Raw genomic sequence first — 57671 nt, 5'->3', positions numbered from 1 at the left:
GTGGAAGTGAAGGAAGACGCCCTGAGCAAATACAACGCCTCCATCCACGCCAAGCTTGGTGACTCCGTCTGGCAGACTGGCTGTAAGAGCTGGTACGTGAATGAAAACGGCAAGAACACCACACTGTGGCCGGGCTTCACCTGGCAGTTCCGCCAGCAGACAAAGCGATTTGATGCGGCGCAGTATGTGTGTGAGCCAGAGGCTGTAGAAGTGGGCGAGGCCGCTCCAGCGTTGTAAGTGCCCTGGCCGGCATGCTACCCAATATGGGCATTTATTCGCCCATATTGGGTATCACGTAAAGGCACCTAAACCTTCGTTCGTCCTCACCGGGCCCTTCCAGACACAACTTCCGGCCGTTATCGGACCAGTTGACCCCGTTACCGGTGCGTGACAGCGGATTCTTTAACCGCTGTAGATCGCCGGGAACGCCTCCCAGGGCAATGATCTGATTCAACAGACTGAGCTTACCGTGGATGTTGAAGGCTTCCGCCACGTAGCGCTCGTATCGCGGGCCTCCCGTCCTGGCGAGGATGCTTCCTGCCGGATTACGCAGCCAGGAAGCTTTGACCTCGTTTTCAGCAATGTCCGTAATCTTTTCCAGATAGTCTTCAGGGGGGAGTCGTGATAGCTCAATCGCCTGCAGATAGACGGGTAGCACGGAATTGATGGTCATGTTGGGTTTGAAAACCATGCGAACCCACCAACCCGGTGTCCAGGTATTCTCGCTTAAGGTATCAAAGAACTGAGGGTGCCGGTCCATGGACTGGAACAGGTAATACACCATGGCAAACTCTCGTGCCATGGCAAGACCGAAATCCCGTTCGGACATGGTCATGGGGGGCAGAGTGGGCGCCAGTTCATAGCCATGTCGCGCAAGTATGGCTGAGAGTACATCCAGGTTCTCTGACATCAGAGCCAGGTAAGCCATTTTGCCAACGATTGTATCCGCCCGGGCTAACTGGGCGCGTACCCTGGCAAGTGTGCTTGTCAGAAGCTGCACAGCCTTGGCGGGGTCGTCCAGCGCAGCATCCCGGATGACTTGCAGCATCATAAGCCGGTGACCGCTGAGCAGGTAGTGGAATCTGGGCATAGGTTCGTGGGCCGATGGTTTGGTCAGCGACTGGAAACCATCCATGGCCATGAAGGTGCGATAGCGGTCGAGTAATGTTCTATCGACCTGGGAAAGCGGCGGGGTCTCATTCCAGGACGATAGCACCCGCACTCCACAACGCGCATCGGACCAGCGGCAGAAAAGGGCGCCTTCGGGCCTGGGCAGGGCCTCATAGTCTGGCCAGGGGGCCTGCTCCGTGGTGAACGGGTCGTCTGCTTCGAGTTGATCCTGTTCCCGGGAATAGGCCAGGATACTCTTGCCCAGATCGATCGGAGCCTGCTCAGGTGGAGCATCAATACCCAGCAGGTAGGGGTGGGCCCGGTTGGTCTGTTGTGCGGTGGTCTGCTCAACCAGCGGATGGGCTTTCGAAGATAGCGGGTCATCGAGCTGGAGCAGCATCACAGCGATGGCCAGCGACTGAATGAAAAGCATGGTTTTCCCTGTTCCCTGGAAATTCTCTCCCCTATTCGCGACTCCTTGGGCATGCGCCCCGAAGTCGCTATTGTCCGGTTAGTTTACCAAAGGCTTGATAGAAAGCATTGCCTGCATCATGGTTTGTAAAAAGGGAGCAAAGGAGAGCACGCCATGAACAGTCCAACTCTTCCAGGCCAATCCCAGATTCTGGAGGCGGAACAGCGCATTCGGCCACACCTGGGCGAAACGCCACTGCTGAATATTCCTGATCTGGATGCCGCCATGGGCCAGTCGCTCGGGCTGAAGTGCGAAAGCCTTCAGCGCACCGGCAGCTTCAAGGTTCGTGGTGCGTTGAACTGGCTGCTGACCGCCAGCGAAGACGAACTCAAGGCTGGCCTGGTGACAGTCTCTGCGGGCAACCACGCTGTTGGCCTCGCCTGGGCGGCCGCCATGCAGGACGTACCGCTCACGGTGGTGATGCCCGAGGGTTCCAGCCCGTTGAAGATTCGTCGTACCCGGGCGCTGGGTGCCGAGGTCATTGTTCAAGGCAGTATTCAGCAGGCCGTGGCCTTGTGCCACGAATTGCGGGACGAAAAAGGGCTGACTCTGGTTCACCCCTATAATGATGTCCGCATCATGGCCGGGCAGGGCACCGTTGGCCTGGAATTGCTGCGCCAGCTACCGGATGTGGATCGGGTGCTGTGTCCCATTGGCGGGGGTGGGCTGATTTCCGGACTGGGGCTAGCCATCAAGGCGCAGCGGCCGGAGGTGGAACTGATCGGTGTGGAGCCGGAAGGCGCGGCCACGATGTTTAACGCCTGGCAAAAGCAGGATGCCAGTGCCAGCCTCGACTCGGTGAATACCTGGGCCGCCAGCCTGGCGCCAGCGGTGGTGGGAGATTGCACCTACGCGGCTTCCCGCCAGGTGGTGGACCGGATTGTCACGGTTACCGAAGCGGGTATCCGGGAGGCCACGCGGCGGCTACTGACTGAGGCCAGGCTCTATGTAGAGCCCGGCGCCAGCGTTGGCCTGGCGGCGTTACTGGAAAACCAGGTTGCGCCTGAACCAGAGAAGACCACGGTTCTGATCATTACCGGCGGCAATCTGGACCTGGAACAGGTCAGTCAGTGCCTTTAACAGGCTAAACGAGCACGCTTAACTGACCAGCGTGCCGCCATCCACCGCCAGGCATTGCCCGGTAATGTGCCGCCCGGCCTCGGAGGCCAGCAGTACGGCGGCGCCCTTGAGATCTTCCTCGCCACCAAAGCGATTCAGCGGAATGCGCTCCAGCATTTTGTCACCCTGGGCATCCAGCAACCCCTGGGACATCTTCGACGGGAAGAAGCCCGGGCAGAGGGCGTTCACGTTGATGTTGTGATGGCCCCATTCGGACGCCAGCGCGCGGGTGAAGTTCACCATGGCGCCCTTGCTGGTGTTGTAGGCGATGGTTTTCATGTCTTCGGGGTTGCCGGACAGGCCCGCGATGGAGGCGATGTTGATCACCTTGCCGGTGTTGCGGGGAATCATGCAACGCTTGCCCACGGTCTGGGTCAGGAAGAACGCAGCGTTCACGTTCAGGTTCATCACCTTCATCCAGCCTTCCGCCGGGTAGTCTTCTGCTGGTGCGCCCCAGGTGGCGCCGGCGTTGTTGACCAGGATATCGATATCGCCAAGCTGACTGACTACCTGATCCACCACGGCGGGAATGCCTTCAAGATCGGACAGGTCCGCTGCGATAGTCACCACCTCAACCCCCTGGTTTTCCAGGTGTGCCTTGGCGTCATCCAGCTCGTGCTGCTTGCGGGCACTGATGGCGATTTTTGCGCCCAGTTCCCCCAGGGCTTCGGCCATTTGCAGGCCCAGACCGCGGGAGCCGCCGGTGATAAAGGCGACCTTGCCGGTCAGATCCAGTAGTTGTTTTACACTCATGGTTGTCTCCTTGATGGTTCAGGCGGTTTTGGCCAGCAGGCCGTCGCTGACTTGCGCCAGATGGTGATCGGCATCGCCGAACAGCAGGTTGATCAGGGTCAGGCGTTTGAACAGGTGGGCGGCGACCATCTCGTCGGTCACGCCCATACCGCCATGCAGCTGCACCCCCTGCTGGCCCACATAACGCGCGGCCTGGCCGACCAGGGTCTTGGCCATGGAGATGGCTTCCCGGCGGCTGGCGCGGTCATCGGAGTCCGCTTCGCTGGCGGCCAGAATCGCCATGGTTTTTGCCTGCTCGGTCTGGATGAACATGTCCGCCATACGGTGCTGCAACACCTGGAACTTGCCGATGGGTGTGCCGAACTGTTTGCGGGTCTTGATGTATTCCAGCGTGGCGCTGTTCATCGCTTCCATGGCACCAACGGCTTCCGCACACAGCGCCGCAATCCCCAGGTCCACGGCCTTTTCAATAGCGGAGAAGGCCTCATCAAGGGTGCCAATCAGGTTGTCGGCGCTGACCGTGACGTTGCTGAAGCTGATATCGGCCGTGCGGTGGCCATCATGGGTGGCAAAGTCGTCCACTTCGACGCCTTTCGCTCCGCGATCCACCAGAAACAGGGACAAACCGGATTCATCGTTCACGCCACCACTGGTGCGTGCGGAGACAATCAACTGGTTCGCCTGGCCACCGTGCAGCACGGCGGTTTTCTGCCCGCTGATCAGGAACTGGTCGCCGTCCATACGGGCGGTGGTCTGCACATGGCTGAGGTTGTAGCGTGCACCCGGCTCGCTGTGGGCCAGGGCCAGTAGCCGCTCACCGCTGGCAATGCCCGGCAGGATGTCCGCTTTCTGGACGTCGTTACCGGCATCCCGGATCAGTCCACCGGCCAATACGACGGTCGCCAGATAGGGCTCCACTACCAGTCCGCGGCCAACATTTTCCATCACCACCATGGTGTCGATGGCATTGCCGCCTAGCCCGTCATAGTCTTCCGGGAAGGTGAAACCGAGCAGTCCCATCTCCGCCAGGGCTGACCAGGTGGCGGGATCGGTGCCTTGTCCGGATTTGATGATGTCCCCTCGTTTTTCGAAACCGTATTCGTTGGTCACGAAGCGGCGCAGGGAATCGTTCAGCATTTGCTGTTCTTCGGTCAGTTCAAAATTCATAACGCCTCCTTACAGACCAAGCACGAGTTGGGCGATGATGTTGCGCTGGATCTCGTTGGATCCGCCAAAGATCGACAGTTTGCGCATGTTGAAGTAATCGCCCGCAGAGGGCGTGGCATCTATTGAGCCTGTACGTGGTCCGTTGTAGTCCAGTTCCAGCGCTTCCGGAATATGGGCAATGGCGTCCTGGCCGCCCGCTTCCATCAACATTTCGAACAGCTGCTGGCCGATTTCGGTGCCACGGATTTTCAGGATCGACGCCTGGGGGCCGGGGCCACGCTTGTCGGTGAGCACCCGCAAAACTGTCAGCTCAAGAGCACGCAGCTCGGCGTCCAGCTGCGCCAGCCGGTCGCGGAAACGGGTGTTCTCAATCAATGGCCGTTGACCGTCCTGCTCCTGCCGTGCCACTTCCTTGAGCCGCTTCATCAACGCTTTCCACTGCCCCACATTGGCCAGGCCAGTACGCTCATGGCCCAGCAGGAACTTGGCGTAGGTCCAGCCTTTGTTTTCCTCGCCGACGAGGTTCTCGACCGGCACCTTCACGTTGTCGAAGTAGACCTCGTTAATCTCATGCTCACCGTCCAGCATGATGATGGGCCGCACCTCAATGCCCGGGGTGTTCATATCAATAAGCAGGAACGAAATACCTTGCTGCGGCTTGCCCTCGTTACTGGTCCGCACCAGACAGAAAATCCAGTCCGCATGCTGACCCAGGGTGGTCCAGGTTTTCTGACCGTTGACGATGTAATGGTCGCCTTCGCGTTTGGCGGAAGTACGTAGCGACGCCAGGTCGGAACCGGCACCGGGCTCGGAATAGCCCTGGCACCACCAGTCCTCGCCACTGAGAATGCCCGGCAGGAAGCGTTGTTTCTGTTCATCGCTACCAAACGTCATGATTACGGGCGCAACCATCCGCAGCCCGAAATCCAGTTGGCGGGGCGCACCGGCAAGGGCACATTCTTCCTCAAAGATAATCTGCTGAATCGGATCCCATCCGGTCCCGCCAAATTCCTTTGGCCAGGTGGAGGCACCCCAGCCCTTATCAAACAGAATTTTCTGCCAGCGCTCGGTCATCGCTTTGTCCGGGCGCAGCCGTTTCTGCACCCGTTCGCGGATGTCGTCCGGCAGGCTGTCTTCAAGAAACTGGCGAACTTCAGCGCGGAACGCCTCTTGTTCCGGGGTGTAATTCAGGTCCATGTTGCACCTCTTGTCTGGTGGCTCAGGTAAATGGTTTTTGGCTTTTGGAGTTGCCTGTTGGTTCTTAATGCCGCGCCTTCGGAATTGGGTGTTTGCACCGGACGGGTATCCCCTTTCAAAACACGCTCCTTCGGCCCATCCATGGGGCGCTTGGGCTCCGCCATCCCTGGCTCCGCACAGTTTTGAAAGGGGATACCCGTCCGGCGCTTCGAGCCTGTGCGTGCCTGCTCTAATAAATTGACTTCTTCGGGCCCAGCCCAGCGTTCTAACACTGCACCTGTTGGCCATTGCACAAGGCTCGGGGCGCCTGTCAGGTATAGGTGTCCAAAACCGTGCGGAGCCATGGATGGCGGAGCCCGAGCGTCACAGGGATGTGCCGTAAGGAGCGTGTTTTGGACACCTATACCTGACAGGTGCCCTCCACCCAGGTTTCAGGCAATCACAGCTTTAGGCAACTTCGAACAATCCCGCAGCACCCATACCCGTACCAACGCACATGGTAACGACGACGTATTTCACGCCACGTCGCTTGCCTTCGATGAGGGCGTGGCCGACCAGGCGGGAGCCGGTGGTGCCGTAGGGGTGGCCGACAGCGATGGCGCCGCCGTTGACGTTCAGGCGGTCCATCGGGATGCCCAGTTTGCGCTGGCAGTAGAGCACCTGAACGGCGAAGGCTTCGTTGAGTTCCCACAGGCCGATGTCGTCGACGGTCAGGCCGGCGCGCTTGAGCAGCTTGGGTACGGCGAAGACCGGGCCGATGCCCATTTCGTCAGGCTCACAACCGGCAACCGCGAAACCACGGAAGATACCCAGCGGGGTAGCGCCGCGCTGTTCGGCCACCTTGCTGTCCATCAGCACACAGGCCGAAGCACCGTCGGAGAACTGACTGGCGTTGCCGGCGGTGACTACGCCGCCTTCCATTGCCGAGCGGATCTTGCTGACGCCTTCCAGGTTGGTGCCCGGGCGGATGCCTTCGTCCTGGCTGACAGTCACTTCCTGGCTACTGAGCTGGCCGGTGGCCTTGTCCGCCACACCCATGGTGGTGGTGATGGGCACGATTTCGTCGTCGAACTTGCCGTCTTCGCGGGCCTGAGCGGCCAGGGTCTGGCTGCGTACGCCGTATTCGTCCATGTCTTCTTTCTTGATGCCGTAACGCTTGGCGACCGTCTCAGCGGTGTCCAGCATCGACCAGTAGAGCTCCGGCTTGTTCTTGGCCAGCCAGGGTTCCATGAAGTAGTTCTGGTTGACGTTGGCCTGCACGGTGGAGATGGATTCAACACCACCGGCGACCATCACCGGCACCCGGTCCACGGCAATGTGGTGGGCCGCCATGGCGATGGCCTGCAGGCCGGACGAGCAGAAACGGTTGATGGTGGCGCCGGCCACGGATACCGGCAGGCCGGCACGGATGGCGCCCATGCGGGCGACGTCGTTACCGGTGGAGCCTTCGGGCAGGGCGCAGCCCATCAGTACGTCTTCGATCTCGTTGGGGTCGACTTTCGAGCGCTCGACCGCGTGCTGGATGGCGTGGCCCGCCAGTGTGGCGCCGTGGGTCATGTTCAGGCCGCCGCGCCAGGATTTGGCCAGGGGCGTGCGGGCAGTGGATACGATGACAACATCATTGGACATAACAATTCTCCTCAGGTCGGAGCTGCGGTTTGTAGGCAGCCCCGTATCAATTCGTGGACCGGTTATTTAGCGTCGAAACCCTTGCCTTCTTCAGCGCGCTTGGCCAGCAGCGCCGCCGGCTTCCAGAAGCCTGGCTGGGTGTGGCGGTCTTCGGTGAAAGCCTGCATGGCGCGCACCACGTTGGGCAGCCCGACTTCTTCGGCGTAGTGCATGGGGCCACCACGGAACACCGGGAAGCCGTAACCGGTCAGGTACACCATGTCGATGTCGGAGGCGCGCTGGGCGATGCCTTCGTCCAGAATCTGGGCGCCTTCGTTCACCAGCGCATACACGCAACGCTCGACGATTTCCTGGTTGCTGATCTTGCGCGGGGTGATGCCCAGCTCGGCGCGGACTTCGTCCACTACCTTGTCCACTTCCGGATCGTGCAGGGCGTTGCGGTTGCCCGGCTCGTAGCGGTAGAAACCGGCGCCGGTCTTCTGGCCGTAACGGCCCATTTCGCACAGGCGGTCGGCGACGACCATCTTCACCATGTCCGGGTTTTCTTCGTACTGGCGCTTGCGGATGGCCCAGCCGATGTCGCCGCCGGCCAGGTCGGCCATGCGCAGCGGGCCCATGGCAAAGCCGAACTTCTCGATGGCCTTGTCGATCTGCTGAACGCTGGCGCCTTCTTCCAGCATCAGCAGAGCTTCGCGCTGGTACTGGTTGATCATGCGGTTGCCAATAAAGCCGTCACACACGCCGGAGACCACGGCGGTCTTCTTGATCGCCTTGGCCAGCTTCATGGCGGTGGCCAGTACGTCCTTGGCGGTTTTCTCGCCGCGAACCACTTCCAGCAGTTTCATGATGTTGGCGGGGCTGAAGAAGTGCAGGCCGATCACGTCTTCCGGGCGCTTGGTGAAGCTGGCGATCTTGTTCAGATCGAGGGTGGAGGTGTTGGAGGCCAGAATGGCGCCTTGCTTGCACACTTCGTCCAGTTTCTCGAACACGGACTGCTTCACCCCCATTTCTTCAAAGACGGCTTCAATGACCAGGTCGACGTCGCTCAGGTCGTCATAGGTGAGGGACGGGGTGAGCAGTGCCATCTTGGCCTTGGCGTCGTCCTCGCTCATGCGGCCTTTCTTGACCCGGCCTTCGTAGACTTTCTGGATGGCGGCCACGCCGCGGTCCAGGCCTTCCTGTTTCATCTCAACGAGCGTCACCGGAATACCGGCATTGAGGAAGTTGATGCTGATACCGGTACCCATGGTGCCACCGCCGATCACGCCCACGGATTGGATGTCACGCACCGGAGTATCGGAGGGCACATCGGCAATCTTGCTGGTCAGGCGCTCGGAGAAAAACGCGTGGCGCAGGGCGCGGGATTCCGGGGTCTGCATCAGGTTCACAAAGGCTTCGCGTTCGACCTCCATACCCTTGTCAAAAGGCATGGTCACAGCGGCCTTTACCGCGTCCACGCACTTCAGCGGCGCCGGATAATTCTTCGCCATGGCACCCACGGTGTTACGGGTGAACATGAAGAAGCCTTCCGGATTGGGGTGCTTCGCCTTCAGGTCGCGCACTTTCTTCAGTGGCAGGTTCTCGTTGGCGACCTTGGTGGCGTAGGCAATGGCGGCGTCCAGCAGTTCGCCATCAACGATCTCATCAAACAGGGCGCTACCCTTGAACTGCTTCGCAGGCACCACGCTGCCGGACACAATCATGTTCAGGGCATGTTCCGCGCCGATCACCCGGGGCAGACGCTGGGTGCCGCCGGCGCCGGGCAGCAGGCCCAGTTTCACTTCCGGCAGGGCAATCTGGGCATCGGGTTTGGCGATGCGGTAGTGGCAACCCAGGGCCAGTTCCAGACCACCGCCCATGCAGGCACCGCTGATGGCGGCAATGACCGGCTTGCGGCTGCTTTCCACGTAGTTGATGACGGTGTTCAGGTTGGGTTCGGCGGTGGCTTTGGAGGAACCAAACTCACTGATGTCGGCGCCGCCGGAGAAAGCGCGGTCGGAACCAATCAGCACAACGGCTTTCACCGCGTCATCGGCTTCCGCCTGGCGGATGCCGTTGACAATGCCCTGTCGCAGGGCCAGGCCCAGGCCGTTGACGGGTGGGTTGTCGAGTCGGATAACGGCAATGGCGCCGTTGAGATCGTAATGGGCGGTACTCATTTGGGCAGCTCCCTGATACTGGAATCGGGTTGATCGTTGGCATGAAGACGCGCGTTGAAATCTCCATACACTGGTGTATTGTTGGTCCATACACTAATGTATGTTGTGGGCAGGGTCAACGGTTTAAAATTTGTTGAGCCTGTTCATGTAGAATGCACCCGACATCGCCAGCAGCAGGATCTGATCACCGAATGACCGACACCCGACAGCCCCGACGTACCAGCCGCAAGACGCCGGCAAAAGCGCAACTGACCCGTGACGACTGGCTGGACGCCGCCGCCGGGGAGGTGGCTTCTGGCGGTTTTAGCCACTTGCGGGTGCTGACACTGTCGAAAAAACTCGGTGTCACCCGGGGCAGTTTTTATTGGCACTTCAAGGACCATGAGGATCTGGTGGTCAGCTTTCTCGACCGCTGGCGGGATCGGCGGCTTCACGAACTCCAGTACTGGAAGCCCAAAGGCGGGGATGTGGAAACCGAGCTAAAGCAGATTCTGGAGCTTCTGCTCACCGATGCCTCCCGTAACATTCGCCGCCTTCAGGTGGAGCTGGCGGTGCGGGATTTTGCCCGTCGGAATGACTATGCGGCGGAGCTGGTGACCGAGGTGGACGAAGCACGGATCAATCAGAACTGCGAGCTGTACCAGCGTCTGAGCAGCGATCCCCAGCGTATACGGGATCTGGCGCTGTTGATGTATGTGGCCACCATCGGATCGCAGGTGGTGCTGACGGGCAAGAAGGGTGACGCCGAGACCATTCGCCGGGTTGAAGACCTGATGGCGCGCCTGGCTTTGGGGCAGCGTGATGACGACTAGATGGCTGGCCCTGCTGGCGCTGGACGCCTGCATTGGTTTTGCCCATGGTGCCGAGAGTACTTGCATGGAAGGCGCGAAAACGGAACTGGAGCAGCTGTACTGTCAGGTCGTCCGCAAAGGAGGGGGTGCCGGGTTGCCTTCCCCAACAGATTTCAAACGCAACGATCCACAGGTGCAGGCGTTGCTTTTGCGCCGCCCCGCCGGGCGTCTGGGGCTGGACGTGCCAGACGTCGGTGCCTCGGCAGCGCCAGGTGGCCAACCCTCGCAGGTCGGTCGGGAGCTTGCGGATTCAGAGCCTGAAGCTGAGTCGCAACCCCAGGGTCAATTGACGGAGTGCCAGCTTCAGGGCCAACGCATTGCCTGCCCACAACGTCGTTTCGATCTGGTGACAAATCAGCCCAACAGCAAACTGACCGACGGTGTCCTGGCGTCGAACAACCGCCTCGGGCTTGGCCCGTTCAAAGGCAACCGGAATGACGAGGAAGCGGTGCGGCGCTATCTGTCAGATGCCTACGACCGCTACATCCCCAAAATGGTGGACATTGGCCTGGGCGCCAGCACCATGAGCTTCACCGCATTCCATCATGCCTTCCACACCATGGAAGACGGCGGTGTCGATTTTGCCCGACGCATGGAACAAACCTTTTCCCTGCTTAAACAGGACAAGAAAAACCTGGCGGTAGACACCCGTGATCACGATGAGCTGCCGGGCGACCTTTCCCTGTGCATGGTGATCAATCGCGACATCATTGTGTGCGATAACGTGGGCACCAACTGGGTGTACGTCAGCCCGACCCGCTAGCACTTTACTCGGTTTGCAGAAAATCGTTGAGGTAGCCTGCCACCGCGGCCGGCTGTTCCTCCTGTAGGAAGTGCCCCGCCTCCACCTGCTCCACTCGCACGGACTCGAAACATTCCTCAATGTGATTGAGGTATTCCGGGATAATCACCTTGTCCTTGTTGCCATAAACATACATGGATGGCATCGGCCAGCGATGGCCCGCCGTAGTGGCCCAGCGTTTGGCGTCGTCGCGAAAGGTTCGGTAGTAGTTGGAGCTGGTACCGGGGGTGCCCGGAATCCGGAAGGTACGCACGTATTCGTCGAACGCGTCTTGCGGAAAGGGTTCACCGTTCCAGGTGCGCAGGAAATGTCCCAACCAGGTCTCTTCGGCGCCGGCGACCATGGCTTCCGGCAAGCCCGGTGTTTGCATGAAGTGCTGGTACCAGTAGGCGGCGCCACTGCCGGAACGGACCTTCTCGATGACTTCCTGATTGCCCTTCAGGTTGTTAATGATCGCAATGTTCATGATCACCATCCGCCGCACCCGGTCGGGGATGGCCAGGGCCACTTCCTGGGCGACAATGCCACCCCAGTCATGGCCCACTAGCTGGAAGTCGCCGATGCCCAGGCTGTCCAGCAGGCTGATCACATCCTGCGCCATCTCCTGTTTGCGATAATGCTCCACTTCCGGGGATCGTTCACTGTCGCCCAGTCCCCGCAGGTCCGGAGCGATGATGCGAAAACCCGCTTTCAGGTGTGCCGCCACGTGCTCCCAGCAGTAGGAGCTCTCCGGCCAGCCGTGGATCATCACCAGTGGCTGGCCCTCGGGGCTGCCGCCTTCCCGCCAGGCGAATCGGCCCCGGGGCGTTTGTTGCAGTTTCGGGTCGGACAGTTGCATTGCGGGACTCCATGTCAGTTAACGGTACTTGTGCGAAACCTTAAACGGCCCGGCGCGAAGGCGCAATCAGCGGGTGTCCACAGGCCGGCCCAGATCCCTGAGCACGGTGTCCACAACCATCGGGCTCCACAACAGGCGGTTGTGACCCAGACCACTGGTGCGCAACACCTCCGCCTTGTCCCAGGTTTCGGCAACTCGCTGGCTTTCTTCCGGCGAAATGGACGTGTCGTCGTCATCAATGACGATCAGGCCCCGCTGGGTGAGTGAGCGGGAAAGAATCTCAAGGTCCAGTTGGTCCCACACCGATGCCCCAAAACGCTCCTCCATCAGCTGCAGGTGAACGGACAGCACCTCCGGACTCAGCCCCAATTGCCTGCCCAGGTTCTCCATGACCGCGGTCAGGCTGACCGGCGGCGCCAGCATTGCCACGTAATTGGCCTGAAGTCCGTCCGTGATGGCCCTGGCCACGGCGATGCAGCCGATGGAATGCGCCAGTATTCCGTGAACCCGGCCAACACTGGCCGCCACCTTTGCGATGACTTCGGCCATTTCATACAGGTTCGTGCTTTCGCCCTGGGCGCGGCCATGGGCCGGCGCGTCGAAAAGCACCACCCGGTAACCGGCTTCCACCAGTGGGTCGACCCAGGCGCCGAACTGGATGCCGGCTCCGGCCCAGCCATGAACGCCGAGAATCACCGGGCCCTGACCCCAGGAGTACACCGGAATGGTGCGTGAGCCATGTTGAAGCTGGGTATAGCTGTCGGTGTTGTCCAGCAAATGCTCGTAGCGGGTGGGCATGGGCAGTCGGGATGGCCTGAATGCCATCCGGTTAACCAGTCGCCCGGCTTTCTGGGGCGATACTCGTGCATACAGTTGAAGCGCCAGCCGCGTGGCGGAGAGCCCGACATTGGTCGGCGCCTTTGCCGGAGTGGCGGAAGGGTGAAAGATTTCAGACTGTGTATTCAGTTGTGAGGTCATGGAGAAAATCCTTCTTCGTGCTCTGGTGGATGACAGGATCAGGTTAGGGCTTGCGGGTGGCCAGCAGGAGTGTCATATTTGACATATAAAGTGCGAAAAGGGCCACTTCCATCATGAACATTGCAATCGTTGCCTTGCCCAACTGCCATGCCTCCGGAGTGCACGGTTTGATGGATTTCTTTACCGTGGCCAACTACTGCGGTCGTGTCCCGGCAAATCACAATGAACCCCTGTTCGACTGTCAGGTGGTGACGGTGGACAACGAGCCAGTGCGTGGTTATAGCGGTGCCATGGTTACGCCAACGGTTTGTCGCGAAGACTTCCGGCCGGACCTGATTGTGGTGGGTTCTTCCGTGGAGGCGGCGGTCAGTGCCGAGCGGGTGGAGCGCACATTGGCGCCGGCCATCCCTCTGCACGGCTGGCTGCGACAGGGTTTTGAGCGGGGAGTTGTGCTGGCGAGTGTATGCACCGGCAGCTTTGTGCTGGCGGAGGCGGGCTTGCTGGATAATCAGGTCGCCACCACCCACTGGCGCGCCGCGCCGCTGTTTCGCAGCCGCTATCCCCGCATACGGCTGGAGGAAGAGCACCTGCTGGTGGATAACGGCCAGATTATCTGCGCCGGTGGGGCGACGGCGTTTATGGATCTGTGCGTCTACCTGGTGGAACGCTTTGCGTCACCATCGGTGGCGCTGGCCTGCAGCAAGATGCTGGTGCTGGACGGCCGTCGGGTGGAACAGACGCCCTACATGGCGTTCTACAGCCGCAAGGCCCATAAGGACGATGCCATCCGCAAGGCACAAACCTGGCTGGAGCAGCACTATTCCGAACCACTCACTATCGATGATGTCGCCGAGGTTGCTGGCCTCGGCACACGAACCTTCAAACGCCGGTTCAAGGAAGCGACCGGAGAGACGCCCATTGGCTATCTCCAGCACCTGCGTATTGAAGCGGCCAAGCACAAGCTGGAGTCGAGCCGCGAGCAGACCGCCCGGATTATCTGGGGTGTGGGTTATGAAGATGCCAGTTCTTTCCGGCGACTGTTCAAGCGGACCGTGGGCTGCACCATGGAGCAGTATCGCAAGCGCTTCAGCTACGTGACACCCATGGCGGGGTAATCGGACAGCGTTTTACAAGAGTGTCATACGTTCACTTCCGTACGGCAAAAAACGCTGTGGCAAGCTATGCTTACCGGCTTTCATGAATCGTTGGAATGCCCGGAATGCTTGAGACGTTTTTCTCCACCTACATCAGCAGCACCATTCGCTTTCTGTTCCTGCTAGCGCCCTTTTTTGTGGTGACCATGTTCCTGGCGCTGACGCGGGGGCTGCCAGCGACTGAAAAGAGTTCCATCATTCGCCGCTCTACGGTGTCGGCACTGGTTCTGGGGCTGATTCTGTTCTTTGCCGGGCCGCTGTTGTTCAGCGCTATCGGGATCACCCTCAACTCCTTCCGCATTGGTGCCGGTAGCCTGTTATTCCTGACAGCCATCAGCCTGGTTACCAGCGGTACCCGCAATCACGCCACGGGCCTGCCCGAGGAGGATCGTGATGATGTCGCGGTGGTTCCCCTGGCGATCCCGGTGATGATTGGCCCGGCCACCATTGGTGCGATCATGGTTTATGGCGCGGAGTTGAAAGCCGTGCCGGAACTTGCCGGTGGCCTGCTGGGGCTGGTGTCGGGGTTGGTGATTCTGGCCGTGCTTTTGCACCTGTCGGGGTATCTGGAAAAGGCTCTGGGTAAAACGGGTCTGAACATCCTGTCCAAGATCAGTGGCCTGATCCTGTCCGCCATGGCGGCTGAAATTGTACTCACGGGTATTGCCGGGTTTATTGCGTCCGTTGGCTGATGGTGGCGGGTTTCTCCAGCCCGTATTGCTGTTGCAGGGACTGAACGAGCGCCTGGCGGTCCGTCAGGAATTGATTGAACTCCGCAATAATCTCAGGGTGTTTCAGGGTAGACAGGTGGTAATGGCTTGCTCTGGTTTGCATCAGCCTGGGGGCGGGTACCAGACGGTCGCCAACATTGAGTACCTCAAACTGATGCCTCGCCACCGGCGCCGCCAGGTTGAATGTCTCAATCCGACCGGCCAGCGCCATTCTGACGAGGTTGGACGGTCTTCTTGCGGTTTTCAGTTCCACCTGCCCTGAGTCAATCCTGTCCTGGAATTTCCAGGGCGTGAAGCCGTCGATGGTGCCAAAGTCCCGCATGTCGTCAGGCTCCATGTGAGCTTGGCCGGCGGCCACGTAAATGACGTCCTCGAAGGTCAGTAGCGGTTTTGTATAGGTTACTGAAATGCCGAGTTTTTCTGGACCGTTCCAGTTGGGGTTGTCCGGTATGGCGAAATCGTACGCTCCGGCGGTGTATTCGTGGGTCATTCTGCGGATGGGGCGGACGTGATAGGTGAACTCGATATCGGCATGATCGGCAAAGGCTTCCATCAGGTCCGCCATGTAGCCGGAATAACGATTGTTGGCCGGATCGGCACGGTAGATTGGATAATAATCGATGTCCTGGACCACCACCGTGTATTGTCGGGGCTCCGCATTGGTATAGCCTGTAAGCCCGAGCATCAGGAAGCAACAACACAGCCATTGGCGTGGCTGGCTGGGTCTGGTAATCAGGGAGGCGAGCATAAGCGTTACCGTGAACCGGAGATAACAAACGTACCGACATAATAGTAAAGTACGCGAGTGAAGAGTATTAGCTGGATGGCTAGAGCGACTGTTTAACCCCGGAAAAGGCCTGGCAAGCAAAGTTATGAGTGTTAACACCATTGAGCGCAATCGCACCCGGCAGAACTTTGATGGCGTGTCATCGGTCTGGTTGTTCGGTTACGGGTCGCTTATTTACAAAGTGGACTTCCCTTTTCTGGAGCAGCGGCCGGCAAGTATTGAAGGCTGGGTTCGCCGTTTCTGGCAGGGTTCCCATGACCACCGGGGCACCCTGGAGGCGCCGGGGCGGGTAGTGACGCTGATCAAACAGCCTGGGGCAAGGTGCAAGGGAATGGCATATCGGGTGTCTCCGGATGTTTTTGAGCACCTGGATCACCGTGAGAAGAACGGCTATCTGCGCTTCAGTACCGCCATGACCTTTGATGATGGCAGCCAGGAGCAGGGTCTGGTCTACATTGCCACTGAGGATAACGAGGCGTTTCTGGGGCACGCGCCAGAAGCGGATATCGCCCATCAGATTGCCCGCGCGGCCGGCCCCAGTGGTCGCAACGACGAATACCTGCTGAAACTTGCCCAGGCTCTGCGCCATCTGGGTGACGATGATCCTCATGTGTTCACTATAGAGAGCCTGTTATCCCCCTGAATGGGCCATGGCGCCCGAGCTTTCTGCTGAAAGCCTGGCGTGACCTCCTGACATTCAACTCCCAATCGATATCCTGAACTCAGGGTGCGCTTCCGACCACGAAAGAAGCGCGATATCCGGGATACGATGACCACATTCCGACCCAGCATCGGGTAGTCCGCATCATCCGTGATGCTCAAGTGCCGCCTTGCATATAAGTCCGCAGTGGGTCCTCATCGAGCCGGTGGTCGGCATGAGAGAGGGCCGCGATAAACAGGGAGAACAACTCCGATTGGGAGGAGAGGTCCAGTTTGCCGTACAGGTTCTTACGGTGCATCTGTACGGTGTCCGGTGAGATATCGAGCTTCTGTGCTGCTGACTTGGACGAGTGACCACGCAGCAGCAGGAGAGCGACTTCGCGTTCGCGCTCGGTCAGGATCGATCGACCGAAGTTATGGAATGCCGATTCCACCTGTGACCGCAACGTGATCGGCTCGGTGCGTGGGCGGGGCTCGATGACTGACTGCCAGTAATGCAGCATTGCGCCCTGGATAACCGGATTCAGCGAGCGCAATCGATCCAGCTCGCGCCGGGTAAAGGGCGGATGTGGCTCCAGGCGGCCAATGCCGAGGGAAAGCTGTACGTCTTCACTGGGTGCGATCAGGAAATAGGCGTCGTCGAGCAGCGAAGCTTCCTTGTAGTAGGTGCGGTAATAATCGCTCTGGTAGAAATCGTCGGGTGCTATCTCCGACAGGTGGTAGAAACCGGGAGGCAAACCATCGGAGAAAGCGATGCAGAAAGGATCCAGCAGGTAGGCACCTGAAAAATAACTGTCGATGTGAGATTTGCGAAGAGCGTCGGGAATATCCTGCTCGTAGAGCAGCGAAGGAATCTCGCCGCGTCTTTCCAGCGCCAGCAACACACCCTCTACCTCCACGACCTCATTGATGGCGTTGACGAGATAGCGAGGAAATTCGTCACTGTCCAGTTGCTGGAACAGCGCGCCTACGGCTTCGCTCCAGCGTGATAGCTGAGATTGAGGAGGGGCCATGCCTACTCCCTGTCTGTTTTTGTTAGCACCATTGTGCGCCATCTTATCTCTGCTGGCCATTCCCTCAACAGGGTATAGCAGCCGGTTCTTTTCTCCATTGTTTGATAGCCGTGAAAGCAAGCATGGAATGTTTGATATTTAAGCCATTCTGCTGATGAGGGACACTGCAATGGCCGGAATCGCTCAGCCAGGTTGGGCTTCCGGTTTCTGTTATTGCTTTGTGTCACCTTTTGGGGGTGGTCGTTTCTCACACGGTCACCCCCTTTTTTTCTGTCGGCAGATGACGTGCTACTCATGCTCTGATGTCGCTTGGCATAAGCGGAGGAGAGAATGAATGAGGTTCCAATAACTTCCAGGGCCAATGACACGGATTCGTTCCCGAAGTCCCGACCTGTACTTGCTGGCTGGCGTCTGCACCCGATGCGTGAGCGGCTGTACAGTGAACTGCATAACCGACCGTTTCACCTGCTGGAGAATCCGGCGCAGCTTTCTCATCTGGCCATCCAGCACGGTGGCAAGCTGCAGGAGCGGGAGCAGGCGCTTCTTGCCGACCTGTGTGATCGTTTCGGGGTCGTTGCGCCGACCGATTCCATGCCGTGTTTTCACCAGGATTTCGGTTTATTCAGTCTGCGTTGGGAACGGCACATGGAGTTCTCGACCTACACCTTTATTCGTCAGACAGCGCGCCGTGAGGCGCCTTTTCAGAAAAATGCCATCGATGCCGTGCCGAGAGACTGGCTGTCGTCTTTACCGGGTGAGCTGGTCGCAGCGGTCCACGTCGAGGTTGAAGGCGCGTCTGCAGGAAACAGCAGCGAATCCCTTGCGCCGGTTTTTGACCACATGCTCCCGGTTGGCAGTGCGACCAGTGCCGGGCGCTCCCAGATCTGGACCTCCTTTAAGCTTCACGAGGACGGTTTTGGCCGTTTCCTCGTCTGTGATGACGAGTTGACGCCAGCTCAGCGCGGACGACTGGTTCAGCGGGTGCTTGAGCTGGAAACCTATCGTTTGATGGCGACCCTGGGATTGCCGCTGGCACAGGAAGTCAACGCGGTTCTGACGCAGTTGGACCAGCAGCTCAAGCTGCTGACCACCAGGATCGCCCAGGCCCACCTGTCCGTTAGCGACCGGGAGTTGCTGGCGGAGGTGTCGTCGATGGCGGCGAGGGTGGAAGATCTCCGTACCCAGAGTAATTATCGTTTTGCCGCGACGCGGGCATACTATGACGTGATCCGCCAGCGAATGGAGGAGTTACGCGAGCAGGAAATTTCCGGTCATCTGACGGTTGGGGCGTTCCTGCGTCGGCGCATCAGTCCGGCGGTGAAAACCTGCCGCGCGGTGGAAAACCGGCTGGAAAGTATTTCACGCCGCGTTGCCCGTGCCAGTGAGCTGCTGCGTACCCGGGTCGAGCTCGTCGTGCAGGAGCAGAATCAGGACCTGATGAAAACAATGAATCGTCGCGTCCGGGTCCAGCTTCGGCTACAGCAAACGGTCGAGGGGCTCTCTGTCGCTGCGATCAGCTACTACGCCATCCAGTTGATTGACCTGATCCTGGGGGCCGGTCAGGCCTCGGGGCTTGTCTACGACCGTGAGCTACTGCTGGGCGCTGCGGTGCCAGTCGTGATTGGCACCGTCTTCTTCGCGACAAGGGTGATCCACAAACGATTGTTCAAGGGGGTATAGCCCCACCTGCTATAGAAGAGGCACAAAAAAAACCGGGGCGGATACCCCGGTTTTTTTGTGCCTCGTTTAGCTTGCTTCAGCTCGGCTCAAACAGCACGTTCATGGCGACAGTGAAGATCGCGCAATCGGTGGCTGGGTGGCTTTGAATGTTATCCAGCAGGGCCTGCCAGCGCCGAACAAAGGGAGCGTGTTTTTCCGACCAGCTTTGGACGACCGTGGCAGGCATCTCGTCTGCGCCACGATGACGCAACGCACTGAGCGTCAGGGTCCGTTGCTGGGCGTCCAGATCATCCCGGTAACTGTTTCGCGCCAGCGCCTGCCAGTGGTTGTTTGCCTTGAAGGTGCGGATCTGATGGTCCAGCCATGGCAGATTCAACTGCTCACCGAGCTGGAAATACACCGCGGCGACGTCGTGTACCTCCTGCCCCAACTCAGTGGCCGCTTCGACAATGTCCAGCAGACAGTACAGGCCATTGCTGGCGGCACACTGCGCCGCCAGCAATTCGGGGGCCCCGGCTTCGGTATAGCGCTGGAAATGCTGTTGCCAGCGATCCCGGGACGGAATTGCCTGCTTGAGCGGCTCGATGCCGGCCAGCATCTGGTTGATGCCGGGACGGTAACTGGCGATACAGTTGTGCAGGTCAAGGTCGTGTCGGCGACGGCTTAACAGCCACCAACTGGCGCGACTGATCAGATGACGCAATTCACGCATCATGGCGAGCTGAATATCGCTGGCGATCTGGTTGTCCAGCGCCTCGATTTCATTCCAGCGCTGATCGATACCGTACAGTTCGCACGAGATCAGGTACGCCGCAGAGATCTGGGCGTAATCGGCGCCCGTCGCCTTGTGCAGGTTGTAGACGAAGGTAATGCCCATGCGGTTGATCAGGTCGTTGGCGATCTGGGTCGCGATGATTTCCCGCCGCAACTGGTGGTTGTGCACCGCTTCCGGATAACGCTCTACGAGAAGCGCCGGAAAAGCGCTTTCCAGTGCCTTGGAAAAACGGCAATCCTCGGTCACCCAGGAATCGATCAAGGCGCGCTTGAGCTCGATCTTGGCATGGCATATCAGCACCGACAGCTCTGGCCGGGTAAGCCCCTTGCGCTGTTCGCGGCGCTCAAACAGGGTCTTGCGTTCCGGCAGCGCTTCAAACTGCCGATCCAGCTTGCCGCTGGCTTCCAGATCGTCGATCAGGTGGATGTATTCATCCAGTGCCTCGTTGGCGTCCTGCTCGGCGAGACTCAGTGCCTGCACCTGCCGGTAGTTGTTCTTCAGGACCAGATCGGACACCTGATCGGTCATACGTCGCAGCAGACTGTTGCGATGCTCCAGCGTCAGTTCGTTGTGTGCCACCAGGGCATTGAGCAGGATCTTGATGTTGACCTCGTGGTCTGAACAATCCACCCCGCCGGCGTTATCGATAAAGTCCGTGTTGGACGCCCCGCCTGCCAGGGCAAACTCGATGCGTCCATGCTGGGTCAGGCCCAGGTTACCGCCTTCTCCGATGACCTGGCAGCGAAGCTCGCTACCGTTGACCCTGACATTGTCGTTGGCTTTGTCGCCGACCTCGGCGTGGGTTTCAGACCGGCCTTTGACATAGGTGCCGATGCCGCCATTCCAGAGCATGTCGACCGGTGCCTTCAGCAGGGCGCTGATCAACTGGTCTGGCGTCATCTCGTCGGCGCTGATTGCGAAGCGCGCCTGCATCTGCGGGGTGATGGCGATCCGCTTGGCTTTGCGTGAGAAGACGCCGCCGCCCTGGGATATCAGCGATGTATTGTAGTCGGACCAGTTGGAGCGGGGCAGGGCAAACAGGCGATGCCGCTCTGCTGACGCTGCCGCCACGTTCGGATAGGGATCGACAAAAATATGCTGATGGTTGAATGCCGCGACCAGCTCGAGCGTGTCTGACAGCAACATACCGTTGCCGAACACGTCACCGCCCATATCGCCGATACCGATGACGCTGAATGCGTCACGCTGGCTGTCCAGCCCGCGCTCGCGGAAATGACGCTTGACCGATTCCCAGGCGCCACGCGCGGTGATTCCCATGCCTTTGTGGTCGTAGCCCTGGCTGCCCCCGGACGCGAAGGCGTCGCCCAGCCAGAAGTCATACTCAGCTGCGATCTCGTTGGCGATGTCGGAAAAGGTTGCGGTGCCCTTGTCCGCCGCGACCACCAGATAGGGGTCGTCATCGTCGTAACGAACGACGGCGGTGGGCGGGACGACCTTCCCTTCAAGCAGGTTGTCGGCGATGTCCAGCAAGCCACGAATGTAGGTCTGATAGCAGGCAACGCCCTCGGCATGCAGCTGCTCCCGGCTGCCATCGGTCGGCAGCTGTTTGGCGATGAAGCAGCCCTTGGCGCCCATGGGCACGATGACGGAGTTTTTCACCTGTTGCGCTTTGACCAGGCCCAGGACTTCGGTGCGGTAATCTTCGCTGCGGTCGGACCAGCGCAGCCCGCCACGGGCGACCTTACCGGCACGCAGGTGGATCCCTTCCATCCGGGGGGAGTACACAAACACCTCGTACTTGGGACGCGGCAGTGGCAGCTCGCTGATGGCGCACGGATCCAGCTTGAAGGCAAAGTAGTCCTTGAGATTCCCCTCCGGGGTCGGCTGGAAGTAGTTGGTGCGCAACGTGGCGAGGATCAGTTCAAGGAAGCGCCGGATAATACGGTCCTCATCGAGGTTCTCGACCTGCTCCAGTGCATCCACGATGTGTTGCCGGGTAGTTTCACTGGCGGATGCGGCATCATCCTGTCGGGGATCAAAGCGCTGCTCGAACAGGGTCACCAACCGTCTGCTGATGTTGATGTGTCGACAGAGCACGTCGGCAATGAACGGCTGGCTGAACCCGAAACGAATCTGGCGAATGTAGCGGGCATAGGCGCGCAGCAAGGCGACCTGGCGCCAGTCCATGCCGGCCATCAACACCAGGCGGTTGAACTCATCATTCTCGGCCGCGTTGTGCCAGATGCGGTGGAAAGCGTCACGAAACAGCGGTTGGGCCTGCTCCAGCTCGACAGCTTCTGTGGCGCAGAGCGTGAAGTCGTGAATCCAGAAGCGGCAACCGTCGGCGCGGTTGACGGCAAACGGATAGCCGTCGATGACCTTGACGCCCAGGTTTTCCAGGATCGGCACCACGTCTGACAGGGACAGTGAATCCGCCCGGCTGATCAGCCGGAAACGAAACCGTCTCGGGTCGGGGTGGTGGCTCTGGGCAAAGCTGCTGGTCAGTTGGTCGGGCTCGTTCAAATCGTTGATTAAACGGATATCCTCAACCGCCTGGGCAGGCGCCACATGTTCGCGGTAGGCACTGGAGAATGCCTGCTGATACGGGGTCGCCAGGGCTCCTCCAGTCTCGATCAGGCGCGTCGCCCAGTCATCTTCCGAGACCGCAGGTTGATTCAGAATCTGGTTGTTTTGGTTGTTTTCAGACATAGCAATACCCTCACAGTGCCATAACAGAATTGTGTAAGGACAAGAGCCGCGGCGCGGCTCCTGATTTCAGGGAGTGTTGAGCGTTCGGGCCTACATCAGGGCGTCGAACGTCTGCTCCAGCAGGTCCATGCTTTCGCTGATCAGCGCATCGGTAATGGTCAGTGCCGGCAGGAATCGGATGACATTGCCACGGATACCACAGGACAGCAGAACCAGTCCCTGCCTGGCGGCCTCACCGACCAGCGCCTTGGTCAGCTCCGCATTGGGCTGATTGACGTCCCCGTCGCTGACCAGCTCCATGGCGATCATCGCGCCGAGGTTGCGGATGTTGCCAATCGTCTGCGGGTATTTGGTCTGCAGACCGTGCAGGCGCTCGACGATACGGTCACCCACGTGCACGGCACGCTCGCACAGTTGCTCTTCCTTGATCACGTCGAGAACGGCCAGGGCCGCCGCGCAGCCGAGGGGTGAGCCGCCGTAGGTGCCGCCCAGGCCGCCGGGTAGCGGTGAGTCCATAACCTCGGCCTTGCCGACCACCGCGGCGATCGGGAAACCTCCGGCAATCCCTTTGGCCATGGTCATCAGGTCGGGTTCGATACCGGCGTATTCGCTGGCGAACATCTTACCGGTGCGCGCGAAGCCGGTCTGGATCTCGTCGGCGATCAGCAGGATGCCGTGCTGATCGCACAGCTTGCGCAGCGCCTGCATGAACGCGGGCGGGGCCGGGTAGAAGCCACCCTCGCCCTGAACGGGCTCGATGATGATGGCAGCGACACGGCTGGGCTCGATATCGCAGGTGAACAGCATGTTCAGCGCGGCCAGTGAATCCTCTGTGGAGACCCCGTGGTACTCGTTAGGGTAAGGGGCGTGGTAGATCTCACCCGGGAACGGTCCGAAACCGGCCTTGTAGGGTGCGATCTTGCCGGTCAGTCCCATGGTCAGATTGGTGCGACCATGGAAGCCGCCCTGGAACGCAATGACGCCGCTGCGACCGGTATGGGCACGGGCAATCTTGACGCAGTTTTCCACCGCTTCCGCGCCTGTGGTGACAAAGACGGTCTTTTTCGGGGTGTCGCCCGGAGCGGCGTCGTTCAGCTTTTCGGCCAGTTCAACGGCAGACTCGTACGGGGTCACCATGACACAGGTGTGGCTGAACTTTTCCAGTTGGGCCTGAACAGCCGCCTGAACTTTGGGATGGTTATGGCCGGTGTTGACCACGGCAATACCGCTGCCCAGGTCGATGTAACGTTTACCTTCCACGTCCCACAACTCGGCGTTACGGGCTTTCTCGATGTAAGCATGGGTCAGGGTACCCTGACCGCGGGCGAATGCGTTGTCCTTGCGCTGTTGCAGAGATGCATTGTTCATGGAGCTAACCTCGGTTGTTCGTTATTTAGTGAAGAACTCGGGCGACGAGCGGATCAAATGCCGCCCATGCACAGGTACTTGATCTCGACAAAGTCTTCGATGCCGTAGCGGGAGCCTTCGCGGCCGATGCCGGACTCCTTGATACCGCCAAACGGAGCGACTTCGGTCGAGATCAGCCCTTCGTTAATGCCGACCATGCCGTACTCCAGGGCCTCGGCGACCCGCCATACGCGGCCTATGTCGCGGGCGTAGAAGTAGGCTGCCAGGCCAAACGGGGTGTCGTTGGCGATTCGGACCGCTTCGTTTTCGTCGCTGAAACGGAATACCGTCGCGACAGGGCCGAAAATCTCTTCGTTGGCGATCGCCATGTCGGTGGTCACGCCGGTCAGCACGGCCGGGGCGTAGAAGTTGTCGTTCAGTTCGCCCTTGCCGCTTGGCTGGCACAGTTCGGCACCGGTGGCGAGCGCGTCGCCTACCAGCCGCTCGACCTTGGCGACCGCGTTTGCATTAATCAGCGGACCGGTGGTGACACCTTCACCGAAACCGTCGCCCAGCGTGAGCTTTGCCACCGCCTGGTTGAGTTTTTCGACAAAGCGGTCGTGGACGCCGTCCTGCACCAGAATGCGATTGGTGCACACGCAGGTCTGACCGGCATTGCGGAACTTGGAGGCCATGACGCCGGCAACCGCAGCGTCCAGATCGGCATCGTCGAACACGATAAAGGGTGCGTTGCCGCCCAGCTCCAGGGAGACTTTTTTGACGGTCTCGGCGCACTGACGCATCAGCAGTTTGCCGACGGGGGTCGATCCGGTGAACGAGAGCTTGCGCACTCGGGAATCGTTGCAAAGGACTTTCCCGACGACCGGAGACTTCAGCGTAGTGACGACGTTAAACACACCGGCCGGGATGCCGGCCTGGCGGCTCAGTTCGGCCAGCGCCAACGCCGACAGGGGCGTGTGCTCGCCGGGCTTGACCACGACGGTGCAGCCGGCAGCCAGTGCCGGGCCTGCCTTGCGGGTGATCATTGCGATCGGGAAATTCCACGGGGTGATCGCCGCGACCACGCCAATAGGCTGTTTGAGCGTGACAATGCGTTTGTCGGGGCCATGGGCCGGGATCACGTCGCCGTATACCCGCTTGGCTTCTTCGGCGAACCATTCGATAAACGAGGCGCCATAAGCCACTTCACCGCGGGCTTCGGCGAGCGGCTTACCCTGCTCACTGGTCATCAGTTTGGCCAGGTCTTCCTGATTGGCCATAATCAGCTCGTACCAGGCACGCAGGCGGGCGCTGCGCTCCTTGGCGGTCAGTGCCCGCCAGGCTGGCAGTGCCTGGTCGGCGGCATCGATCGCGGCCGTGGTTTCCGCCACTCCCAGGTTGGGCACGTCGGCGATTTTTTCCAGGGTGCTTGGGTTGGTAACGTCGAAACGGTCGCCCGTCTCAGCGTCACACCACTGGCCGTTGATAAAGGCATGCTGCTGAAACAGCGCGGCGTTGTTGATTGTCAGACTCATGGCGGTCCCCCGTTGTGTTTCCATTGCTGTGTCATTGCCGGAATGGGCTATTGGTTAGCAATCATAGGGCGACTACTATAGTGTGATAAATGTTCATCTTTATTTGTAAACGTTGATTGGGGTAAAACAATTGAAGAAGACGTTGAGCGTCAAGCTGGGGCAGGTGGCGGACTATGAGATCCGCCTGTTGCGGGTGTTCAAGTCGGTGGTGGAGTGCGGCGGCTTTGCGGCGGCTGAGACCGAGCTCAATATCGGCCGTTCAACGATCAGCATTCATATCGCCAACCTTGAGCAACGGCTGAACCTGAAGCTCTGCCGACGCGGGCGCGCCGGTTTCGCCCTGACCGAAGAGGGCATCGAGGTCTACGAGCTGATGAAGGAGCTGTTTTCGTCACTCGAAACCTTCCGTGCCGGCATCGATGCCCTGCACGTCGCGTTGACCGGTGAGTTGAAGATTATTGCCAGTGATACTGTCTGTCTCGATACCGAGGCCAAACTTGCCGAAGCGATCGCGAAGTTTTCGCAGGAGGCTCCGGAGGTCAACGTGTTGCTGGATGTGCGGGCGTTGACGGAAATCGAGCGGATGATACTCAACGACGAAGCCGATATCGGCTTTGTCCCCTTTCACCGTCAGTTTGAGGGCATGGATTACAGCCCGCTCTACTATGACCGGTGCCATCTGTACTGCAGTCACAATCACCCGCTGTTCGATGCCGTCGAGGACGAATCATTCGAGCAACAGGTACTGGCTTCCAAGGTGGTCCATGCCGGCGTACAGACGAGTGCGGAGGTGGGGGAGCAACTGGCGGACATGAACAAGTCGGCCATCGCGTATTTTTACGAAGCCCGCCTGGCGATGATCCTGTCTGGCGCCTATATCGGTTTTATGCCGGACAAGTACGTGCAGCCCTATGTAGATGCCGGACAGTTACGTCGGCTCCTGCCCAAGCAAAAGGGCTACGAGCTGGGGCTGGCTGCGGTTACCCGCAGCCACCGCAAGAGCAGCCGCGCCCGCGAACTCTTCATCGAGATCCTGCGCGAACTGCACGGTTGAGTGATGACCGGGTATCCGATCAGAGGCTGATCCAGACACTCTTGATGTCGGTGTACTTCTCCAGCGAGTGCAGCGATTTATCCCGGCCGTTACCCGAGGCCTTGACGCCGCCGAACGGCATCGTGCAGTCGCCTTCGCCCCAGCCGTTGACCCAGACCATGCCACTCTTGATCTTGCGGCTGACCCGGTGGGCGCGTGAAAGGTTATCGGTCCAGATCGATGCGGCCAGGCCGTAGGGCGTATCGTTGGCGAGGCGGATCGCTTCGTCCTCCTGCTCAAACCCGGACACCGCCAGTACCGGGCCGAAAATCTCCTCGCGCACGAACGTCATCTGGTTATGGGCGTCGACGATGATGGTCGGCCTGGCGTAGAAGCCCTTGCCCTCGACGTACTCCGGCAGGCCGCCGCAGAGTACCCGGCCACCTTCATCGATGGCGGATTGGATGTAGCGGCTGACGGTGTCGAGTTGCGCCTTGTCCACCAGCGGTCCCATGCGGGTATCCGGGTCGAGCGGATCACCAACCCGGTAGGCCGCAGTGGCTTCGACCAGGGCGTCAAGGAACCGTGCCTTGATACCGTTTTGCAGGTACAGGCGCGAGCAGGCGATACAGACTTCCCCCTGGTTCGAGAAAATGGCCGCAGCGGCGGCTTCTGCCGCAGACTTGATATCCTGACAGTCGTCGAAAACCACCATCGGCGACTTGCCCCCGGCCTCAATCCACACGCGTTTCATATTGGACTGGCCGGCATACTCCATCAGCATGCCACCGACGCGGGTCGAACCGGTGAACGCCAGTACGCTGACGTCGTGGTGCATGGCCAGAGCTTTTCCTGCCGTGTGGCCATACCCGGTCACGACGTTGAACACGCCGTCAGGGAGGCCGGCTTCCGTGGCCAGCTCTGCAAGGCGCAGGATGCTGAGCGAGCTCTTCTCGGACGGCTTGAGCACCAGGGAGTTGCCGGCGGCGAGCGCTGGCGCGAGCTTCCACACGGCCATCAACAGGGGGAAGTTCCACGGTGTAATGGCGCCGACGACCCCAACGGGCTCGTGGCTGATCAGCCCCAGTGTGTCTTTGCCCGTCGGAGCGATTTCACCATAGACCTTGTCGATACATTCGGCGGTCCAGCGAATGCAGTCGATCGCTTCCGCCAGGTCGACGTTGACCATCTCGTGGATCGACTTCCCCATGTCCAGACTGTCCAGCAGAGCCAGTTCGTTGCCGTGTTGCTCGACCAGGTCAGCAAGCCGAAGCATAACCTGCTTGCGCTGGGCCGGTGCGGCCTCGGACCAGCTGCCGGCCTGGTAGGCGGCCAGCGCGGATTGGACGGCACGGTCGATATCTGCACGGTCGCCGCTGGCAACTTCAACCAGGCATTGTTCCGTGGCCGGGTTGATCGAAGGGAAACGTTCGCCGCTTTCGGCGGGCCGGAAGCGGCCGTCGATATAGCAATCACCGTGGAGCCGGGCGCGCTGGCTCAGCTGCTGCCAATCTTTTCGTTGTTCCATGTTGTCGCTCTCCGCTAGGAATCTGGTAGCGGTACAGGCTACTCATTGCGCTGTCGGGCGCGCCATACCCTCTTGAGGGTAGGGGCTGGTTTCCCTGCCCACTACCCTTAAAAGGGTATGTGGGGAATCAAGATAGCCATGCTAATGATTAAAAGCGTTCCCCATCCGTGAGGGAATCGCACAACCCGACAGGAGAGAATTATGCCTATAACAAAAAACCGACTTGGCGCCGCCCTGGCGCTTTCTGTCAGTGTCACATCCGGTGCGGCTTTGGCCGACGAAAGCAAGGTCCTGAATATCTACAACTGGTCGGATTATATTGCGCCAGAGGCGATTGAAGCGTTCTCCGAAAAGACCGGCATCGAAGTCAACTACGACGTCTACGATTCCAACGAGGTGCTTGAGGCCAAGCTGATGTCAGGCGGCACGGGCTATGACGTGGTGGTGCCGGCCGGCGCGTTCCTGGAGCGGCACGTCCAGGCCGATATCTATCTGGAAGTTGATCAGTCCCGGCTCTCCAACTACGACAATCTGGATCAGGTGATGTTGGAAAAGGTGGCCCGTTACGACGCGGGCAACAAGCATAGCGTGCCTTACGCCTGGGGCACGATCGGTCTTGGCTACAACGTCGATCAGGTCAGAGAGCGTCTGGGCGACACCCCTGTCGACAGCCTCGATCTGGTGTTTAACCCGGATGTCGCGGCCAAACTGGCTGATTGTGGCATCGCCATGCTGGATTCCCCTGCCGAAGTTGTCTCCATGGCGCTGAACTACCTGGGGCTTGATCCCAACAGTGAGAAAAAAAGCGACCTGAAGAAAGCCGAGGCGATGCTGCAGAGCGTGCGCCCCCACATTAAATACTTCAGTTCCAGCAAATACATCTCCGACCTGGCCAACGGCGAAATCTGTCTTGCCGTGGGCTACAACGGTGACGTACTGCAGGCACAAGGGCGTGCTGAAGAAGCGGGTCAGGGCGTGAATGTGGGTTACTCCATTCCCTCCGAAGGAACCCTGGTCTGGTTCGACGTGATGGCCATCCCTGCCGATGCCCCGCACCCGGATGCCGCGCATAAGTTCATCGATTTTGTGCTGCAAGGCGACACGGCGGCCGGTATCTCCAACTACGTCTACTACGCGGTACCCAATGTCGCCGCTATGCCGCTGCTCGATGACGAGGTCAGCAGCAACCCGGGCATTTACCCCTCTGAAGACGTCAAGGCCAAGCTGTTTACGCAGAATGCGCATACACCGAAGTTCGACCGTATCCTGAACCGCTCCTGGTCCAATACCAAAACCGGACGGTGAACACTGTCATTCCGGCGGCGAGCCAGCGCGCAAGCCGCTGGTTTCGTCACCAGCGGAATAACTTCCAGGGGAAAAAGCATGAGTTTATATACGGCAATCGAACCGGAGCAGGCGGAAGCTTGCGCTGACGGTGGCGCTTCAGTGCCACTGTGGCGCCAGGAAGGTGCCGAACCTTTTGTGAAGATCGAAAACGTCACCAAAAAGTTTGGCGATTTTACGGCAGTCGACAACATCTCGCTGAACATCTACAAAAACGAACTTTTCTGCCTGCTGGGCGGCTCCGGTTCCGGCAAGAGTACGCTGCTCCGGATGTTGGCCGGATTTGAGACGGCCACCAGCGGACGCATCCTGATCGATGGTGTCGATACTTCGGGCATTCAGCCCTGGAAACGGCCGGTCAACATGATGTTTCAGTCCTATGCCCTGTTTCCACATCTGACTGTCACCGAAAATGTCGCGTTCGGTTTACGTCGCGAGGGTGTCGGCCGCTCAGAAACCAAACAGCGCGTGGCGCAGATGCTGGATATGGTGCAGATGGGCCACCTGGGTAAGCGCAAGCCGAACCAGTTGTCGGGTGGGCAGCGCCAGCGGATTGCGTTGGCGCGATCGCTGATCAAGCGGCCCAAACTGCTGCTGCTGGATGAACCGTTGGGCGCACTGGATAAAAAACTGCGTGAAGAAACCCAGTTTGAGCTGATCAACCTCCAGTATGAGTTGGGTGTGACGTTTGTGGTGGTGACCCATGACCAGGAAGAGGCGATGACCCTGGCCACCCGGATTGGGGTAATGAATCAGGGCCAGATTATCCAGACCGCCGAACCCCATGAAGTCTACGAATATCCGAACAGTCGTTTTGTGGCCGAGTTTGTCGGTTCAGTGAATCTGTTCGAGGGCAAGGTTGTTGAGAAGACGCCGGGCTCTGTCCGGATCGATTCACGGGACGCCGGCACCACGCTTTCCAACAATCACGGTATCAACTGTACCGCTAACCAGGTGGTCAGTGTTGCGGTACGCCCCGAGAAAGTAAATATCAGCCACGAGGACCCCGAACAGCGTGACAACTGTGTTCGCGGCAAGATCGAAGACGTTGCCTATATGGGCAGCCTGTCGTTATTCCGGGTCAGGCTCGATAATGGTTTTGAAGTGAGAGTGACCAAGCCCAATCTGATGCGCGCCGCAGCCGAGAGATTCACCTGGGATGATCGCGTTTACTTGTCCTGGGACGAAGACAGCAGCGTGGTGTTGACGTCATGAGTACTATTGCTGAATCAGTCCGGCTCACAGGGCTTTCACTGAGGGCTCGGATTCTCGAGCGCCTCGGGCAGATCAAGTGTGGCCGCTATGCGGTCATTTCAATTCCGGGTCTGTGGCTGGCGGTGTTTTTCTTTATCCCGTTTCTGGTGGTATTCAAAATCTCGCTCGCCGAGACGGCGATCGCGATTCCGCCGTACACGTCGCTGTTCGAACTCGATCTGGAAGAGGCGTTGCTGGAGATCAGCATCAACCTCGGCAATTACCGCTACCTGTTCGAGGATGATTTCTACCTGGCGGCCTACCTCAATTCGGCCAAAATCGCCGCCATCTCCACCTTCTTCACCCTGCTGATCGGCTTTCCGATGGCCTATCTGATTGCCCGCAGCCACGGCACAACCCGGACGTTGCTGCTGTCACTGGTGATCCTGCCGTTCTGGACGTCGTTTCTGCTCCGGGTTTACGCCTGGATGGGGATCTTGCAGAAGAATGGCATCGTCAATGACTTTCTGATGAGCATCGGCCTGATCGACACTCCGCTGACGATATTGCAGACCGATATCGCCGTTTACATCGGCATCGTTTACACGTACCTGCCGTTTATGGTGTTGCCGCTCTATACGGCGCTCGAAAAGCTCGACGGGGTGCTGCTTGAGGCAGCGGAAGACCTGGGCTGCAAGCCTGCGCAAACCTTCTTCCTTATCACCCTGCCGCTGTCCTTGCCCGGTGTCGTTGCCGGCTGCTTGCTGGTGTTTATTCCGGCGGTGGGCGAGTTCGTCATTCCGGCGCTGCTGGGCGGCTCCGATACGCTGATGATCGGTCGGGTATTGTGGGACGAGTTTTTCCTCAGCCGGGACTGGCCCATGGCTTCGGCAGTCGCGACGGTGATGCTGATCGTGCTGGTGTTGCCGATCATGCTGATCCGTAACAACGCCGAGAAACAGAGGGAGGCTGTCTGATGAAACGTCGTTCAACCTTCCTGAATGTGTCCGCCGGCCTGGGTTTTGTGTTCCTGTATGCGCCGATCATTGCCCTGATCATCTACAGCTTCAATAAGTCCAAGCTGGTGACGGTATGGGGTGGCTGGTCATTGAAATGGTATGCCGAGCTGTTTAAAAACGACCAGATTATTGACGCCGCGCTGGTGAGCGTGAAGATCGCCGTCATCAGCGCCACGCTGGCGGTCGTACTGGGTACGCTGGCCGGTTTCGTACTGACCCGGTTCGGTCGCTTCCGCGGCAAGATGATTCTGTCGGGCTGGACGACCGCGCCGCTGGTTATGCCGGAAGTCATCACCGGGCTGTCCCTGTTGCTGCTGTTTGTGGCCATGGAGGGGATGTTCGGTTGGCCCTCCGGGCGCGGCACCGGCACCGTGATCATCGCCCATACCACCTTCTGCCTGGCCTACGTGGCCGTGGTTGTGCAGTCGCGTCTGGTATCACTGGACGAGACCCTGGAAGAAGCGGCCATGGACCTGGGCGCCAGGCCTGCCTCGCTGTTCTTCCTGGTGACCCTGCCGCTGATTGCGCCGGCGCTTGTCTCGGGCTGGTTGCTTTCCTTCACCCTGTCACTGGATGACCTGGTCATCGCCAGTTTTGTCTCCGGCCCGGGTGATAGCACGCTACCGATGGTGATCTTCTCGAAGGTCCGCCTGGGCGTCAGTCCGGAGGTGAACGCCCTGGCCACGCTGATGATTCTGACCGTGGCGGTCGGGGTGATTGCCGCGGTGTTCCAGATGCGTCGCCAGCACCGTAGTAAAGAAATCCAGGAATAACCCTGCTCCTAATCCCAACCCCGGGGGCAAAGCCCCCGGTTTCACTCCCCCAAACCTAAAAACAACACCTAGGAGAATCCTATGAAATCATTGTGGATGGCACCGGCGTGCCTGTTACTTTCCTCTGCCGTGACGGCAGCCGAGCTCTCAAGTACTGTCAGTTTCACCAATGACTACCGTTTCCGTGGTATCTCGCAAACGGCCGGTGATGCAGCTGTGCAGGGCAGTATCGACGTGGCCTTTGAAAACGGTCTCTATGCCGGCATCTGGGGTAGCAACGTCGATTTTGGCGACGACGCTAATCTGGAAATCGACTGGTACGCCGGCTACTGGGCCGAAATCAATGACAAGATGAGTTGGGATGCGACCCTGTATTATTACACCTACCCGGGTTATGACGCAGCTGACGCAGACTACGCAGAAGTAGACTTCAACTTCTATTACGGCGACCTGAAACTGGAGTACGCCTTCGCCAACGACTATGTCAATCTGAGTGAGGACGCACACTACGTCGCGCTGGACTACAGCTACGCGGTGACCGACCAGGTGTCTCTGGACCTGCACGCCGGTCATAGCTTTGGCGATTACTGGGACGAGATTGATATCGGTGACTACAGCGATTTCTCGGTTGGCGCCTCCACCAGCCTCGCTGGTCTCGACCTGTCACTCGCCTACCTGTTTAACGATCTGGACAGCGATCAGGAAATCGATACTGGCCCGTTCCGCAACGACCAAACGGTCCTGTTGACGGTTTCCAGAAGTTTTTAAGCGCTGACGGGCAGCACAGCTGCCTGTTCCGGCCGGCCTGGTGGTTCTGCGATCCCGCTGCAGAACGATCTCGCCGGCCTTTTTTGGCTCGCTCTGTTGCCCTGGAACACAAGGGTCACGGAGACAAAAAAGCCGGGCTCCAGGGCCCGGCTGTTGGTGGTAGGCGATTGGGATGTCAGCCCAATTCCTTTTGCGTGATCGGGAAGCCCATCTTCTCAACCAGCCGAATCCACAAATGCCGCCAGCCGCCCTTGGCATCAACCGTATCCAGCGCGTACATGGTAATCTTCGCGCCGATCCAGCGGAACGGTTCGGGAGGGATGTAGCCCGGCAGCGTGCTGGCAAAGCCCAGTTTGCTCTCGGGCGTGTCCTTCCCATCGAGTATATCCAGTCCGACCCTTGAGCCGAAGCGGGTAGCGGTGACGCCGAAACCGGAGTAACCACCCGCGTAGACCATGTCGCCGTTGTGGTAACGCTGGAAGTGCACCGCCATCCGTGTGGTCAGGCCGATGGGACCGCTCCAGGCATGGCTGAAATTGATGCCGCGCAGGCCCGGGAAGGTCTTGTAGAAGTTTTCGACCAGTGGCACAAAGTTCTCTGCCGTCTTGTCCGCTTTCGGGTCGGTATCATTCTCGTAAAAGTACCCCAGCCGACCGCCAAACAGGATCCGGTTGTCGGCGGTAAGGCGCATGTAGTTAAGCTGTGTGCGGGTGTCGTAGATGCCTTGACGGTGCTTCCAGCCGATACTGGCCAACTGCTCGTCGGTGAGCGGCTCGGTGACAACGATCCGGTCGCGGATCGCAGCGACCCGTTTGCGGATCTTGCTACCGCTGATGGCAAAGGCGTTGGTGGCGAGCAGCACCTTGTTGGCTCTGATCAGGCCCTCGGGGGTTTCCGCCTTTACACCTGGGTTCAGTGCGCGGGTATCGCACAGAGGGGTGTATTCGTAGATTCTCACGCCGAGTTCTTTCGCCACGCGCTTAAGGCCCCAGGCCAGCTTTCCGGGGTGGACCGTACCGCTGCGGCTCTTGGACCAGAGTCCACCGGAGAACAGCGGTGAGTTGACCTCAGACTGAACCTGGTCCTGGTTGAGCAGGTAGGCGTCGTGGCCGTAGCGCTTGTAGAGTTTGTACTCTTTTTTGATGTCGTCCAGGCCATCTTCACCGATGGCGACGGTGAGCTCACCACCCCATTCGACATCGCAGTCGATGTTGTAGCGTTCGATCGTTCCGCGGAAATGGTCAAGGTTTTCTTTGCCCAGACGCTCCAGATCGTCCATGTCGTCTGGAAACAGGCGCTGAGCATTGTCCAGGCCATGCATAACCGAGGTCGACAGTATGGCCGCGGGGCGACCTGAGGCTCCGATGGCAACGCATTGCGCCTCGATCAGAACCACATCACGTTCGGGGTTGTTCTCTTTTGCCTGTACGGCGGCCCAGAGCCCTGTGAAGCCAGCGCCGACGATCAGCAGATCGCACTGGGTGCTGCCCTTGAGTGACGGTTCAGGCTTGGGTGCATCGGCGTGATCTAACCAGTAGGGAAAGAACTTTGTTCTCAGTAAAGCCTTTTGGGCATCCGTTAATCCGTTCATGGTCACACTCATTTGTTGTGTTTCTCAGGAATCGCGCTGATAGCGCTATGTAACCAGTTTGCTGAACGGTAAGGCGGGATTGAATACCCTCGTTTGGTAGGTACCTGAACAGGGTAGAGCGTGAGAGAGAGTGCGAATGTTGAGTAAAGTTGGCTGCTTTGGGCGACAGAAAAAAACGCAGGCAGGGCCTGCGTTTGCGTGGTTTAGCGCTTGCTGTACTGAACCCCGGGTAGCACGCACAGCATCTCGTAGAGCAGGTTGGCGGCCACCACCGAGGTGTTGCGGCTCATATCAAAGGGTGGCGAGACTTCAACCAGGTCGGCGCCGACTATATCCAGCCCGCGGGCGCCGCGGATGATCTCGATGCCCTGCATCACGGTCAGGCCGCCGACCTCAGCGGTGCCGGTGCCCGGGGCAAATGCAGGGTCAAGCCCGTCGATATCGAAGCTGATATAGACCGGACCGCCGCCGATCTTCTCTCGCACCTCTTCCATCAGCGGGGTCAATGACTTATGCCAGCATTCCTCGGCGGTGACGACGCGGAACCCCTGGTCACGCGACCAGTCGTATTCGTTGGCCGAATAACCGGTGCCGCGGAGACCGATCTGTACGACGCGGTTGCCGTCGAGCAGTCCTTCTTCCACCGCGCGGCGGAATGGGGTGCCGTGGGCGATGGACTCGCCAAACATGTGATCGTTGATGTCGGCGTGCGCGTCGACATGGATCACGCCGATCGGGCCGTGTTTCTTCCTCAGTGCACGCAGAATCGGCAGCGCTATGGTGTGATCGCCACCCATTGTCAGCGGGGCGACGCCACAGCCCAATACATCGTCGTAAAACGCTTCGATGATATCGATGCTTTTTTGCAGGTTGAACGTGTTGATCGGTACGTCGCCGATATCAGCGACGGTCAGGCTGTTGAACGGATCGGCGCCGGTGGATACATTGAATGGACGCAGCATGCGGGACTCGTCACGGATCTCGCGGGGAGCCAGGCGGGCGCCGGGGCGGTTGGAGGTGCCGATGTCAAAGGGTACGCCGATGAATGCCGCGTCCAGTTTTTCGGAGAGATCGACCGCAGGCAGGCGCATAAAGGTTGCGGGCCCGCCGAAGCGGGGCATCTCGTTGCCGCTCATTGGGGCATAAAACGTTTTATCGGACATGGTCGAACTCCTTGCTGCAATAGGTTGCCGGTACTAAGTTCGGGCCGGCTTTTTCTGGTGATGTTGGTCATCACACTAGAAACATCCTGCTGCGCTCACCATACCCTGTTCAGGTGGGTCATTCGGCTACCCCCCCCCAACAGGGTATATATCAGGGGGCGGGGGGAGGTGAAAATGGCGCCATAGTAGACAAAAATAAATAAGGTGGTGCCCTATGAGTAAGCCCTTGAGTCATAAAAAAACGTTGACTGCGGTGGACGTCACGCTCTACGCCGTCTCTGCGGTTCTGCTGATTGATCAGATCGCCATGACCGCGGCTGTTGGTCCTGCGGCTATCTTCTGGTGGCTGGTTGTCATCGTCCTTTTTCTGATCCCGAATACGTTGGTCACAGCCGAACTGGGCACTTCTTACCCGGAACAGGGCGGCATCTACGCCTGGGTACGCGATGCCTTCAACACCCGCTGGGCGGCACGGATCACCTGGCAATACTGGATTAATATCGCCCTGTGGATGCCGGCGGTTTACATCATGTTCTCCGGCATCTTTGCTGCACTGTTTGTCCCCGACATGAGTCTGTGGGCACAGATCGGCCTTGGAATCGGTATGTGCGCCCTGACAACCTGGGCTAACTGCATCCGCCTCAGTTACAGCAAGTGGATTCCGAATATCGGCACGTTGACCAAGTTTGCGGTTATTTTGACCCTGGGTGGTACTGGTATTGCGTACGGCCTGGAGCATGGCTTCGTTAACGACATCAGTTTCGGTACGGCAATGGACGATCTGCAAGCCGGCCTGGTGTACCTGCCGGTCGTGGTTTATGGGTGTTTGGGCATGGAGCTGATCAGCGCCGAGAGTGACGAGATTATCAATCCCGAACGCAATATACCTCGTGCGATGCTGGCTGCTGGCCTCTGCGCGGCAGGTTTCTACATCTTCGGTACGGCGGGTGTGCTCGCCGCAGTTCCGGCCGATGATGTCGATATGGTCGATATCCTGGCGGTTACGCTTCAGGAACTGTTTGGGGGGAGCGAGCTCGGCAACGCCTTCGCTTTGATGATCGGAGGGATGGCGTTATTTACGCTGTTCTCGACCATGGTGACCTGGACCCTCGGCGGTAACCGTGCGGCGGCGGAAGCGGCCGACGCAAAAGAGATGCCCGAGATCTTTGGCTGGGTGAGCAAGGAGCATAAAAGCCCTGTTGGCGCCGCCATTCTGACCGGTACGATCAGCTCGTCGATCATGGTGATCTATGGCTTTATGGCCAATAATCTTGAAGACCTGTTTTGGACCCTGTTCTCGTTCAGTGCCATCATTTTCCTATTACCCTATATCGCCATGCACCTCGCGTTTTTGAAGTTGCGTATCAGTGATGCCGATCATCCACGGCCGTTCAAAATTCCGGGTGGTGATGCGATGGGTTACGCGCTTTCCACACTCTGTATTGCCATTCTGGGGATGTCCATCCTGTTGTTCTTCTGGGTTCCCGGCGAACCATTGGACACCGCGTTCGCCCTGCAGGTTGGCGCTGGCGTACTGATCACTCTCGCCATTGGTGAGTACCTGGTATATCGCGGTGAGAAACTGCGGGCAGCGGAAGCCGATCGGCAGCAGAGCAGGGTAGGTATAAAATTGGGCGTGGCCAACGGATGAGCCGCCGCTAAGCCGACACTCAGTAATGCAAATGCCCCACCCGTTAATCCGGTGGGGCATTTGTGTGTGCCGACATTCGCCGAGTGTTTCGCTTCCTTCCTTCAGAAGCCAGAACGTTTCCCTGGTTAATCCTCTTCCCTGGGTGGCCGCTCGACGACTTTGCGTTTGCCCTTGGCGCAACGCGCGAGAGCTTTCAGGCCATCGCCCTCGAAGGCGTCCACCCGGATCACGTCGTACAGCGCTTCAAGTGCTTCCAGCAGTTTGTCACACTCTTCCTCCTTGATAACGCCCTGCTCGCAGGCCCAGTCCACCAGTTCCTTGCGTTGGTGGCCCATTAACAGGGCAATACCATCCACCTCGTCCTCATTGCGGTTGCGAATGGCTTCATGGAGCCGGCTACGCATCTCGGCGGTTTCATTGGCCAGGCGATAGGCGTTCAGTACCCGTCCCAGTGGATCGTCCGGATCGGTGTTGATGTACGCCCCGCGGCTGACGCGCTGACGCACAGGAGTATCCTTCACAATGATGTTGGCGACTGTGGTGCCGAGCGTGTCATCGGGTCCGTTCAGGCCGGTAGCGCCCAGTGGGAACACCAGCAACCGTAATGGCCAGCGCAGCGCCGGTACCGGGAAGTTGATGATGGCTTCGCGCATGGAGTCCTGCAGGTCCCGCAGACAGGTTTTCAGGCCCCATTCCACCAGTGGCCGCTGGTCGTCCGGGTAGCCTTCCTCATGCCATTGCTTGATCACAGCAGTGGCGTAGTACAGATGCACCAGGCAGTCCGCCATGCGTCCTGACAGTCGTTGACGGGCTTTCAGGCCGCCACCGACCGTCAGCAGGGTGACGTCGGTCAACAGCGCGAAGGCGGCGGAGAAGCGGGCCAACTGGCGGTAACAGGGTTGGATGTCGCCCTGGCGTGGCACCGGCTCCAGCCAGCCACGGGTCAGCCCCAGAACAAACGCCCGCAGGGCATTACGGGTGGTGTGGGCAATGTGGCGGTAAAAAATGCCATCGAATTTTTTCGCGGCCTTGTCCTCATCTTCCATGCCGGCGGCTTCAATTTCCTCCACGATGAACGGATGGCAACGAATCGCGCCCTGGCCAAAGATCATCAGGCTGCGGGTGAGGATGTTGGCGCCCTCGACGGTGATGCCGATGGGGACCGCCTGGTAGGCGCGGGCCAGGAAGTTGCGGGGGCCGGTAATGACGCCACGCCCGGCCACCACGTCCATGGCGTGGTTGATCACTTCCCGCATCAGATCGGTGTTGCGGTATTTCAGCACCGCCGACGGCACCGATGGGCGTACGCCCCGGTCCAGCATGCCGGAGGTGAGCAGGCGGGCCGCGTCCATCATGTAGGTGTAGCCGGCAATGGGTTCCAGAGCCTCCTGAACACCCTCAAACTGGCTGATGGAACGGCCAAACTGCTCCCGCGTCAGCGCGTAGGAACCGGTGGCGAGGCTGGCCACTTTGCCCGCGCCGGTACCAAGGGCGGGTAGTGATATCGAGCGACCAATCGACAGGCATTCCAGCAGCATCGTCCAGCCCTTTCCGAGCATGTCCTGACCACCAATAACCTGTTCCATGGGGATAAACACGTCGTTACCCCAGGTGGGCCCGTTCATGAACACAGTGTTCATCGGCAGGTGACGGGCGCCGGCGTTGACCCCTTCGGTCTCGCGCGGCACAAGTACGCAGGTCACACCGATTTCATCCTGATCACCCATCAGCTTGTCCGGGTCATACACCTTGATGGCCAGACCAATCAGCGTGGCTACCGGCGCCAGGGTGATGTAGCGTTTGTTCCAGGTGACTTTCAGGCCCAGCACTTCCTCGCCGTTCCATTGCCCCTTGCAGACGATGCCCTTGTCGGGGATAGCGCCGGCGTCGGAGCCGGCCACCGGGGAGGTCAGGGCAAAGCAGGGAATTTCCTCGCCTCCGGCCAGCCGGGGCAGGTAGTGTTCTTTCTGGGTATCTGTGCCGTATTCCATCAGCAACTCGCCCGGGCCCAGAGAGTTGGGCACCATCACGGTGACGGCGGCGGACACGCTGCGGGTGGAAATTTTCATCACGATTTCGGAGTGGGCGGTATGGGAGAAGCCCTTGCCACCCTGTTCCTTGGGAATCATCAGCCCAAAAAAGCCGTTCTCGCGGATGAACTTCCAGACCTTGTCCGGAAGGTCGTAATTTTCATGGGTGATTTTCCAGTCGTCCAGCATGCCGCAGAGTTTTTCTACCGGTCCATCCAGGAACGCCTGTTCTTCGCTAGTGAGGTGGGCGGGCTTGGCGTCCAGCAGCTTTGACCATTCCGGCTGGCCGGAGAACAGTTCGCCGTCCCAGTCCACGGAACCGGATTTGAGCGCTTCGGATTCCGTCTCGGAGAGCTTCGGCAGGCGGTTTCGCACCCAGCCCAGCAGTGGGCGGCTCAGTTTGTCGAGGCGGAGATCACCGGGGAAAACCAACAGCAGAGCCAGGGCGAGCAAACCACCACCAAACAGTATGCTGAGCAGGTGCCAGCCATCCTGGAATAAACCGACGACGGTGGCGATGACCATCACCGCCGCGGCGGTTTGGCCACCAATGCCAAGATAAATCAGGACCAGTGCACTGATCAGAAGGAGCAGGACGCTCATGGGCAGACCTCCGTATCACGAATGAAATCAATCAGATTTGAGCAGTTATTACGAAGCTTCCTTTACCATCGATCAAAGACTGGGCAGTTGCAAGCAACAAAAACGGATTCTGGCCTGAAGATCATACATAGCCGGCCGCAAACACCAGCCCCAGTACAATGGGCATCACCACCAGACTGCCGAGGTTGCTGAGCAGCACCAGTGACGCCACTTTATGAGGCTCCTGCTGGTACTGCTCTGCCACCATGTAGTTGAGAACCGCTGGCGGAAGGGCCGCGAACACCCACAGGGCGGCCACCTGAAGGCCCGGAAGATCCAGTATGGCAATCATCGGCCAGGCGAGAATCAGACCCGAGACCGGACAGGCAATGGCGCCCAGCATGCCCAGTTTCCAGTCGCTGAAATCCACATCCAGCATACGCACGCCGAGGGTAAACAGCATCAGTGGAATACATACGCCACCGAGCATATTCAGGGTTTCCAGCAGCCACTGTGGCATGGGCACCCCGCCGAAATTGACGGCCAGGCCGGCAATGCTGGCAAACACAACGGGCAGGCGCAGCCGTTTGATGATGGAGGTGTGCGGGTCCAGCATGTAGAGGCCCACGGTAAAGTGCAGCAGCATCTCCACTATAAACAGCACGATGGCGGCTGGCAGGGCTGCGTCACCAAAGGCGAACACCAGTACCGGGATGCCCATGTTGCCGGAATTGTTGAACATCATCGGGGGCAGGAAGGTTTTCAGATCCAGGTTCAGCACCCGGGCCAGGGGGTAGAGGATAATGCCGGAACCCAGTACCACCACGGTGGCTGCCACTGCGAGGCTGGTGTATTCCTGTAGTGGTGCCTGCTGGTCTGCCAGGACCGCGAACACCAGCATGGGGACGAACAGTTCCATGTTCAGGGTGTTCAATCCCTGGATATCGGGCGTGCGATAACGGCCATACAGTGCGCCACATCCGGCAATCAGGAAAACCGGCAACATCGTGGACAGGATCTGACCAATCATTCGAAGGCTCCGACAGGGGTTATGGGTCAGCCGATGGACAATAAACCGTTAGGTTCGCAAGTGTTGGCCGTGTTCGGCAAGGAAAACCTGTGAATCTTCGACCAAAGCTTTAAACCCGCAGACGGACCGGTCATGTCTCTGATATGCGACGGCTTGCGGTGGTCATGACTCCTGCCACAGAATGATGACCATTCACCCGTCCCCATGACCGATCGGAGTGCCACGTGCCCATAGATTTCGACAAGTCCGTTATCCGCGAACAGACCTGTTCGGTAAAATTCGATGCCCGCCGGGCCGTGTTTGGTAAGGAGGATGTGATTCCGCTGTGGGTGGCGGATATGGATTTCCCGGCACCGGAGGCGGTCACCCGGGCCCTGGAAACCCGGGCCCGACACCCGATATACGGCTACACCCTGTTTCCTGATTCCCTGTATCAGTCGATGATCGACTGGTACAGGGACCGCCATGGTTGGACTATTGAAAGGGAATGGATCCTTATGGCGCCCGGCGTGGTGCCATCCCTTCATGCAGCGTGCCTGGCATTTTCCGAGCCTGGTGAGGGAGTCATCATTCAGCCGCCGGTCTACCCGCCGTTCTTCAGTTCGGTAAAGCGGACCGACCGGACAGTGATTGAAAATCCGTTGGACTGTGTCGACGGACGTTACACTATGGATTTTGAACACCTCGAACAGTGCGCCGCCCGTGACGATGCTCGCCTGTTGGTGCTGTGTTCCCCCCACAACCCCGTTGGCCGGGTGTGGACGGATGAGGAACTGCGGGCAGTGCTGGATATTGCCCGCCGACACGGCCTGGTGGTGTTGTCCGATGAGATTCACTGTGACCTGGTGTATCCGGACAAGCCGACGCATTGCATGCTTGCCCGCCTGGCGGAAGCCGGCGATGCGCTGGTAACGGCGGTTGCCCCGAGCAAGACCTTCAACATGCCGGGACTTGGGCTGTCGGCGCTGGTGATTCCTGATCCTGACCGACGGCGAGCAATGAAGGAAGTTTTCGATTCCCTTCACATGGGGCAATGCAATCCATTCAGCATCACCGGCTTTGAAGCCGGCTACCGGCATGGTGGTCCCTGGCTTGATGAGCTGATGCCTTACCTTCAGCAGAATCGCGATTTTGTGGCGGACTTTCTGGCACAGCGGATACCTGAAGTGACCATGGCGGTGCCGGAAGGAACCTACCTGCTCTGGCTGGATTGCCGTGGGCTGACACCGGATGACAAAGCGCTGAAACAGTTCTTTGTGCAGGACGCGGGCATTGGTATGAATCCCGGCGCGACCTTCGGCGACAACGGGCGCGGCTTCATGCGGATGAATATTGGATGTCCCCGGCCGCTCCTGGAGCAGGCACTGGAGCGCATCGAAGCGGCTGTCATCCGGCGTTTCCGGTAAGCAGTCGGGTGTGCCCTGAAGACTTGTCAGCTTTTTTTACGACCACAGTTGTCGTGGGGTTTACAGGAATACACAGGCGTCTGGTTTTAAAGCGAAAGACAGAAACTGGCATTGCCGATGCTTTTGTTTTGGGTGGTACTCATTAACGGAATATGGGGAAACCCAGGGAGGCAAGTATGCCAAGAATTACACTGGTCACGTTGTTGGCCGTCGTATTGTTTTTCCCAACACTGGCAAGTGCGGCGCAGATAACAGCTAGCTATGACGTCAATCTCAACTCGGACGATCCGGGTCTGGTGGTTAACTCCGCAGATATTGCTGACAATCCTTTCACGTTCAATCTTGGCGAAGGGGAAAGCCAGTATTTCAGCTTGTTCAAGATCTGGACCAATGAATCCGATGTAGGGGACGACGACGAAGTTGCCTATCCGATCTCGGTGGACTTCAGTTTCACTTCGCCCGATGTGCTGTTCGGATCGATCGATGGTGAGACCGTGGGGGTGAACAAGGTAGGAGGCCTGTTCCAGAAAGGGGTACTCACCTGGGACGGTTCACTGGATCTGTTCTTTGGCGCCCAGGGCGATGGCCATCTTCGGGTCACCCTGTTTGATGCCGTATTCAATGAAGGCTATCTTTTTGGCCTGCATGAGGGCAAGAAATACGGTGCCAAGGTCAAGGCCAAAATCGAGCTGATTGCCAAGGCGTCACAGGTTCCCGAGCCGGGCACCCTGGCGTTGCTGGGACTGGGCTTGCTTGGTATTGGGCTGCGTGCCCGTCGTAACGCCGGCTGAACGAACAGGTTCCTCAGACGTTCCGTTGGAGTCAGGGGGATGACCATTCCCCTGACTCCGGGTTAGCTTGAGGGCACTTTACGTGTCGCAAGAAACAGTCCTGCCAGTATTAACAGCCCGCCAATGATGTGAAAGTGCCCCAGCCGTTCCCCCAGGAAGACCCCCGCCAGTATCGATGCGAACACCGGCGTCAGGTACATGAACATGGCCGCCCTTGCAGGCCCCACCCGATGCACGCCGTGATTCCAGAATGCGTACGCCAGGATTCCGGGGAAGAAGGCAAAATACAATAATGGCGTGATCGTGGCGCGACCAACTTCGAACCCCCCTTTGAAGAACATCAGCTCTATCAGATAGAACGGCAATATAACCAGTGTGCCCAGGGCGATCTGGGTGGTCAGGAATGTCAGCGCAGGCAAGGGCACCGCCTGCCGTCTGAGCAGCACAGAGAACAGCCCCCAGCTGAACACTGCAGCCACCATGATCAGATCCCCGGGCTGGGCCTCGAGTTTCGTAAGCACCGACAACTGTCCACGGGCGACGACCGTCAGTATTCCCAGCACGGCCAACAGGATGCCCAGTAGCTGAACCGGGCGGGTCCGGTCACCCAGGAGCAGCCAGGCCAGCAAGGCAATGAAAATGGGAATGGTGGCGTTGATCAGGGCAATGTTGGTGGCACTGGTAGTGATGGCGGCGTAGTACAGCAGCGAGTTGAACGCTGCCACGCTGAAGGTGGCCAGTATAAGCATGGACCCCAGGTACTGGCGGATAACCTGACGGTGGCGCAACACGCCCGGGAGGCCGAAGGGCAGGATAACCGCCAGGGCGATCACCCATCGCCAGAATGACATGGACAAGGGCGGGATGCTGTCGACCGCACCCTTGGCAACCACAGCGTTGCCTGCCCAGAATAACGGTGTCAGTACCAGCCCAACGTAGGCCAGCCATATTGGCTTCGGGGAATGAATAGACACGCCAGCTCCTGTTGTCGTTCGAAAACGTCGGAAGCCGGTAGCATACTACTCGCCGGGAACTTCTGCCTCCGTACCAACGTGGTAGGCCGCAAAGCCGGCCATCACCACCTGATCCACGGCCATGCCAATGATGCGACCGTTGCTGGCCGCTCGGATAGGGTGCTGGGCGTTGGTGATAGGGTCGGCCACATAGCCCAGAACCTCACCTTCGGAAACACGGGCGCCGAGATCCACTTCACTGAACAGGATGCCGCCGTTTGGCACGCGGATCCAGTTGGAATCGTAGTAAACCGGTTCCGGGTCTCCCCAGACGAACATCCGGGAAATCATGCCTTCCTTTTCCAGCAGGCTGGTCAGGCTGTTTACGCCCGCATCAATCTGATGTTCCTGAATGCGGTGAGATTCGCCAGCTTCCATGGTCACGGTACGAATACCGGCTTCCACCGCCGCCGTGCGTAGCATGCCGGAGGAGCCTGAACTGTGGACCACCGCCATGCGGTCAAAGCCACGGGTGAAGGCTGCCACATCCGGATTGTTCATGTCCGCCCGCAACTGAGGCAGGTTTGTGCGCTTTTGTGAGCCGGTGTGGATGTCCACCAGCATGTCGCATTTGCGGATCACGCTCTCAAACAGTGAATGAGCAATGCGATCTGCCAGACTGCCATCCGGGCTGCCCGGAAAATGGCGATTCAGGTCACGGCGATCCGGCAGGTAGCGGGTACCTTGCTGGAAACCCGGCAGATTGACGATGGGAATGCCTACAACCCGGCCGGAGAGTTTCTCGGGGTTGAGGTCGTAGACCGTGCGGCGAACGATCTCGATGCCGTTGAGCTCGTCACCGTGAACCGCGCCGGTCAGGCACAGAGTGGGGCCCGCATTGACGCCATTGACCACCAGCACCGGTGTAGGCTGCGACAGTCCGGCAATCTGTATGTTCGGTGACCATGCCAGGCGCGTGGAGGTGCCAGGACGGACTTTGGATCCCAGCAGCTCGAAAGTACTGGCCGCTTCCGGTTCTTCTGTTTCAGAATCCGCTTCACTGTCAGCTTTCGAAGTGTCGGGCGCGTTGCCTGAGCCATCGGCGACTTCGATTTTTACATCGGCCCCGCCGGGTTCCAGGGAATCCCCGGCAGATTCACTGACCTCTTCTTCCCTGGGCGGCTCAGGGACGGGAGCGATCTCTTTGAGATCAATGTTGGGGGCGACCTTTTGGGGTTTCTTGCTTTCCGTCCCAGCAGACTCCGGCTGACGGGTATCCTCCTGATCGTCCCTCTGTGCTGCTTTTTCGCTTGCAGACCCGGCCCGTGAGCTTTTGCGGGGCTCGGAGTTCTCCACATCCTCAACGCTCTCGTCCTCTGCGAGCTCTGCCAGCAGGACTTCCTTGGCCTCTCCGTTCTGATTGGCCAAAACGGGATGCACGGTGATCAGAGCACCGAGTGACAGGCCGATGAATGTCAGGTTTTTGAACCGGTTAAACAGCATAATTCCTCTCAGGTCGGCAGCCAGTCGGGACAGCTCCCAGATCCGGCGGCGAAAACGGCCTCTAGGATAAAGCGCCCCTGCTATCATGAATACGGCTGTGACAAAGGTTTAATGCCACCTTCATGAAATCTTTGTGCATTCCCGCAAAATGACCTATGTAGTAGATCTACAGGCAACATTTTGCGTTCATGTGACACTTATACGTGCTGAAGGGAGTAAACTGTATGGATCTTTTGCGAATTTTGATTGCGATTTTGTTACCGCCGTTAGGTGTCTTTTTGCAGGTGGGTATCGGCAAGCACTTCTGGATCAACATCCTGTTGACCCTTCTCGGTTACATTCCCGGCATCGTTCACGCCGTCTACATCATTGCCAAAAAATAGGTGGAAGCGACAAGCCCGGGCAACGCCGGGCTTTTTCATTGCCTCCTGCCGATGGCAGACCAGTGATCACCTTTTTCCGCGGCCTTGCCATCCGCTTTCAGTTTCAGCAGGTGCGCGAGCGCCGAGCGTGCCGCAAGCCCGTGGATGGCCTGCGGTACGTCATCATAGGCCGCTGCCGTCAGATCCTTCAGAGTCACCGGAGCAAGCTGCTTCAGGGCCTTGGCTACCTTGTGCTCCCGCGCCAGCCGGTGGGTGATCAGGTAATCAATCACCGCTTCCGGTTGCCCCATCAGGAAACCGTGCGCCGGCGCAATATAGCGGACCGGTTCGGCCAGCAAATCGTACAAAGCCTCCAGGTACGCCTTCATATCCCCATCCGGCGGATTAATCACCACCGTGGACCCCTGCATGATGTGATCCCCGGAAAACAGCAGTTCCTGATCCAACAGCAGGTAGCAGATATGGTTTGAGGCGTGACCGGGCGTATGAATCGCCTTCAGAATGCCTGCGTCGGTAACGATCAGATCGCCGTGTTCCGGCTCATCGTCCGGTGCGAAGGTCTGATCCTGGGATGCACCAGCAGGCGCCGGCAACCCGAATACCCGGCATCCGGTCCTGGCTTTCAGCGCCGCGGTGGCCGGGGAGTGATCCCGGTGGGTATGGGTCACCACCACCTGATCAATCACTCCGCCGGTCAGCTCCAGGATGCGCTCAATGTGGGTTTCATCGTCCGGCCCCGGATCCAGCACCGTAAACCGTTCATGGCCGAACAGATAGGTATTGGTACCCGGCCCGGTCATCATCCCCGGGTTGGGCGCTGTCAACCGGATCACCCCGGCGGCGATCTCCACCGGTTCCCCGGGCACAATCTCCGCCCGGGTCGAACCTTCCCCTTCCGGGTCCAGCTTGGCGGCCTCGTCATAGGCCGGCGAACCGGGTTCCAGCATCACCGGCTTGCCCTTCTTCAGCGCCGGCCATGGCTGATCCGGGTATGGCTCCGGCGGATTGGCATGGGCATAGCGCATCACCGCGTCCGCGTTATCAAAGCTGCTCAACACCCGCAGCGTGCGAATCGTCGGCAGCCCCAGCAAACGTTCACCGTTGCGGTGTTCCTCTAACGCCAGGGCAGGACTGATCCACACATGATCAATCGTCTCCACGCCATCATGGCTGGCCACCTGGCCTTCCGGCGCGATCGTCACAAAAAACCGGGTATCAAACCGCCGCGGCGGTCCCGGAGGCGTGATCCAGTGCCCCAGATACGCCAACCGATCCAGCGGAATCGCCAACCCATGCTGCGCGCACAACTGCGCCAGAGACCGTTTGCCGCTGAACAGCGCCTGACGCTCACCATGAACCGGATGGTCTCCACCAATCGTCGCCCCGTCGGCATCCATTGCCACCAGAATGCCGGCCTCCTCAAAACACTCGCGCACCGCCGCGAGCATATAATCGGCACCGCCTTCGTCGACACTCATGGTCTGACTGATTTCCGAATCAGCCGGGCCAAGAGCGTGTTCGCGACCGAGAGGTTCCTGTTCATCCACCGCGCCGCCGGGAAACACAAAATAACCGGGCATGAAAACCGCGTCCCAGGTGCGTTGCAAAAGCAGCACCTGGAGACCTTCAGGGGTGTCGCGTGTCAGAACCAGCGTGGCAGCAGGGCGAATATCCATAGACTTTCCGTAATCGTTTTATTTGGGTGCGCTGACAAGGTTGGAACGATGGTAGGAAATGGCTTTCCAAAACTGTGCGGAGCCCAAGCGCCACATGGATGTGCTTGAGCATGTTTTGGAAAGCCATTTACTACCATCGCTACCCCCAAGTTAAGAGGCGCAAGGGATCACTAGCAAGATAACCGATTTCAATAAGAACGTCCTGAGATGACCACTAAAGTCCAAGAGCGTATGATTCCGCCCTCAAACTGAACTTGTATAGAAACAGGTACCCGACCGTGGCCCGTATAAAGCTCTCTTTTCCGGATGACGTTTTTTGTTTTGAAACCAAGATGCCGGTTCGGATCACCGATATCAACGGCGCCAATCATTTGGGCAACGACGCCCTCATATCCATGCTCTCGGAAGCTCGGGCCCAGTTCCTGGTGAAGTACGGCATCCAGGAAGCCGATCAGAATGGCGTGGGGATCATCGTTACTGACCTGGCCACCATGTACCAGTCCGAATCGTTTTTCCCGGAAATGCTGCGATTTGAGGTTGGGCTTATGGACTTCAACAAGTACGGGGGCGATTTCGTATTCCGCGTCAGCAAAGCCGAGAGCGGCCAACCGGTAGCACTGGCCAAGTACGGCTTTGTGTTCTTCAACTACCAGCGTAAGGCTGTTGTGCCAATGCCTGAAGACTTCCGTTCACGCTTCGCCTGATCGCTGGAGTTTAGCCATGCCGGCGCGGTAGAAGGTATAAGCCATCGCGCCGGCCATCAGATTGCCCACCAGCGCCCCGCTCATCAGGCCGGTAAGGCCGCTGATTTGGGAGCCAACCCAGAGCAGTGGCAGAAAACAGACGAACAGCCGTAACGTGGAAACCAGTAAGGCTCTCAGTGACAGGCCCAGGGCATTGCACACCGACACCATCAGCATGCAGACGCCCAGCCCGCTGTAACTGAGTGGCACCCGCACCAGATAGTTGCCCAGCACCTCCTGCACTTCGGCATCGCTGCTAAACAGCTGCGCCACCAGGCCGGAGGCCAATACCCAGATCAGGCCAATGGCCAACTGCCAGCCAACCACGAAACGCACAGCCAGCCGCACCAGTTTGCGAATCTGTCCGATGTCGCCGGCCCCCAGCATGCGCCCGATCATCGGCGGCATGGACATGGTCAGCGCCAACACCACCACTATCGAGAAAAACTCCAGGCGGGTTCCCAGCCCCCAGGCGGCGACAGCGGCAGACCCGAATCCCGCCACCAGGGCCGTGGCTAACATGGCCGAGGCTGGCGGCATCAGCTGGCTGACCATGGCTGGCGCCATGATGCCGTTGAGCTGCCTCAGTGCCTTGCCAAGGCTGAGTTGCCGCAACTGGAAGCTGATCCACTGGCGCTGGAACAGGATCGGGTAGATGACCAGAGCACCAATGCCAAAGGCCGTAATTGTTGCCCAGGCTGCTCCGGGAAGCCCCCAGCCAAAAACGAAGATGTACAGCGGATCCAGCGCGATGTTGAGCAGGCTGGTGGCGATCATCAGGTAGCCCGGCAGCTTGGTGTCGCCATGGGAGCGGCAGATGCTGTATCCGAAGTAGAGCATGGCGCCTGTCCAGGCGGACACCAGCCAGGGCGCCCAGTATTCGTTGATGACGGGCAGCAGCGACTGCTCCGCGCCGAGGAGGGTCAGAATGTGGGTTTGTAGTAACCAGACCGACGCGCACAGCAGCAGCGCCAGGGACGCACCCACGGTAATCACCAGTCCGCCCAGTCGCTGTGCCCTGAGTTCGTCGTTCTGGCCGAGGGTACGGGAAATGATGGCCGTGGTCGCAATGCCCAGGCCAACGTACATGCCGCTGACCAGTTGCTGCATGGGAACGGTAAAGCCAAGGGCGGCCAGTGGATCACGCCCCAGCTGACCCACAAAGGCACTGTCGGTCAACTGGAAGGTCATCAGTGAGAGCACCCCGAACAGCATGGGCCAGGTCATGGAAAACAGCTGGCGGGCGAGGGTGGTGTTGTCGGGTGGGGTGCTCACGGGTGGTCTGGTGCTCGGATCAGGTCTTTGAAGTGACGGTAGGTCGGGTTAGCGAAGCGTAACCCGACACTGAACAGGATCAAAGTACCTTCAGGGCTGCGTCATAATCCGGTTCGTTTTTGATTTCACTGACCAGCTCGCTGTGCAATACCTTGTTGCTTTCATCAAGCACTACCACCGCGCGGGAACACAGACCGGCCAGGGGGCCACTCTGGATGGCAACGCCATAGTCCTGCTGGAAGCTGTAGTTGCGGAAGGTGGAGAGGGTTTCGACGTCCTTGATTCCTTCGGCGCCACAGAAGCGGCCCGCTGCGAACGGCAGGTCGGCGGAGATGACGAGGACGACGGTGTTGTCCAGGCTGCCGGCTTTTTCGTTGAATTTGCGGGTGGATGCGGCGCACACGCCGGTGTCGATACTGGGGATGATGTTGAGGATTTTGCGTTTGCCGGCCCAGTTTTCGAGTTTAACTTCTTCCAGGCCGCTGCTTGTCAGGGTGAAGGGCGGGGCGTTGTCGCCGGGTGTGGGGAATTTCCCGCTGACTTCTATGGGGTTACCATCGAGGGTTACGTTGCTCATTGCGATGCTCCTGTTGTCTGGATTCTGCTAGGACAGCTTACTCTGTTTAGCTCAGATTGGGTGACTTTGCATCTCCGCCATACTGTATGGCAAGTTTTGAAAACTCTTCAACATTGGGAAAGATCGGCCAGGACAGCCCTGCCCAAAACACGCTCCTTCGGCACATCCTTGTGACGCTTGGGCTCCGCCATCCATGGCTCCGCACAGTTTTGGGCAGGGCTGTCCTGGCCGATCCCGATCTTGGGAGTTGCACTCTTTTTTCTTCTGACTACCGCGTCGATACTGGTTGTGATTCAAAACCAACTGCGGGGTGTCGCTGAACCAGTAGCAGGTAGCTGGCCAGAGCTGCGGCGGCGCTGGCGGCGATGATGGTGGCCATGACCAGGGAAGTGCCGTCGTGCAGGTGACCAACGAGTATGCCCGCCAGAGCGGCGACGGCCATCTGGGTGAAGCCGAACAGCGCGGACGCGGAGCCGGCCATGTGGGGGAAGTTGGCCATGGCGCCGGCCATGGTCTGGGGCAGGACCATGCCGACGCCGACCATGAACAGGGCCTGGGGCAGGATGACCGCCCAGACGCTGTAAATTTCGGCTACGGCGAGGCCGGCCATGATCGCGCCACCAACCACGGCGATGGTGAGGCCCCGCACCAGGATCTGGTCCGGTACCAGCCGGCTGCCGAGGCGGATGGCACTCAGGTTGCCGGTGACGTAGCCCACCACGATGCAGGCGAAGAAGAGTCCGAAATGCTCGGGCTCCACGCCCAGGAAATCGATCAGCACGAAGGATGAGCCGGACAGAAATGCGAACAGGCCGGAGAAAATCAGCGCGTTGGTCAGGGTATAACCGAGGAAGCTGATGTCCGTGGCGATGGTGCGGTAGTTTCGCAGCAGGCTACACAGCCGCAGGGGCTGGCGGTATTCCGGGCGCATGGGTTCGGGAATGCCGAAGGCCACCACCACGGCCATGATCAGTGCATAGCCGGCCAGTACGATGAAAATGGAGGCCCAGCCCAGGCCGGAGACCATAAACCCGCCGATGGTCGGTGCCACGGCAGGCGCCAGCGCCATGATGCTGGCCAGGATGGCCATGATGCGCGCAGCCTCACGTGGCGTGTAGATGTCACGAATCGCGGCTCGGCCCAGTACCGGGCCAGCGGAGCCGCCGAGGGCCTGCAGGAAGCGGCAGAGCATCAGAGTTTCGATATTGGTGGCGAAGGCACACCCAATGCTGGCGAGGGCAAATAGCAGAAAACCGCCGATCATAATCGGTTTGCGGCCAAAGCGGTCGGCCAGCGGGCCGCAAACCAATTGCGCCAGTGCAAATCCCATCATGTACAGGCTGAGGGTGAGCTGTACCTGATCGGTACCGGTGCCGAAATCGCTGCCGATCTGCGGCAGCGCCGGCAGATACATATCGGTGGCCAGCGGCCCTAGGGCTACAGCGGCAGCAAGTAATATCGTTGTCCAGACACTGGTCAGCGCAAGCATGAAGTTTCTCGGTCTGTTCTGAAAGTGAGCGAGCAGGTAGTGGGGAGGGGATTTCCGAAACCCTGCGGAGCCATGGATGGCGGAGCGGAGCGTACATGGATGTATTTACAGCGTGTTTCGGAAAGCCCCTCCCCACTACCTGCGACCTACTCGGAGTCAGGGAAGTGTACGCCCGTGCGTCTCAGGGATAACGGCTTATCGCTTCATACAACGTATGAACGAAATCGATTGATTATTCGTTTAGACCATTCATCGTCGCCGCCACGGCGTTGACCTGGTTGCGAAGCCAGCGGTGGGCGGGGTCGTTCTGGTTGCGGCGGTGCCAGAGCATCAGCAGCGTGAAAGGTTTGAAGTCGAAGGGCAGGGGAACCGAGGCGAAGCCCCTGAGTAAGTGATTACTCATACGTTCCGGTGCGGTAGCCAGCATATCGGTACCACGCAGGAATTCCGGCAGACCTGAGAAATTGGACACGGTGACCACATTGCGCCGGGTCAGCCCGCGGGTGTTCAGTGACGTTTCCAGAGCCGGCTTTTCACCGGTGGCGAACAACAGGGACACATGGTCCGCCTTGAGGTATTCCGTCGTGTCCTGTGGCGGCTCGCGGTAATCCGGATCGTAGAACACCACCATACGGTCGGCCATCAATCCACGTTGCATGATATCCGTCGCCTCTGGGGCGTGGGGCGAGATGATCAGGTCGCAGACATCCTTGCGGAGCATGTCGGCAGTCGGAATGCCGGAGGGAATCACCTGCAGCCGAATGCCTGGAGCCTCCCGCCGCAGGGTACTGACCAACCCGGGTAACAGCAGATCACGCTGGTAATCGTTGGCGGCGATGGTGAAGGTGAACTCCGCGGTCGCGGGCGTGAACGGCGGTCCGCTGGACAGGGACTGCAGGTCATCCAGTATCTGGCGGATATGGGGCCCCGCCCGCAGCGCGTACTGGGTCGGCGCAATGCCGCGTCCGGACTTTACAAACAACGGGTCCCCGAGTGACTGGCGCAACCGGTCCAGGGTGTGACTCACGGCCGACTGGCTGACCCCCAGGCGAATGGCCGCGCGGGAAACGCTGCCTTCATCAAGCACCGTCAGAAAGGTGCTCAGGGAGCGAGTGTCGAGGTTTAATGTATCGATGCCGTTCATGGATCGCAGTGTAATCCACTTACACCCTGGTCGCATACACAAAGTAGGATCCCTGAACTAGTGTATGGTGAGTGATCGCTCAATAATGTCAGGAGGCACCATGACGCTCAAACTTGCGTTCGATGTATACGGCACGCTGGTCGATCCCATGGGCATGGCGGATCTGTTAGAGCAGGACGCCGGAGAAAGTGCAGAGGCCGTCAGTGCCTTGTGGCGGGAGAAGCAACTGGAGTTCTCTTTTCGCAAAGGTCTGATGCGGGTCTACGAAGACTTCGGCGTCTGCACCCGTCAGGCCCTGCGGTACGCCATGGCCACCTACAAACTGGACCTGACCAGCGACCGCGAAGACGAGCTCATGGCCGCCTACCTCTCCCTGCCGGCCTTCGACGACGCACTGCCGGCCCTGAAAGCCCTGAAAGGCGATTATCCGCTGTTCGCATTCTCTAACGGAAGCTATCCGGCATTGGAAAAAGTACTGGGCCATAATAATCTGCTGGATCAGTTCGAAGGCCTGGTTTCCGTTGACGATATCAAGAGTTTCAAACCTGACCCGGCCGTATACACCTATGCCAGAAGGGCAACGGGAGCCTGGGACGAACCGCTATGTCTGGTATCGAGTAATGCCTGGGACGTGATTGGCGCACGAGCCGCCGGCTTGAAAGCGGTCTGGGTGCAGAGAGATACCAACAAAGTCTTTGAAGACTGGGGCATAGAGCCGTCAGCGGTAATAAACAGTCTTTCAGAGCTGCCCGCGGCCCTTAAGCACCTCTAGAAAGGAATTCCGGAGCCCGTCAGCGCTGTAGCCCCCGGGTCATCAGGTTGATGCTCTCATCCAGCGTCCGCTTGCCGGTCAGTTCGTCGTCGCCGCTGCAGATTTCCAGCAGCACGGCGCCATGCACCACGGCCCACAGGGTACGGACGGTGGCATCGGGATCCGCGGTGACACGGAATCGGCGCTCGGCCATGCCAGTCTTTAGGAAGTTGGCAAACAGCTCAAACGCGGTCGACCTGGACAATACGCCGAACAGGTCGGCCTCAATGGCAATGGGGGTGCTGGCCGCCAGGAACAGGGCGCGATCGGAGCAGGCCAGTTCACGGTAGATGTGGGCAGCCTGTCGCAGCATGGCTTCCGGCGGTGTCTCGGGGAGGGCTGCCATCAGCCTGCGTTGCCATTCTTCCACCCAGGCCTCGTAGAGCGCACGGATCAGGCCAGGTTTGTCACTGAACAGGGATTCGACGGTCGACAGTGGCGTATTGCTTTTCTCCGCCAGTGCCTCGAGAGTGAGTGCGGCCATACCGTCGCTGCGAACAATGTCGCGGGCGATGGCAACCAGTTGTTTACGTTCGGCCTGGGGAGCGGAATCGGTTTTTGTTTCCTCTGACTTCGGGGGCATGGAATCCTTCCTTTTCGGTCAGGGTGTCTTCAGTTTTCCTTCCCTAATAGTAGCACCCTGCCGGCTAACCCGGACGATGAAAACTCAGTCAGATCGCTCCGCCAACCATTCTGCCAGTTCCAGCCAGCTTTCCCGAGGCGCCTTGCTGCCTGCCAGAATCCCCATATGCCCGCCGGGCGCCACGCGGAACGTCTTGTCAGCAGAGCTGACATGATCCATCACCCGCTTGGCCGCACCGGGTGTCGCCAGAGTGTCCTCCTGACCGGCGATGGCCAGTAAGTTGGCATTCACATTTTCCAGGCGGGCGACATCTTCACCAATCTGAATTTCACCTTGCGACAGCTGATTGTCGATCCAGATCCGCACCACCGTGTCCTGAATAACCCCGCCCGGGTATGCCACCATCCGGTCGAGAAACGCCGACGTCGTCGCGTGGTTACTGACAAACTCCCGGTCACCCAGCCGCACAATCAGCTCCCAGTACCCCATCACACTGCCGATCGGATTGGTCAGCTTGAAACCGATGGTATTGGCCCAGCCCGGTGTGTGAAACCAGTGGGGTTTGACATCGTGGATGCGAAAACCGGTGCGCTTGCGCACAAAATCCGCGACATCCGCCACCCGCTGGTACATAAGCCCCATCAGACCGGACGCGTGACTGTCGATGGGCAAACCCAGAACCACCGCATTGCGGATGTGCTGATCCTTGCTAAGGGCGGAGTAAAACAGCGTAAACATGCCGCCCATGCTCCAGCCATGCAGCGACAACTCCTGCTCGCCACTGTGTTCCCGTACCCGGTTCAGATAGGCCGGCAAAAACTCCGCGACATAGGTGTGCAGATTGTAGTGACTGTGCTGACGGGTCGGGATACCCCAGTCGATCAGGTACACCTCAAATCCTTTCGCCCGCAGGAAGCGCACCAGACTGCGCTGGGGAAACAGGTCGTAGATCAGCATATTCACCGCCAGTGGCGGCACAATCACAATCGGCGTCTTGTGAGCGGTGCGCTCCACCGCAATGGTCTCGCCATCCAGCTCGATAAAATCCTCCGCCAGCGGCGGGTAATACCGCAGACTGACCAGTCCATCGGTATACAGCGTTTCAAACGGCGTTTGCCCCGCCTGCACCAGGCTGGCGGCGCGGAAAACACGGTCGAAGGCATTGCCGGCGTACAGGGCCGTTTGCCGGGTGAGCCCCGACGCTTTGTCAGCCATGGATTTGAAGAGGTTTGGCATGGGGATGTCCATAGTGGGATTCGCAACTCACGTTGATGCTTGACGTTTTCGTGAAGGCTACCGCTGCAATTTGAATTGAGCTATGGCATCACCGTCACATAGTCAGGGCACACCGGTCACTTCGGGCCACTGCCCAATCACCATTCTGGTTGATATGATTGCACCCCATTGGAAACAACAACCAAAACAGGACCACCATGCTCAGCTTTCTGCCTGCTCCCATTATCGGCGTCCTCAGCTCCATCCTGCTGGGAATCAACACTCTGTTCTGGTGCCTGCTGCTCTACATTCCGGCGCTGTTGAAACTGGTCATCCCACACCAGGGCTTCCGCGTGCTCTGCACCCGCGTCATTATCTGGATCTCCGAATCCTGGGTGGCCTGCAACACCGGATGGATGAAACTGACCCATGGCACCCGCTGGGAGGTGAAAGGCGCGGAGAATCTGCAGCGGGAAAGCTGGTACCTGGTGCTCAGTAACCACCAGAGCTGGGTCGATATCTTCGCCATGCAGCGGGTATTCAATCGCCGCGCGCCGTTTCTGAAGTTCTTCCTGAAGCAGCAGCTGATCTGGGTACCGGTGATTGGTCTGGCGTGGTGGGGGCTGGATTTCCCGTTCATGAAGCGCTACACCCGGGACTACCTGATCAAACATCCCGAGAAGCGTGGTGAAGATCTCAAGGCCACCCGCAAGGCCTGCGAAAAGTTCCGTTATACCCCGGTCAGTGTCATGAATTTCGTTGAAGGCACGCGGTTCACCCAGGCCAAGCATGACAAGCAGAAATCCCCCTACACCCACCTGCTCACTCCCAAGGCCGGCGGCGTTGCCTTCGTGCTGGACGCCATGGGCGACTCCATCGAGACGCTGGTGGACGTCACCATTGCCTACCCCGGGGGTGCGCCCAGCTTCTGGGACTTCATCTGTGGTCGGGTAGGGGAAGTGAAAATGGAGATCCACACCGCGACCATCCCGGAACACCTGAAGGGGCGGGATTATTCAACGGATGCGGAGCATCGCAGGAACGTGAAGGATTGGCTCGCCGACCAGTGGCGAGCCAAGGATGAACGCCTGTCTGTGATGCTGGGTGAATCTGACAGCGTTTAATCAGTTAGCGAGGTCTGGATACACCTGTTTGGTTGCGGTGAAGACCTCGTCAAAATTCTCGTCGTTGCCATGCTTCAGCCTGAGGTATCGGGCCATATCAGCAAGTGAGTTGAAGCTCATGTCGGATGTGGCTCTGATGTGCTCCCAGCCCCCAGAGGTTTCTATCGCAGCACTGCGTCCAATAGCCTCGCCAATCGCGGAGCCAGCCATGCTCACGACAGCCACGACTGCAAAGCTTTCCCCCAGTTCTCTTGCGATGGATCCGGCGGTAGCTGCACCAGTCGTTGAGCCAATCTGGGCCCCTATTCCTGCGTTAATTGCCTGATTGACCCATTCTGCAGTGACTCCGTCGCTGGTATAGGGGGACAGAAACTTCCCTGAATTGTCCGGAATAATATTTTTGCTTGCCAGCTCCAGCCTATTGTCATCGATAGGAGGGTATTCTCTGGCTATAAGAGTCTCGTCGAAATCTCGCGATTCCATGAGTGCCAGAATCCTCTCCAGACGAATTGCACGTCTGCGTTGGCTTTGCGCGAAGGTGACTGAATTTTTTTCGATGAGCTGGCCCAGACGCTCTTTTGACGAGTCACGAACGAAAATGACGACGTCAATCGCGGAGACGCCACGCTTATCTTTCAGGTGAGGATCAGCGCCCAATTCCATCAGTCGTTCCACGGCAGCGGGCGTCATTGATGCCGAATGGTGAAGAACCGTCTCACCTTGAGAGGTTCGCTGTTTGACGTCGGCTCCAGCGGCCACGAGGGCCTCCACGGATTCGAGGGTTTTGGCGAAGAAAATTGCGGGTAAGTCGCCTTTTTCTACGAGACTAATGGATAGGTTCGCATTGTATGAGGTGAGAAGTTCG

At 59.0% G+C, this 57671-nt stretch carries 49 protein-coding genes (2 of these 49 running past the window's edge); 21 read left to right on the top strand and 28 right to left on the bottom strand.

Features of this window, described 5'->3' with window-relative positions:
* On the top strand, positions 1–237 hold the end of the coding sequence (locus tag ACQUWM_RS10140) for a flavin-containing monooxygenase (RefSeq protein ID WP_406998651.1). Its footprint begins 1341 nt before the window's first position; only the last 237 of its 1578 coding nucleotides appear in the window; the start codon falls outside the window, past its left edge; its stop codon occupies positions 235–237.
* A 34-nt stretch (positions 238–271) separates the two neighbouring features.
* Here ACQUWM_RS10140 and ACQUWM_RS10135 read toward each other — a convergent pair whose 3' ends face one another.
* Complete coding sequence (locus ACQUWM_RS10135) at positions 272–1543, bottom strand: hypothetical protein (protein ID WP_428922057.1); 1272 nt, start codon at positions 1541–1543, stop codon at positions 272–274.
* Positions 1544–1696: 153 nt separating this feature from the next.
* Here ACQUWM_RS10135 and ACQUWM_RS10130 point away from each other — a divergent pair, with 153 nt between their 5' ends.
* A complete protein-coding gene (locus ACQUWM_RS10130) occupies positions 1697–2662 on the top strand; it encodes a threonine ammonia-lyase (protein WP_428922056.1) in 966 nt (321 codons plus the stop codon).
* An 18-nt stretch (positions 2663–2680) separates the two neighbouring features.
* On the opposite strand, the gene ACQUWM_RS10125 is transcribed toward ACQUWM_RS10130, so the two are convergent.
* The 5 genes from ACQUWM_RS10125 to ACQUWM_RS10105 form a co-directional block, all read right to left on the bottom strand.
* Positions 2681–3454, bottom strand: coding sequence for an SDR family oxidoreductase (locus ACQUWM_RS10125; protein WP_428922055.1), 774 nt, complete (start codon positions 3452–3454; stop codon positions 2681–2683).
* Positions 3455–3472: 18 nt separating this feature from the next.
* Positions 3473–4621: an acyl-CoA dehydrogenase family protein gene (locus ACQUWM_RS10120; RefSeq protein WP_428922054.1), complete on the bottom strand. Its 1149-nt coding sequence runs from the start codon at positions 4619–4621 to the stop codon at positions 3473–3475.
* A 9-nt stretch (positions 4622–4630) separates the two neighbouring features.
* Positions 4631–5818 (bottom strand): acyl-CoA dehydrogenase family protein, encoded by a 1188-nt coding sequence (locus ACQUWM_RS10115; RefSeq protein WP_406998661.1) that lies wholly within the window; start codon positions 5816–5818, stop codon positions 4631–4633.
* Positions 5819–6265: 447 nt separating this feature from the next.
* Positions 6266–7447: an acetyl-CoA C-acyltransferase gene (locus ACQUWM_RS10110; RefSeq protein ID WP_428922053.1), complete on the bottom strand. Its 1182-nt coding sequence runs from the start codon at positions 7445–7447 to the stop codon at positions 6266–6268.
* Positions 7448–7509: 62 nt separating this feature from the next.
* Positions 7510–9606, bottom strand: a complete 2097-nt coding sequence (locus tag ACQUWM_RS10105; RefSeq protein ID WP_428922052.1) for a 3-hydroxyacyl-CoA dehydrogenase NAD-binding domain-containing protein — start codon at positions 9604–9606, stop codon at positions 7510–7512.
* Between the two features lie 191 nt (positions 9607–9797).
* Between ACQUWM_RS10105 and ACQUWM_RS10100 the strand changes: the two genes are divergently transcribed.
* Both ACQUWM_RS10100 and ACQUWM_RS10095 read left to right on the top strand, forming a co-directional pair.
* On the top strand, positions 9798–10418 hold the full coding sequence (locus ACQUWM_RS10100) for a TetR/AcrR family transcriptional regulator (protein ID WP_406998667.1): 621 nt from the start codon (positions 9798–9800) through the stop codon (positions 10416–10418).
* Positions 10408–11220, top strand: a complete 813-nt coding sequence (locus tag ACQUWM_RS10095; protein WP_428922051.1) for a hypothetical protein — start codon at positions 10408–10410, stop codon at positions 11218–11220. The genes ACQUWM_RS10100 and ACQUWM_RS10095 overlap by 11 nt, the downstream gene beginning before the upstream one ends.
* A gap of 4 nt (positions 11221–11224) precedes the next feature.
* Here the strand turns inward: ACQUWM_RS10095 and ACQUWM_RS10090 are convergent, their stop codons facing one another.
* Positions 11225–12097 carry an alpha/beta fold hydrolase gene (locus tag ACQUWM_RS10090; protein WP_428922050.1) on the bottom strand — a complete coding sequence of 291 codons (873 nt, stop codon included), beginning with the start codon at positions 12095–12097 and terminating at the stop codon, positions 11225–11227.
* Between the two features lie 66 nt (positions 12098–12163).
* Positions 12164–13075, bottom strand: coding sequence for an alpha/beta fold hydrolase (locus ACQUWM_RS10085; RefSeq protein ID WP_428922049.1), 912 nt, complete (start codon positions 13073–13075; stop codon positions 12164–12166).
* Positions 13076–13188: 113 nt separating this feature from the next.
* On the opposite strand from ACQUWM_RS10085, the gene ACQUWM_RS10080 reads away from it, so the two are divergent.
* On the top strand, positions 13189–14190 hold the full coding sequence (locus ACQUWM_RS10080; RefSeq protein ID WP_406998675.1) for a GlxA family transcriptional regulator: 1002 nt from the start codon (positions 13189–13191) through the stop codon (positions 14188–14190).
* Positions 14191–14294: 104 nt separating this feature from the next.
* Complete coding sequence (locus tag ACQUWM_RS10075; protein ID WP_406998677.1) at positions 14295–14921, top strand: MarC family protein; 627 nt, start codon at positions 14295–14297, stop codon at positions 14919–14921.
* Here the strand turns inward: ACQUWM_RS10075 and ACQUWM_RS10070 are convergent.
* The gene (locus ACQUWM_RS10070) at positions 14902–15708 is read right to left on the bottom strand and encodes a hypothetical protein (protein ID WP_428922048.1); all 807 of its coding nucleotides are present in this window, start codon (positions 15706–15708) and stop codon (positions 14902–14904) included. The two genes, ACQUWM_RS10075 and ACQUWM_RS10070, sit on opposite strands and share 20 nt — an antisense overlap.
* A 124-nt stretch (positions 15709–15832) precedes the next feature.
* On the opposite strand from ACQUWM_RS10070, the gene ACQUWM_RS10065 reads away from it, so the two are divergent.
* Positions 15833–16390 carry a gamma-glutamylcyclotransferase gene (locus ACQUWM_RS10065; protein ID WP_428922047.1) on the top strand — a complete coding sequence of 186 codons (558 nt, stop codon included), beginning with the start codon at positions 15833–15835 and terminating at the stop codon, positions 16388–16390.
* Positions 16391–16565: 175 nt separating this feature from the next.
* Here the strand turns inward: ACQUWM_RS10065 and ACQUWM_RS10060 are convergent, their stop codons facing one another.
* Positions 16566–17420, bottom strand: coding sequence for a response regulator transcription factor (locus ACQUWM_RS10060; protein WP_406998683.1), 855 nt, complete (start codon positions 17418–17420; stop codon positions 16566–16568).
* Positions 17421–17750: 330 nt separating this feature from the next.
* Here ACQUWM_RS10060 and ACQUWM_RS10055 point away from each other — a divergent pair, with 330 nt between their 5' ends.
* Positions 17751–19100, top strand: coding sequence for a DUF3422 family protein (locus tag ACQUWM_RS10055; protein ID WP_428922046.1), 1350 nt, complete (start codon positions 17751–17753; stop codon positions 19098–19100).
* A gap of 76 nt (positions 19101–19176) precedes the next feature.
* Here the strand turns inward: ACQUWM_RS10055 and ACQUWM_RS10050 are convergent, their stop codons facing one another.
* The 3 genes from ACQUWM_RS10050 to ACQUWM_RS10040 form a co-directional block, all read right to left on the bottom strand.
* The gene (locus ACQUWM_RS10050) at positions 19177–22545 is read right to left on the bottom strand and encodes an NAD-glutamate dehydrogenase (RefSeq protein ID WP_428922045.1); all 3369 of its coding nucleotides are present in this window, start codon (positions 22543–22545) and stop codon (positions 19177–19179) included.
* Between the two features lie 90 nt (positions 22546–22635).
* Positions 22636–23913, bottom strand: a complete 1278-nt coding sequence (gene gabT / locus ACQUWM_RS10045; protein ID WP_428922044.1) for a 4-aminobutyrate--2-oxoglutarate transaminase — start codon at positions 23911–23913, stop codon at positions 22636–22638.
* 53 nt (positions 23914–23966) lie between these two features.
* Entirely contained in the window at positions 23967–25427 is a 1461-nt protein-coding gene (locus ACQUWM_RS10040; RefSeq protein ID WP_428922043.1) for an NAD-dependent succinate-semialdehyde dehydrogenase, read from the bottom strand.
* 130 nt (positions 25428–25557) lie between these two features.
* On the opposite strand from ACQUWM_RS10040, the gene ACQUWM_RS10035 reads away from it, so the two are divergent.
* Positions 25558–26481 carry a LysR family transcriptional regulator gene (locus tag ACQUWM_RS10035; RefSeq protein WP_428922042.1) on the top strand — a complete coding sequence of 308 codons (924 nt, stop codon included), beginning with the start codon at positions 25558–25560 and terminating at the stop codon, positions 26479–26481.
* A gap of 19 nt (positions 26482–26500) precedes the next feature.
* Here the strand turns inward: ACQUWM_RS10035 and ACQUWM_RS10030 are convergent, their stop codons facing one another.
* On the bottom strand, positions 26501–27988 hold the full coding sequence (locus ACQUWM_RS10030) for an aldehyde dehydrogenase (protein WP_428922041.1): 1488 nt from the start codon (positions 27986–27988) through the stop codon (positions 26501–26503).
* A 198-nt stretch (positions 27989–28186) separates the two neighbouring features.
* On the opposite strand from ACQUWM_RS10030, the gene ACQUWM_RS10025 reads away from it, so the two are divergent.
* The 5 genes from ACQUWM_RS10025 to ACQUWM_RS10005 all read left to right on the top strand — a co-directional run bounded on the left by ACQUWM_RS10025 (position 28187) and on the right by ACQUWM_RS10005 (position 33086).
* Positions 28187–29293 (top strand): polyamine ABC transporter substrate-binding protein, encoded by a 1107-nt coding sequence (locus ACQUWM_RS10025; RefSeq protein ID WP_428922109.1) that lies wholly within the window; start codon positions 28187–28189, stop codon positions 29291–29293.
* Positions 29294–29371: 78 nt separating this feature from the next.
* Positions 29372–30547, top strand: a complete 1176-nt coding sequence (locus ACQUWM_RS10020; RefSeq protein WP_428922040.1) for an ABC transporter ATP-binding protein — start codon at positions 29372–29374, stop codon at positions 30545–30547.
* Complete coding sequence (locus ACQUWM_RS10015) at positions 30544–31503, top strand: ABC transporter permease subunit (RefSeq protein WP_428922039.1); 960 nt, start codon at positions 30544–30546, stop codon at positions 31501–31503. Before ACQUWM_RS10020 ends, ACQUWM_RS10015 begins: the two co-directional genes overlap by 4 nt.
* Positions 31503–32318 carry an ABC transporter permease subunit gene (locus ACQUWM_RS10010; protein ID WP_428922038.1) on the top strand — a complete coding sequence of 272 codons (816 nt, stop codon included), beginning with the start codon at positions 31503–31505 and terminating at the stop codon, positions 32316–32318. The genes ACQUWM_RS10015 and ACQUWM_RS10010 overlap by 1 nt, the downstream gene beginning before the upstream one ends.
* Positions 32319–32399: 81 nt before the next feature.
* Entirely contained in the window at positions 32400–33086 is a 687-nt protein-coding gene (locus tag ACQUWM_RS10005) for a TorF family putative porin (protein WP_428922037.1), read from the top strand.
* Positions 33087–33261: 175 nt separating this feature from the next.
* Here the strand turns inward: ACQUWM_RS10005 and ACQUWM_RS10000 are convergent, their stop codons facing one another.
* Together ACQUWM_RS10000 and speB are read right to left on the bottom strand one after the other, a co-directional pair.
* Positions 33262–34677 carry an NAD(P)/FAD-dependent oxidoreductase gene (locus ACQUWM_RS10000; protein ID WP_428922036.1) on the bottom strand — a complete coding sequence of 472 codons (1416 nt, stop codon included), beginning with the start codon at positions 34675–34677 and terminating at the stop codon, positions 33262–33264.
* Between the two features lie 203 nt (positions 34678–34880).
* Entirely contained in the window at positions 34881–35840 is a 960-nt protein-coding gene (speB, locus tag ACQUWM_RS09995) for an agmatinase (protein WP_428922035.1), read from the bottom strand.
* Between the two features lie 226 nt (positions 35841–36066).
* Between speB and ACQUWM_RS09990 the strand changes: the two genes are divergently transcribed.
* Positions 36067–37491 carry an APC family permease gene (locus tag ACQUWM_RS09990; protein ID WP_428922034.1) on the top strand — a complete coding sequence of 475 codons (1425 nt, stop codon included), beginning with the start codon at positions 36067–36069 and terminating at the stop codon, positions 37489–37491.
* Between the two features lie 125 nt (positions 37492–37616).
* Here ACQUWM_RS09990 and ACQUWM_RS09985 read toward each other — a convergent pair whose 3' ends face one another.
* Positions 37617–40124 (bottom strand): acyl-CoA dehydrogenase, encoded by a 2508-nt coding sequence (locus ACQUWM_RS09985; RefSeq protein ID WP_428922033.1) that lies wholly within the window; start codon positions 40122–40124, stop codon positions 37617–37619.
* A gap of 121 nt (positions 40125–40245) precedes the next feature.
* Positions 40246–41133: an AEC family transporter gene (locus ACQUWM_RS09980; protein ID WP_428922032.1), complete on the bottom strand. Its 888-nt coding sequence runs from the start codon at positions 41131–41133 to the stop codon at positions 40246–40248.
* Between the two features lie 224 nt (positions 41134–41357).
* Between ACQUWM_RS09980 and ACQUWM_RS09975 the strand changes: the two genes are divergently transcribed.
* Positions 41358–42539, top strand: coding sequence for a MalY/PatB family protein (locus ACQUWM_RS09975; RefSeq protein ID WP_428922031.1), 1182 nt, complete (start codon positions 41358–41360; stop codon positions 42537–42539).
* A 176-nt stretch (positions 42540–42715) separates the two neighbouring features.
* Positions 42716–43330, top strand: a complete 615-nt coding sequence (locus ACQUWM_RS09970; protein WP_406998727.1) for a PEP-CTERM sorting domain-containing protein — start codon at positions 42716–42718, stop codon at positions 43328–43330.
* A gap of 62 nt (positions 43331–43392) precedes the next feature.
* Here the strand turns inward: ACQUWM_RS09970 and ACQUWM_RS09965 are convergent, their stop codons facing one another.
* Positions 43393–44304 carry a DMT family transporter gene (locus ACQUWM_RS09965; RefSeq protein WP_428922030.1) on the bottom strand — a complete coding sequence of 304 codons (912 nt, stop codon included), beginning with the start codon at positions 44302–44304 and terminating at the stop codon, positions 43393–43395.
* A gap of 45 nt (positions 44305–44349) precedes the next feature.
* The gene (locus tag ACQUWM_RS09960) at positions 44350–45786 is read right to left on the bottom strand and encodes a succinylglutamate desuccinylase/aspartoacylase family protein (protein WP_428922029.1); all 1437 of its coding nucleotides are present in this window, start codon (positions 45784–45786) and stop codon (positions 44350–44352) included.
* Positions 45787–46010: 224 nt separating this feature from the next.
* On the opposite strand from ACQUWM_RS09960, the gene ACQUWM_RS09955 reads away from it, so the two are divergent.
* Positions 46011–46169 (top strand): YqaE/Pmp3 family membrane protein, encoded by a 159-nt coding sequence (locus ACQUWM_RS09955; protein ID WP_144777495.1) that lies wholly within the window; start codon positions 46011–46013, stop codon positions 46167–46169.
* A gap of 35 nt (positions 46170–46204) precedes the next feature.
* Here the strand turns inward: ACQUWM_RS09955 and ACQUWM_RS09950 are convergent, their stop codons facing one another.
* Positions 46205–47845, bottom strand: a complete 1641-nt coding sequence (locus ACQUWM_RS09950; RefSeq protein ID WP_428922028.1) for an MBL fold metallo-hydrolase — start codon at positions 47843–47845, stop codon at positions 46205–46207.
* A 278-nt stretch (positions 47846–48123) separates the two neighbouring features.
* Here ACQUWM_RS09950 and ACQUWM_RS09945 point away from each other — a divergent pair, with 278 nt between their 5' ends.
* Positions 48124–48549: a thioesterase family protein gene (locus ACQUWM_RS09945; protein ID WP_428922027.1), complete on the top strand. Its 426-nt coding sequence runs from the start codon at positions 48124–48126 to the stop codon at positions 48547–48549.
* Here ACQUWM_RS09945 and ACQUWM_RS09940 read toward each other — a convergent pair.
* From ACQUWM_RS09940 to ACQUWM_RS09925, 4 genes are all read right to left on the bottom strand, one after another.
* Positions 48535–49815, bottom strand: coding sequence for an MATE family efflux transporter (locus tag ACQUWM_RS09940; RefSeq protein ID WP_428922108.1), 1281 nt, complete (start codon positions 49813–49815; stop codon positions 48535–48537). The two genes, ACQUWM_RS09945 and ACQUWM_RS09940, sit on opposite strands and share 15 nt — an antisense overlap.
* 127 nt (positions 49816–49942) lie before the next feature.
* Positions 49943–50440: a thiol peroxidase gene (gene tpx, locus ACQUWM_RS09935; protein WP_406998737.1), complete on the bottom strand. Its 498-nt coding sequence runs from the start codon at positions 50438–50440 to the stop codon at positions 49943–49945.
* Between the two features lie 268 nt (positions 50441–50708).
* Positions 50709–51929 (bottom strand): Bcr/CflA family multidrug efflux MFS transporter, encoded by a 1221-nt coding sequence (locus ACQUWM_RS09930; protein ID WP_428922026.1) that lies wholly within the window; start codon positions 51927–51929, stop codon positions 50709–50711.
* A 232-nt stretch (positions 51930–52161) separates the two neighbouring features.
* Positions 52162–53073 (bottom strand): LysR family transcriptional regulator, encoded by a 912-nt coding sequence (locus ACQUWM_RS09925; RefSeq protein ID WP_428922025.1) that lies wholly within the window; start codon positions 53071–53073, stop codon positions 52162–52164.
* Between the two features lie 100 nt (positions 53074–53173).
* Here ACQUWM_RS09925 and ACQUWM_RS09920 point away from each other — a divergent pair, with 100 nt between their 5' ends.
* The gene (locus ACQUWM_RS09920; RefSeq protein WP_428922024.1) at positions 53174–53845 is read left to right on the top strand and encodes a haloacid dehalogenase type II; all 672 of its coding nucleotides are present in this window, start codon (positions 53174–53176) and stop codon (positions 53843–53845) included.
* Positions 53846–53864: 19 nt separating this feature from the next.
* On the opposite strand, the gene ACQUWM_RS09915 is transcribed toward ACQUWM_RS09920, so the two are convergent.
* Together ACQUWM_RS09915 and ACQUWM_RS09910 are read right to left on the bottom strand one after the other, a co-directional pair.
* The gene (locus ACQUWM_RS09915; protein WP_406998745.1) at positions 53865–54467 is read right to left on the bottom strand and encodes a TetR/AcrR family transcriptional regulator; all 603 of its coding nucleotides are present in this window, start codon (positions 54465–54467) and stop codon (positions 53865–53867) included.
* A gap of 84 nt (positions 54468–54551) precedes the next feature.
* A complete protein-coding gene (locus tag ACQUWM_RS09910; RefSeq protein ID WP_428922023.1) occupies positions 54552–55703 on the bottom strand; it encodes an alpha/beta fold hydrolase in 1152 nt (383 codons plus the stop codon).
* A gap of 197 nt (positions 55704–55900) precedes the next feature.
* Between ACQUWM_RS09910 and ACQUWM_RS09905 the strand changes: the two genes are divergently transcribed.
* Positions 55901–56806 carry an acyltransferase gene (locus ACQUWM_RS09905; RefSeq protein WP_406998749.1) on the top strand — a complete coding sequence of 302 codons (906 nt, stop codon included), beginning with the start codon at positions 55901–55903 and terminating at the stop codon, positions 56804–56806.
* On the opposite strand, the gene ACQUWM_RS09900 is transcribed toward ACQUWM_RS09905, so the two are convergent.
* Positions 56807–57671 carry the 3' portion of an ankyrin repeat domain-containing protein gene (locus ACQUWM_RS09900; protein WP_428922022.1) on the bottom strand. The gene runs 269 nt beyond the window's last position, so 865 of the gene's 1134 nt are visible here — the last part of the coding sequence; its start codon lies off the right edge, out of view; the stop codon is at positions 56807–56809.

The organism is Marinobacter sp. DUT-3 (genome assembly GCF_050379435.1).
Lineage (GTDB): Bacteria > Pseudomonadota > Gammaproteobacteria > Pseudomonadales > Oleiphilaceae > Marinobacter.
This window is presented reverse-complemented; position numbering and strand designations above follow the sequence as displayed.

Excerpts from the sequence above, each read along its gene's own strand:
- ACQUWM_RS10135 (WP_428922057.1), bottom strand. The coding sequence starts at position 1,543 with ATGCTTTTCATTCAGTCGCTGGCCATCGCTGTGATGCTGCTCCAGCTC.
- ACQUWM_RS10130 (WP_428922056.1), top strand. The coding sequence starts at position 1,697 with ATGAACAGTCCAACTCTTCCAGGCCAATCCCAGATTCTGGAGGCGGAA.
- ACQUWM_RS10125 (WP_428922055.1), bottom strand. The coding sequence starts at position 3,454 with ATGAGTGTAAAACAACTACTGGATCTGACCGGCAAGGTCGCCTTTATC.
- ACQUWM_RS10120 (WP_428922054.1), bottom strand. The coding sequence starts at position 4,621 with ATGAATTTTGAACTGACCGAAGAACAGCAAATGCTGAACGATTCCCTG.
- ACQUWM_RS10115 (WP_406998661.1), bottom strand. The coding sequence starts at position 5,818 with ATGGACCTGAATTACACCCCGGAACAAGAGGCGTTCCGCGCTGAAGTT.
- ACQUWM_RS10110 (WP_428922053.1), bottom strand. The coding sequence starts at position 7,447 with ATGTCCAATGATGTTGTCATCGTATCCACTGCCCGCACGCCCCTGGCC.
- ACQUWM_RS10105 (WP_428922052.1), bottom strand. The coding sequence starts at position 9,606 with ATGAGTACCGCCCATTACGATCTCAACGGCGCCATTGCCGTTATCCGA.
- ACQUWM_RS10100 (WP_406998667.1), top strand. The coding sequence starts at position 9,798 with ATGACCGACACCCGACAGCCCCGACGTACCAGCCGCAAGACGCCGGCA.
- ACQUWM_RS10095 (WP_428922051.1), top strand. The coding sequence starts at position 10,408 with ATGACGACTAGATGGCTGGCCCTGCTGGCGCTGGACGCCTGCATTGGT.
- ACQUWM_RS10090 (WP_428922050.1), bottom strand. The coding sequence starts at position 12,097 with ATGCAACTGTCCGACCCGAAACTGCAACAAACGCCCCGGGGCCGATTC.
- ACQUWM_RS10085 (WP_428922049.1), bottom strand. The coding sequence starts at position 13,075 with ATGACCTCACAACTGAATACACAGTCTGAAATCTTTCACCCTTCCGCC.
- ACQUWM_RS10080 (WP_406998675.1), top strand. The coding sequence starts at position 13,189 with ATGAACATTGCAATCGTTGCCTTGCCCAACTGCCATGCCTCCGGAGTG.
- ACQUWM_RS10075 (WP_406998677.1), top strand. The coding sequence starts at position 14,295 with ATGCTTGAGACGTTTTTCTCCACCTACATCAGCAGCACCATTCGCTTT.
- ACQUWM_RS10070 (WP_428922048.1), bottom strand. The coding sequence starts at position 15,708 with ATGCTCGCCTCCCTGATTACCAGACCCAGCCAGCCACGCCAATGGCTG.
- ACQUWM_RS10065 (WP_428922047.1), top strand. The coding sequence starts at position 15,833 with ATGAGTGTTAACACCATTGAGCGCAATCGCACCCGGCAGAACTTTGAT.
- ACQUWM_RS10060 (WP_406998683.1), bottom strand. The coding sequence starts at position 17,420 with ATGGCCCCTCCTCAATCTCAGCTATCACGCTGGAGCGAAGCCGTAGGC.
- ACQUWM_RS10055 (WP_428922046.1), top strand. The coding sequence starts at position 17,751 with ATGAATGAGGTTCCAATAACTTCCAGGGCCAATGACACGGATTCGTTC.
- ACQUWM_RS10050 (WP_428922045.1), bottom strand. The coding sequence starts at position 22,545 with ATGTCTGAAAACAACCAAAACAACCAGATTCTGAATCAACCTGCGGTC.
- gabT (WP_428922044.1), bottom strand. The coding sequence starts at position 23,913 with ATGAACAATGCATCTCTGCAACAGCGCAAGGACAACGCATTCGCCCGC.
- ACQUWM_RS10040 (WP_428922043.1), bottom strand. The coding sequence starts at position 25,427 with ATGAGTCTGACAATCAACAACGCCGCGCTGTTTCAGCAGCATGCCTTT.
- ACQUWM_RS10030 (WP_428922041.1), bottom strand. The coding sequence starts at position 27,988 with ATGGAACAACGAAAAGATTGGCAGCAGCTGAGCCAGCGCGCCCGGCTC.
- ACQUWM_RS10020 (WP_428922040.1), top strand. The coding sequence starts at position 29,372 with ATGAGTTTATATACGGCAATCGAACCGGAGCAGGCGGAAGCTTGCGCT.
- ACQUWM_RS10015 (WP_428922039.1), top strand. The coding sequence starts at position 30,544 with ATGAGTACTATTGCTGAATCAGTCCGGCTCACAGGGCTTTCACTGAGG.
- ACQUWM_RS10010 (WP_428922038.1), top strand. The coding sequence starts at position 31,503 with ATGAAACGTCGTTCAACCTTCCTGAATGTGTCCGCCGGCCTGGGTTTT.
- ACQUWM_RS10005 (WP_428922037.1), top strand. The coding sequence starts at position 32,400 with ATGAAATCATTGTGGATGGCACCGGCGTGCCTGTTACTTTCCTCTGCC.
- ACQUWM_RS10000 (WP_428922036.1), bottom strand. The coding sequence starts at position 34,677 with ATGAACGGATTAACGGATGCCCAAAAGGCTTTACTGAGAACAAAGTTC.
- speB (WP_428922035.1), bottom strand. The coding sequence starts at position 35,840 with ATGTCCGATAAAACGTTTTATGCCCCAATGAGCGGCAACGAGATGCCC.
- ACQUWM_RS09985 (WP_428922033.1), bottom strand. The coding sequence starts at position 40,124 with ATGAGCGTCCTGCTCCTTCTGATCAGTGCACTGGTCCTGATTTATCTT.
- ACQUWM_RS09980 (WP_428922032.1), bottom strand. The coding sequence starts at position 41,133 with ATGATTGGTCAGATCCTGTCCACGATGTTGCCGGTTTTCCTGATTGCC.
- ACQUWM_RS09970 (WP_406998727.1), top strand. The coding sequence starts at position 42,716 with ATGCCAAGAATTACACTGGTCACGTTGTTGGCCGTCGTATTGTTTTTC.
- ACQUWM_RS09960 (WP_428922029.1), bottom strand. The coding sequence starts at position 45,786 with ATGCTGTTTAACCGGTTCAAAAACCTGACATTCATCGGCCTGTCACTC.
- ACQUWM_RS09955 (WP_144777495.1), top strand. The coding sequence starts at position 46,011 with ATGGATCTTTTGCGAATTTTGATTGCGATTTTGTTACCGCCGTTAGGT.
- ACQUWM_RS09950 (WP_428922028.1), bottom strand. The coding sequence starts at position 47,845 with ATGGATATTCGCCCTGCTGCCACGCTGGTTCTGACACGCGACACCCCT.
- ACQUWM_RS09940 (WP_428922108.1), bottom strand. The coding sequence starts at position 49,815 with ATGACCTGGCCCATGCTGTTCGGGGTGCTCTCACTGATGACCTTCCAG.
- tpx (WP_406998737.1), bottom strand. The coding sequence starts at position 50,440 with ATGAGCAACGTAACCCTCGATGGTAACCCCATAGAAGTCAGCGGGAAA.
- ACQUWM_RS09930 (WP_428922026.1), bottom strand. The coding sequence starts at position 51,929 with ATGCTTGCGCTGACCAGTGTCTGGACAACGATATTACTTGCTGCCGCT.
- ACQUWM_RS09925 (WP_428922025.1), bottom strand. The coding sequence starts at position 53,073 with ATGAACGGCATCGATACATTAAACCTCGACACTCGCTCCCTGAGCACC.
- ACQUWM_RS09920 (WP_428922024.1), top strand. The coding sequence starts at position 53,174 with ATGACGCTCAAACTTGCGTTCGATGTATACGGCACGCTGGTCGATCCC.
- ACQUWM_RS09915 (WP_406998745.1), bottom strand. The coding sequence starts at position 54,467 with ATGCCCCCGAAGTCAGAGGAAACAAAAACCGATTCCGCTCCCCAGGCC.
- ACQUWM_RS09910 (WP_428922023.1), bottom strand. The coding sequence starts at position 55,703 with ATGCCAAACCTCTTCAAATCCATGGCTGACAAAGCGTCGGGGCTCACC.
- ACQUWM_RS09905 (WP_406998749.1), top strand. The coding sequence starts at position 55,901 with ATGCTCAGCTTTCTGCCTGCTCCCATTATCGGCGTCCTCAGCTCCATC.